The 57,671-nt window shown below is 55.1% G+C and carries 46 protein-coding genes (1 of these 46 running past the window's edge); 12 read left to right on the forward strand and 34 right to left on the reverse strand.

The features are described 5' to 3' along the window. Window positions 1-301: 301 nt before the first annotated feature. Together EST62_RS05035 and EST62_RS05040 are read right to left on the reverse strand one after the other, a co-directional pair. Entirely contained in the window at window positions 302-934 is a 633-nt protein-coding gene (locus tag EST62_RS05035; RefSeq protein ID WP_129051017.1) for a hypothetical protein, read from the reverse strand. A 66-nt stretch (window positions 935-1,000) separates the two neighbouring features. Then, a complete protein-coding gene (locus EST62_RS05040; RefSeq protein WP_129051018.1) occupies window positions 1,001-1,285 on the reverse strand; it encodes a hypothetical protein in 285 nt (94 codons plus the stop codon). A 323-nt stretch (window positions 1,286-1,608) separates the two neighbouring features. On the opposite strand from EST62_RS05040, the gene EST62_RS13430 reads away from it, so the two are divergent. From EST62_RS13430 to EST62_RS13435, 3 genes are all read left to right on the forward strand, one after another. Next, the gene (locus EST62_RS13430; protein ID WP_167599191.1) at window positions 1,609-1,842 is read left to right on the forward strand and encodes a hypothetical protein; all 234 of its coding nucleotides are present in this window, start codon (window positions 1,609-1,611) and stop codon (window positions 1,840-1,842) included. A 27-nt stretch (window positions 1,843-1,869) separates the two neighbouring features. Then, window positions 1,870-5,532 carry a DUF3683 domain-containing protein gene (locus tag EST62_RS05045; protein WP_129051019.1) on the forward strand — a complete coding sequence of 1,221 codons (3,663 nt, stop codon included), beginning with the start codon at window positions 1,870-1,872 and terminating at the stop codon, window positions 5,530-5,532. 540 nt (window positions 5,533-6,072) lie between these two features. Further along, entirely contained in the window at window positions 6,073-6,438 is a 366-nt protein-coding gene (locus EST62_RS13435) for a hypothetical protein (RefSeq protein ID WP_167599192.1), read from the forward strand. Between the two features lie 138 nt (window positions 6,439-6,576). Here the strand turns inward: EST62_RS13435 and EST62_RS05055 are convergent, their stop codons facing one another. Next, window positions 6,577-7,431, reverse strand: a complete 855-nt coding sequence (locus tag EST62_RS05055; RefSeq protein ID WP_245153473.1) for an SDR family oxidoreductase — start codon at window positions 7,429-7,431, stop codon at window positions 6,577-6,579. Window positions 7,432-7,710: 279 nt separating this feature from the next. Between EST62_RS05055 and EST62_RS05060 the strand changes: the two genes are divergently transcribed. The 3 genes from EST62_RS05060 (at window position 7,711) to EST62_RS05070 (ending at window position 11,625) form a co-directional block, all read left to right on the forward strand. After that, window positions 7,711-9,954 carry a cation:proton antiporter gene (locus EST62_RS05060; RefSeq protein WP_129051020.1) on the forward strand — a complete coding sequence of 748 codons (2,244 nt, stop codon included), beginning with the start codon at window positions 7,711-7,713 and terminating at the stop codon, window positions 9,952-9,954. 122 nt (window positions 9,955-10,076) lie between these two features. Continuing rightward, window positions 10,077-10,637: a C40 family peptidase gene (locus EST62_RS05065; protein WP_245153474.1), complete on the forward strand. Its 561-nt coding sequence runs from the start codon at window positions 10,077-10,079 to the stop codon at window positions 10,635-10,637. A 397-nt stretch (window positions 10,638-11,034) separates the two neighbouring features. Next, window positions 11,035-11,625, forward strand: a complete 591-nt coding sequence (locus EST62_RS05070) for a YdcF family protein (RefSeq protein WP_129051022.1) — start codon at window positions 11,035-11,037, stop codon at window positions 11,623-11,625. On the opposite strand, the gene EST62_RS05075 is transcribed toward EST62_RS05070, so the two are convergent. The 13 genes from EST62_RS05075 to EST62_RS05135 form a co-directional block, all read right to left on the reverse strand. Further along, complete coding sequence (locus EST62_RS05075) at window positions 11,619-15,287, reverse strand: AAA family ATPase (protein ID WP_129051023.1); 3,669 nt, start codon at window positions 15,285-15,287, stop codon at window positions 11,619-11,621. The genes EST62_RS05070 and EST62_RS05075 overlap by 7 nt on opposite strands. Next, window positions 15,284-16,543, reverse strand: coding sequence for an exonuclease SbcCD subunit D C-terminal domain-containing protein (locus tag EST62_RS05080; RefSeq protein WP_129051024.1), 1,260 nt, complete (start codon window positions 16,541-16,543; stop codon window positions 15,284-15,286). The genes EST62_RS05075 and EST62_RS05080 overlap by 4 nt, the downstream gene beginning before the upstream one ends. Before the next feature lie 272 nt (window positions 16,544-16,815). Then, complete coding sequence (locus EST62_RS05085) at window positions 16,816-18,027, reverse strand: DNA recombination protein RmuC (RefSeq protein ID WP_129051025.1); 1,212 nt, start codon at window positions 18,025-18,027, stop codon at window positions 16,816-16,818. A 30-nt stretch (window positions 18,028-18,057) separates the two neighbouring features. After that, window positions 18,058-20,562 carry an FxSxx-COOH system tetratricopeptide repeat protein gene (gene fxsT, locus EST62_RS05090; RefSeq protein ID WP_129051026.1) on the reverse strand — a complete coding sequence of 835 codons (2,505 nt, stop codon included), beginning with the start codon at window positions 20,560-20,562 and terminating at the stop codon, window positions 18,058-18,060. A gap of 206 nt (window positions 20,563-20,768) precedes the next feature. Continuing rightward, on the reverse strand, window positions 20,769-21,995 hold the full coding sequence (locus EST62_RS05095; protein WP_129051027.1) for an NAD(P)/FAD-dependent oxidoreductase: 1,227 nt from the start codon (window positions 21,993-21,995) through the stop codon (window positions 20,769-20,771). A 599-nt stretch (window positions 21,996-22,594) separates the two neighbouring features. Beyond that, the gene (locus EST62_RS05100) at window positions 22,595-23,155 is read right to left on the reverse strand and encodes a TlpA disulfide reductase family protein (protein WP_129051028.1); all 561 of its coding nucleotides are present in this window, start codon (window positions 23,153-23,155) and stop codon (window positions 22,595-22,597) included. A 346-nt stretch (window positions 23,156-23,501) separates the two neighbouring features. Continuing rightward, window positions 23,502-25,256 (reverse strand): thiosulfohydrolase SoxB, encoded by a 1,755-nt coding sequence (gene soxB, locus EST62_RS05105; RefSeq protein WP_167599193.1) that lies wholly within the window; start codon window positions 25,254-25,256, stop codon window positions 23,502-23,504. A 219-nt stretch (window positions 25,257-25,475) separates the two neighbouring features. After that, window positions 25,476-25,787 (reverse strand): hypothetical protein, encoded by a 312-nt coding sequence (locus EST62_RS05110; protein WP_129051030.1) that lies wholly within the window; start codon window positions 25,785-25,787, stop codon window positions 25,476-25,478. A gap of 179 nt (window positions 25,788-25,966) precedes the next feature. Continuing rightward, window positions 25,967-26,827 (reverse strand): sulfur oxidation c-type cytochrome SoxA, encoded by an 861-nt coding sequence (soxA, locus tag EST62_RS05115; RefSeq protein ID WP_167599194.1) that lies wholly within the window; start codon window positions 26,825-26,827, stop codon window positions 25,967-25,969. 26 nt (window positions 26,828-26,853) lie between these two features. Next, complete coding sequence (gene soxZ / locus EST62_RS05120; RefSeq protein ID WP_129051031.1) at window positions 26,854-27,159, reverse strand: thiosulfate oxidation carrier complex protein SoxZ; 306 nt, start codon at window positions 27,157-27,159, stop codon at window positions 26,854-26,856. A 36-nt stretch (window positions 27,160-27,195) separates the two neighbouring features. After that, window positions 27,196-27,657, reverse strand: a complete 462-nt coding sequence (gene soxY / locus EST62_RS05125) for a thiosulfate oxidation carrier protein SoxY (RefSeq protein WP_129051032.1) — start codon at window positions 27,655-27,657, stop codon at window positions 27,196-27,198. Between the two features lie 72 nt (window positions 27,658-27,729). Then, window positions 27,730-28,077, reverse strand: coding sequence for a sulfur oxidation c-type cytochrome SoxX (soxX, locus tag EST62_RS05130; protein WP_129051033.1), 348 nt, complete (start codon window positions 28,075-28,077; stop codon window positions 27,730-27,732). Between the two features lie 57 nt (window positions 28,078-28,134). Then, the gene (locus tag EST62_RS05135) at window positions 28,135-29,430 is read right to left on the reverse strand and encodes an NAD(P)/FAD-dependent oxidoreductase (RefSeq protein WP_129051034.1); all 1,296 of its coding nucleotides are present in this window, start codon (window positions 29,428-29,430) and stop codon (window positions 28,135-28,137) included. Between the two features lie 484 nt (window positions 29,431-29,914). On the opposite strand from EST62_RS05135, the gene EST62_RS05140 reads away from it, so the two are divergent. Next, window positions 29,915-30,814 (forward strand): class I SAM-dependent methyltransferase, encoded by a 900-nt coding sequence (locus tag EST62_RS05140; protein ID WP_129051035.1) that lies wholly within the window; start codon window positions 29,915-29,917, stop codon window positions 30,812-30,814. A 2,065-nt stretch (window positions 30,815-32,879) separates the two neighbouring features. Here EST62_RS05140 and cas7c read toward each other — a convergent pair. The 4 genes from cas7c to EST62_RS05160 form a co-directional block, all read right to left on the reverse strand. After that, on the reverse strand, window positions 32,880-33,980 hold the full coding sequence (cas7c, locus tag EST62_RS05145) for a type I-C CRISPR-associated protein Cas7/Csd2 (RefSeq protein ID WP_129051036.1): 1,101 nt from the start codon (window positions 33,978-33,980) through the stop codon (window positions 32,880-32,882). Window positions 33,981-33,994: 14 nt separating this feature from the next. Continuing rightward, the gene (gene cas8c, locus EST62_RS05150) at window positions 33,995-35,722 is read right to left on the reverse strand and encodes a type I-C CRISPR-associated protein Cas8c/Csd1 (RefSeq protein WP_129051037.1); all 1,728 of its coding nucleotides are present in this window, start codon (window positions 35,720-35,722) and stop codon (window positions 33,995-33,997) included. After that, window positions 35,719-36,450 (reverse strand): type I-C CRISPR-associated protein Cas5c, encoded by a 732-nt coding sequence (gene cas5c, locus EST62_RS05155; protein WP_129051038.1) that lies wholly within the window; start codon window positions 36,448-36,450, stop codon window positions 35,719-35,721. Before cas5c ends, cas8c begins: the two co-directional genes overlap by 4 nt. Before the next feature lie 819 nt (window positions 36,451-37,269). Continuing rightward, the gene (locus EST62_RS05160; protein ID WP_129051039.1) at window positions 37,270-37,620 is read right to left on the reverse strand and encodes a hypothetical protein; all 351 of its coding nucleotides are present in this window, start codon (window positions 37,618-37,620) and stop codon (window positions 37,270-37,272) included. A 1,867-nt stretch (window positions 37,621-39,487) separates the two neighbouring features. Between EST62_RS05160 and EST62_RS05165 the strand changes: the two genes are divergently transcribed. After that, on the forward strand, window positions 39,488-40,537 hold the full coding sequence (locus tag EST62_RS05165) for a cytochrome-c peroxidase (RefSeq protein WP_129051040.1): 1,050 nt from the start codon (window positions 39,488-39,490) through the stop codon (window positions 40,535-40,537). A gap of 79 nt (window positions 40,538-40,616) precedes the next feature. Here EST62_RS05165 and EST62_RS05170 read toward each other — a convergent pair whose 3' ends face one another. The 4 genes from EST62_RS05170 to EST62_RS05185 all read right to left on the reverse strand — a co-directional run bounded on the left by EST62_RS05170 (window position 40,617) and on the right by EST62_RS05185 (window position 44,487). Then, window positions 40,617-42,065, reverse strand: a complete 1,449-nt coding sequence (locus EST62_RS05170) for a hypothetical protein (protein ID WP_129051041.1) — start codon at window positions 42,063-42,065, stop codon at window positions 40,617-40,619. Window positions 42,066-42,172: 107 nt separating this feature from the next. Continuing rightward, window positions 42,173-42,589 carry a universal stress protein gene (locus tag EST62_RS05175; protein WP_129051042.1) on the reverse strand — a complete coding sequence of 139 codons (417 nt, stop codon included), beginning with the start codon at window positions 42,587-42,589 and terminating at the stop codon, window positions 42,173-42,175. 1 nt (window position 42,590) lies between these two features. Then, window positions 42,591-43,850 carry an Nramp family divalent metal transporter gene (locus EST62_RS05180; protein ID WP_129051043.1) on the reverse strand — a complete coding sequence of 420 codons (1,260 nt, stop codon included), beginning with the start codon at window positions 43,848-43,850 and terminating at the stop codon, window positions 42,591-42,593. A gap of 403 nt (window positions 43,851-44,253) precedes the next feature. Continuing rightward, window positions 44,254-44,487 carry a hypothetical protein gene (locus EST62_RS05185; protein ID WP_129051044.1) on the reverse strand — a complete coding sequence of 78 codons (234 nt, stop codon included), beginning with the start codon at window positions 44,485-44,487 and terminating at the stop codon, window positions 44,254-44,256. A 254-nt stretch (window positions 44,488-44,741) separates the two neighbouring features. On the opposite strand from EST62_RS05185, the gene EST62_RS05190 reads away from it, so the two are divergent. Further along, window positions 44,742-45,431, forward strand: coding sequence for an NAD-dependent deacylase (locus EST62_RS05190; RefSeq protein ID WP_129051045.1), 690 nt, complete (start codon window positions 44,742-44,744; stop codon window positions 45,429-45,431). A 68-nt stretch (window positions 45,432-45,499) separates the two neighbouring features. On the opposite strand, the gene EST62_RS05195 is transcribed toward EST62_RS05190, so the two are convergent. Further along, window positions 45,500-45,976 carry a DsrE family protein gene (locus tag EST62_RS05195; protein ID WP_129051046.1) on the reverse strand — a complete coding sequence of 159 codons (477 nt, stop codon included), beginning with the start codon at window positions 45,974-45,976 and terminating at the stop codon, window positions 45,500-45,502. A 282-nt stretch (window positions 45,977-46,258) separates the two neighbouring features. Here EST62_RS05195 and EST62_RS05205 point away from each other — a divergent pair, with 282 nt between their 5' ends. Then, window positions 46,259-47,077 carry an ion transporter gene (locus EST62_RS05205; protein WP_129051048.1) on the forward strand — a complete coding sequence of 273 codons (819 nt, stop codon included), beginning with the start codon at window positions 46,259-46,261 and terminating at the stop codon, window positions 47,075-47,077. Between the two features lie 37 nt (window positions 47,078-47,114). Here EST62_RS05205 and EST62_RS05210 read toward each other — a convergent pair whose 3' ends face one another. From EST62_RS05210 to EST62_RS05220, 3 genes are all read right to left on the reverse strand, one after another. Then, a complete protein-coding gene (locus tag EST62_RS05210) occupies window positions 47,115-47,648 on the reverse strand; it encodes a hypothetical protein (RefSeq protein WP_129051049.1) in 534 nt (177 codons plus the stop codon). A gap of 3 nt (window positions 47,649-47,651) precedes the next feature. After that, window positions 47,652-47,990: a zinc ribbon domain-containing protein YjdM gene (locus tag EST62_RS05215; protein ID WP_129051050.1), complete on the reverse strand. Its 339-nt coding sequence runs from the start codon at window positions 47,988-47,990 to the stop codon at window positions 47,652-47,654. A 106-nt stretch (window positions 47,991-48,096) separates the two neighbouring features. Continuing rightward, window positions 48,097-49,800, reverse strand: a complete 1,704-nt coding sequence (locus EST62_RS05220) for an SWIM zinc finger domain-containing protein (RefSeq protein ID WP_167599195.1) — start codon at window positions 49,798-49,800, stop codon at window positions 48,097-48,099. Between the two features lie 193 nt (window positions 49,801-49,993). Here EST62_RS05220 and EST62_RS05225 point away from each other — a divergent pair, with 193 nt between their 5' ends. After that, a complete protein-coding gene (locus EST62_RS05225) occupies window positions 49,994-50,479 on the forward strand; it encodes an L-2-amino-thiazoline-4-carboxylic acid hydrolase (RefSeq protein ID WP_245153477.1) in 486 nt (161 codons plus the stop codon). 605 nt (window positions 50,480-51,084) lie between these two features. Beyond that, complete coding sequence (locus EST62_RS05230; RefSeq protein ID WP_129051053.1) at window positions 51,085-51,624, forward strand: IS1595 family transposase; 540 nt, start codon at window positions 51,085-51,087, stop codon at window positions 51,622-51,624. A 352-nt stretch (window positions 51,625-51,976) separates the two neighbouring features. Here EST62_RS05230 and EST62_RS05235 read toward each other — a convergent pair whose 3' ends face one another. From EST62_RS05235 to EST62_RS05260, 6 genes are all read right to left on the reverse strand, one after another. Further along, window positions 51,977-52,648, reverse strand: coding sequence for a CPBP family intramembrane glutamic endopeptidase (locus EST62_RS05235; protein WP_129051054.1), 672 nt, complete (start codon window positions 52,646-52,648; stop codon window positions 51,977-51,979). Continuing rightward, window positions 52,635-53,285 carry a ceramidase domain-containing protein gene (locus tag EST62_RS05240; protein ID WP_245153488.1) on the reverse strand — a complete coding sequence of 217 codons (651 nt, stop codon included), beginning with the start codon at window positions 53,283-53,285 and terminating at the stop codon, window positions 52,635-52,637. Before EST62_RS05240 ends, EST62_RS05235 begins: the two co-directional genes overlap by 14 nt. A gap of 502 nt (window positions 53,286-53,787) precedes the next feature. After that, complete coding sequence (locus EST62_RS05245) at window positions 53,788-54,216, reverse strand: DUF2141 domain-containing protein (RefSeq protein ID WP_129051056.1); 429 nt, start codon at window positions 54,214-54,216, stop codon at window positions 53,788-53,790. A gap of 347 nt (window positions 54,217-54,563) precedes the next feature. Then, window positions 54,564-55,721 (reverse strand): DegT/DnrJ/EryC1/StrS family aminotransferase, encoded by a 1,158-nt coding sequence (locus EST62_RS05250; RefSeq protein ID WP_129051057.1) that lies wholly within the window; start codon window positions 55,719-55,721, stop codon window positions 54,564-54,566. A 101-nt stretch (window positions 55,722-55,822) separates the two neighbouring features. After that, window positions 55,823-56,956 (reverse strand): iron-containing alcohol dehydrogenase, encoded by a 1,134-nt coding sequence (locus EST62_RS05255; RefSeq protein WP_129051058.1) that lies wholly within the window; start codon window positions 56,954-56,956, stop codon window positions 55,823-55,825. Between the two features lie 31 nt (window positions 56,957-56,987). Further along, a protein-coding gene (locus tag EST62_RS05260) for a cytidylyltransferase domain-containing protein (RefSeq protein WP_129051059.1) crosses the window boundary here: on the reverse strand, window positions 56,988-57,671 show its 3' portion. It continues 24 nt past the right edge of the window; 684 of the gene's 708 nt are visible here — the last part of the coding sequence; the start codon falls outside the window, past its right edge; the stop codon is at window positions 56,988-56,990.

Below are 57,671 nucleotides of genomic sequence, written 5' to 3' on the forward strand. Positions count from 1 at the left end.
ACATTATGACTTTTATGAATATATGTGCTCAATTATTACACTTTTATCTTTAACGAAGCAGAGCTTCGGGGAATATATCCCATAGAGATTCAATATCGCTCGTTCGACGGCAACAGCTTATTCAGCATAGCGAATCTACACGGGAGCATCCGAGTTGCTGACAGCCACGATAAATGTCAGATACTCCGCCGCCAATGAGCGAACCATCGATGGCTGCTGCTTTTCGGATACCTTTGGAGTCTTATTCCTTCTCATTCAATTTATTCCTTTATTATGACCATAATCTGAATACGTAATAATGCTATTGATCCAATATATTATCATGAATGTAGCTCACAAGCTCGACAGCGCCGGAAAAAGCAGAAACCAAAAGAATCATTATTCGCACAATCAAAGTATCAATATTAAGAAAATCAAATATATTCTTCCAAAAAAAAACATCATCTATTCCGCCATTGAAAAATAATGAATAGATAACAGCAGAAAGGTTAAACCCTGAAATCAAAGGTCCTGCAATTGAAAACAGCCCACCAATAACAATAAAAAGTGAACAAACAGTGATCGCCATAGCGACACCGTTCATACTATATGAAATTAATAAACCTGATAACAACAATCCTCCGACAAAAAATCCAATTAAATACATTATCCAAACACCATCATATTCAAATGATTTTTCTTTATGATAGTTATAAAGAACCCAGCACAAAAAAAACAAAACGCCAACATACCCACCCAACGACTTAACAACTGGAGCTGGGTCAGAATAATGGATAAAAGAATACCCGACACCTATCGTAAAATATATAGCGATTGTCACACGAAAAGTTTGCCAATATAAATGATCACCATATGATTTATACCGTACATACATTCCGACAAAAACAGGAAGACCTATTAAAAACATAACCAACGTATTAAAAACATCAGACATAATTGTTTTTATTAACATTATAAAAAAACAAATCCATGCACTACATATTTCGTTTGTGCTCCCCCATCACCCCACCCCCAGCACTTTCATGCTCTCTTCGCCGAACTGGCTGATTACCCAGACGGCAATTTTGCGGCCTGGCGTGGCGGGGATTGGATGCGATTGGAAGCCGTAGAGGCGGTCGAAGGCTTCTTTGGCGACTTCTATTTTGACTTCTATTTTCAGGTTTTTTTCGGCTTTTCGTTTCTTGCCGTTATTGGCAAGGGCGTTCATGCTTTTTTTGCTCTGGGCGAATCCGTCGTGCGTCTCGCCGCAGAAAAGGAGCTGGTGGCCGAAAAAGGGATTACTCATCGGCACGGCCCTCCTTCTGGTTGGACAGATACAACAACAGGCTGAAGATGTTCAGAACTGCGACTCATAAGGTGAATGCCGATTATTGAACGAGGGTCAGAGTGAACGCTGACGCAACGGAACTGCCACGAAGATCAGCATCTTGTTATATACTGATTGGTTACGCCATTTACAAGCAGGAAAACCGGTGATGCGCGACAGGTGACGGGTGGAGGGAAAAGTCGGGCCGGGAATGTTCACGAGGCAAGGCGGGTTAAGTGTGTTAACGCTTGATAAACGACTCGATCACCACGCTCCGAGGCTTCGTCGAGAGGAGGGCGACAATGAGTATCGATCGTGAACTCGCAGCGTTGGAAATGGCATGTCAACGAGTTACGGGGAGTTTCGTTATATTGTTGCACAAGCTATTCCTTTGTATGGCGTTAATGCCTGAAGAAACGCTTGCGAAACGGGTCGGCGGCCATAAACGGGCCGAACGGAAAAACGCAAGAGTTCTGAATTTTTATCGTCATTATTTATCGTGGCTTCCTGCCGGACGAGATTCGGATGAAGCATGAATATTTTTTCGCCAGTATTGAATACCTATGACTCTCAATAAAGAGCCTGATGCCGCGCGGGCAGTTCCTGCCGTCAAGCGCGAGATACCTTACAACTACACCTCCGCGAGCGACCGCCAGGCGATTTCGTTCATTCTCGGCGAAGAGGTCGTCCGGCAGATCGATGAACTGCGCGACCTCCGCGTGACCGGACGCTCGGCCCGCCTGCTCATGCAGCTCTTCGGCGACATTCTCATTCATGGCCGCAATCCCTATCTGCTCCAGGAGCTGATCGGCTCGGAGCGCCGCCGGAACAGGATTTTCGACCATGCCCGAAAGGACATCGAGACCATCCAGTCATCTTCAAACGGCGAGCAGAGAGTGATGGCGATCGTGCAAACCCTTCGCGCGAAGCTGGAGAAGTTCCGCGCCGAGATCGAGCGGCTGCCCGAGTTCCGGCGTACGCTCAAAAAGGAGCTGGCTCCCATCGTCGGAGCAAAGAACGTCCTGTACGATCCTTTTTCGATTGTAGCGCATGCCACCGACGCCACCGACTGGCGCTTGTACCTGCCGGTAGCCGTGGTGACGCCGGACGACGAGGCGCAGGTCGCCCCGCTCATCGCAGCCATCGCCAGGCTTGGGCTGCGCGTGATTCCGCGCGGCGCGGGCACCGGCCTCACCGGTGGCGCGGTGCCGCTGCGCTCGGACTGCGTTATCATCAACACCGAAAAGCTGAACCATGTGCGCGGCATCACCGAGCGGACGTTCCATCTGAAGGACGGCCACACGGTGGCGGGCAAGGTGATCGAGGTCGAAGCGGGCGTCATTACCGAGGCGGCCATGCACCACGCCGACCAGCACGGCCTGGTCTTCGCCACCGACCCCACCAGCGAGTGGGCCTGCACCATCGGCGGCAACATCGCCGAAAACGCGGGCGGCAAGATGGCCGTGCGCTGGGGCACCTGCATCGACAATCTACTGGAGTGGCGTATCGCCATGCCGGGCGGCAACCTCTGGACCGTGCGCCGAACCGACCATCAGTTGCGCAAGATTCTTCCCGAAGATACCGTGACCTACGAGGTGCTCGACCAGCATGGCGCGCCGCTCAAACGGGTTGCGCTGCGCGGCACCGAAATTCGCAAGCAGGGATTGTGGAAGGACATCACCAACAAGGCACTCGGCGGCGTGCCGGGCCTCCAGAAAGAGGGCACCGACGGCGTCATCACCTCGGCGGTGTTCGTGCTCTACCCGAAGTACGAACAGAAGCGCACACTCTGCCTGGAGTTCTTCGGGCCGGATATGGACGAGGCGAGCCGCGTCATCGTCGAGCTGTCGAAGGCGTTTCCGTACCAGAACGTCGATCACGAAACGCTGCTTGCGCTGGAGCACTTCGACGACGAGTACATCCGCGCCATCGACTACAAGGTGAAGGCCACCCGCCCGCAGACGCCAAAGGCGGTGCTCTTGATCGACATCGCCGGGCACTCGGAGGCGGAGGTCGAGGCGGGCGTGGAGCGCGTTCGCAACCTGCTCGAAAAGCACCCGAACACCCTGATGTTCGTGGCGCGCGACCATGCCGAGGCCACGCTCTTCTGGGCGGATCGCAAGAAGCTTGGCGCGATTGCCCGCCGCACCAACGCCTTCAAGCTGAATGAGGATATTGTCATCCCGATCGACCAGCTCGCCGTGTTCGCCCGCTTCATCGACGACCTGAACGTCGAGGAGGAGCGTTTCGCGCAGTTGAAGTACGTTGACCGGATCGACGCGATGCTGCGCGAGAACAGCAATCCGGAGAGCCTCTCGCCGTTCGAGGCGAAGATTCCGGCGGGCCTCGGCCTGTGCGACCTGATCGGCAACCGCCTCGAAGCCGCCGACCCGCTGCTGTTGCGCTCGCTGACCCTGTTGCAGGAGTTCCGCACGGAGCTGAAGCAGCTCTTCCGGGGCTATCCGAAAACGCTCGACGCCATCGAGGCGGCCTACCAGCACGTGCGCGACCGACGCATCGTGCTGGCCACGCACATGCACGCCGGCGACGGCAACGTGCACGTCAACGTGCCGGTGCTCTCCAACGACCGACCGATGCTCGAACGGGCCGATCACGTCATCGACATGGTGATGGAGAAGGTGATTTCGCTCGGCGGCGTCGTTTCGGGCGAGCACGGCATCGGCGTCACAAAGCTGAAGTACATGGACAAAGCGCGCATCGAGGAGCTGACCGCCTATCGCCGCGAGGTCGATCCGGACGGCATTATGAACCCCGGCAAGCTGGAGGATTACGAGGCGCTGAACCACATCTTCACCCCGTCGTTCAACCTGCTGGAGCTGGAGGCGCACATTCTCAAGCGCGGCAAGCTCGAAGAGTTGTCGAAGAAGGTGGACTACTGCATCCGTTGCGGCAAGTGCAAGCCGGACTGCTGCGTTTACTACCCGGCGCGCGGCATGTTCTACCATCCGCGCAACAAGAACCTGGCCATCGGTTCGCTCATCGAGGCGCTGCTCTACGACGCCCAGCGCGAACGCTCGACCGATTTTCGCCTTTTGCAGTGGCTGGAGGAGGTCTCGGATCACTGCACCATCTGCCACAAGTGTTTGAAACCCTGCCCGGTGGACATCGATTCGGGCGAGGTCTCGATTCTCGAACGGGAGATTCTCTCGGCGCGCGGCTTCAAGGACTCGCCGCCCATTACCAAGATGACGCTGAACTACCTGGCCAACCGCTCGCCATTCTACAACAAGATGTTCCGCAACACGGTGCTGCGGATTGGCGGGGCCGTCCAGCGGGCCGGCACGAAAATGACCGCGCCGTTGCAGGCATCCGAGGCGCAGAATGTGCTGCCGCCGCTGCGGCTCTTGCGCTCGGCGGTGCCGCCGGTGCCGGAAAAGACCCTGCGCGACGTGCTGCCGCCCTGCGACAGCGACCAGGTGCTGGTGTTCGAGCCAACCGGCAAGGAGGCGACCTCGACGGTCTTCTACTTCCCCGGCTGCGGCTCGGAGCGGTTGCACTCGACCATCTCGATGGCCGCGATCCACATTCTGCTCGAAACCGGTACGCGCGTGGTGCTGCCGCCGCCCTTCCTCTGCTGCGGCTTCCCGCTGAACGTCAACGCCAAAGAGGAGGAGTACGCCTCGATCGTGCTGCGCAACACGGTGATGTTCAGCCAGATTCGCGAAATGTTCTCCTATCTCGATTTCGACGCCTGCGTGATCTCCTGCGGCACCTGCATGGAGGGACTCGAAATCATGGACGCCCCGAAGCTCTTCGGCAACCGGATTATCGATGTCTCGCGCTACGCTTACGAAAAAGGGATGCGGGTTGACGGCGGCTCGACGCCAAGCCTCTACCACGCCCCATGCCACGACTCGCTGAAGGGCAAAGCCTGCGACCTGTTGCGCGACGTCGGCGGCTTCGGCAAGGTGACCGACGTGCCGCACTGCTGCTCAGAGGCCGGAACGCTGGCGCTGTCGCGGCCCGACATCACCGACTCGATGCTGCACCGCAAGCGCGAAGCGCTGAAGGAGTCGATGCACGGCGCGCCGACGGCGACGATCCTCACCAACTGCCCGTCGTGCGTGCAGGGCCTCGGGCGCAACCACGACATGGGCGTCGAGCCGAAGCACATCGCCGTAGCACTGGCCGAAAAACACTCCGGCCCCGACTGGATGGAACGCTTCCTCGCCCAGGCCGCAAAAGCCCAGGCGGTGATGTTTTAATGATGAATGATGCGTTGACTGGGCGGGGCCGTCGTGTCCGCCCAGTCTGCGTCCGGCCCGGCGAGAAGCCGTGTCTGTCATCACGGCGCCCCGCTCTCGGCTGACGCCAGAATCCTACGAAAATGAAGAATAATCATTACCCTCCCGGCCAAAAACCCTGAATAATTATCCAGGATATCAATCAGGCTTTACCGGATAACATCTTATTAATCTATAAGTTAGCTCACCTCCATCATTTTACCGGTTTTGCTCCTTGGTGTTGCCGGAGTAATAACCGTCATCTCTCGGAAACACTTCTTACATATTCGTAGCTATCACCCTTTCTTCTTTTGCTTTAAAGCCTCTCATTTCTCTCGCCCGTAAAAATTTATCATCCCCATCTGATCTAACGATAAAACATTTTCTATCAAGAGAATAGCCCGTTCAGAATATTGCATGGCGAGGAATCACGCCTCACGATTCCGGATAAAGTCGCACACTTTGGCACGCATCTTGTTGCAGTAAGTATAAAACTTCTTGCAAAACGAAAAACCTACGACCATGTACAGAATTATCAATGAATCGGAATACATCGCGGTCACCTTCGTCGGCTCGGTCAGTTTTTCGGAACTTCTCGATGCCTTCCTGCGCCTTACCGCCCTGCCCGGTTTCGGCGACAAAAGCCGAATCTGGATTTTCAAAGGCAGCGATGAAGCCAGTCTATCGCTGGCGACGATCTCATCGGTCATGCCAATCGTCAAAAAGCTGAACCTGAAGAACAAAAAGAACAAAGTGGCTATCGTGTTGCAGAGCGGTCTTCACAACGCTATCGCCGGCCTGTTCGACAGCGACAGCAGCCCGGAGGACACTCGCCGCGTCGATCTCTTCGACGACGTGGACAGCGCCATGCAGTGGGTGGCGGCGTGAGGGAAAATTATGAATTATGAATGCTGAATGATGAATTAAAAGAAAGCCGTAGCGGGCAATTCCGACAAATCCGGGATTGCCCGCCATTCCTTTCCTCTTTACCTATAAGTCCTATAGGACTTATAAGACCTATCCGACCTATTCCCGCCTTTCCCCCTCGCTGGTGAAAAAGCGCTCCTTGCGATACCCGAACAGTGACGCCGCCAGTTTGGCGAGCATAAAAATCACCGGCTGATAGCGTAGCGTGCCGCCTCGCCCGCTCGCGGCCCGGATTGCGGGAACCAGCTTTGCTGCCACCGTTTCGGGCGTTTCGGCCGTTGCGTTGAAGAAGCGCTTCTGCGCGGGCGTGGCGTCGCGGAGCAACAGAGCGGTCAGCACCAGGCCGGGACTCAGCTCGTGCACTCCGACCGAGCGCTTTCCGGCGGCTTCGAGTTCACCACGAAGCAACTCGCTCATGATCGCCACCGCCCGCTTGGAGGCTCGATGCGGCACGGAGGTGGGCGACGAGCGGAGGCCCACGGCGGTAAATCCCATGTTGAACAGATGATAGCGCGGCCCGCCCTCGCCCTCGGGCTGGCGGAGCATAACGCGCAACGCCTCCGAGCAGAGCATCATGCTGCCGGAAAGATTGGTGCGGCAGGTCTCGTCGATATCGGCGGGATCGAGCTCCCAAAGCGGTCGGCGCATCCGGCCCGCCGTGCCCGCATTGTTGATCCAGCGGCTGATGACGCCGAGCTTCGATGCGGCAAAAGCGGCAAATCCGGCGGCCTGCCGGGAATCGGAAACATCACACGCCATGCCGTGAACCTCCCCTCCCGGCGCATCGCTTTCGAGGGTTTGCAACGCCGACACGAGGTTCGAGGCGAGGCGAGAGCAGATCACCACGCGATCGCCGGCCCGCAAAAACTCCCGCGCCATCGCCAGACCGAGTCCGGCGCTCCCGCCGGTAATGACCACCCCAAGAGAAGCCGATATGCTCTTCGTTCGTTGCATTGAGAGGATAACCGTGATTTTTCAAAGAGAGAGAAAATACAGCAGCGCGTAGCGACTCACAAGCAAAGCATTATTCTGAACGCGATGGCGTGTCGCTTTCGTTACAATCATTGATATTCAGGCGATGTTTGTATTATACTTTGCTTTGTAGAGTACTTTACGCCAAAACACAAAGAAGCACGGACTGCGGCCTGAAGCCCTCGCATTCAGGTAAATTGCTTAAATTCAATCCTGTTTCCCAGCAGTCAGCCAAACAAACCTGAAGCGGACTCAAGCAATATGGAATCCTATTACCACCAGTTTCTTGAGGAATTCCACTTGCCATTGACCAATCCGGTGCTGGTCTTTTCGCTCGTACTGTTCGTCATTCTGCTCGCGCCGATTGTCTTCAAACGCTTCAACATTCCCGGCACGGTCGGCCTGATCCTGTCGGGCGTGCTCATCGGCCCGCACAGCCTCAATCTGCTTGAAAAAAGCTCCGCCGTTGAACTCTTCTCGACCATCGGCCTGCTCTATATTCTCTTCATCGCCGGCCTTGAACTCGATGTGAACGAGTTCAAAAAGAGCCGCTATAAAAGCGCCCTGTTCGGATTTCTGACCTTCAGCATACCCATCGCGATAGGCTATCCTTTCTGCCGATACCTGCTCAATTACAGCATCGGCACGAGCCTCCTGACGGCCAGCATGTTCGCCACGCACACACTGGTCGCCTACCCTATCGTGAGCCGGATGGGCATTGCCAAAAACCAGACGGTGGCCATCACGGTGGCGGGCACCATTTTGAGCGATACGGCGGTGCTGATCCTGCTGGCGGTCATCATCGGCTACAGCCGGGGCGACATCAACCACGAGTTCTGGCTGCACCTCGGACTCGCCCTCTCGCTTTTTTCGGCCATTGTCTTCATCGTGCTCCCCTCCATCGCCCGCTGGTTCTTCACCAAACTCGAAAACGAAAAACACGCCCACTACATCTTTGTTTTGGCGGCGGTCTTTTTTTCGGCCTTTCTGGCCAAAGCCGCCGGACTGGAGCCGATCGTTGGCGCTTTCGCAGCAGGCCTGGCGCTCAATGCACTCATTCCCGGCTCTTCAGCCCTGATGAACCGCATCGAATTTATCGGCAACTCGCTCTTTATTCCCTTTTTCCTCATCAGCGTGGGCATGCTGGTCGATCTCAGGGTGATCGCGAGCAGCCCGATGGCCCTGCTTATCGCCCTCCTCATGATTGTTGTGGCGCTTGCCGGAAAGTGGCTCGCCGCGTTTTTCACCCAGAAAATTTTTGGCTATTCCGCCTCGCACCGGCGGCTGATCTTCGGCCTGAGCAGCTCCCGCGCCGCCGCGACCATCGCCATCGCCCTGGTCGGCTACCGGGTGCGCATCCTCGACCTGAACATCCTCAACGCCATCATCATCCTCATCCTCGTCACCTGCATCGTCGGCTCGCTCGTGACAGAGAAAGCGGCAAAGGAGATCGTCCTCGAAGAGAGCGACGCCACGCCTGAAAATGAGAGCGCTGAGGGCGACGCCGACGAGCAGATTCTGTTGCCGATCGCCGAAGCCAAACCCTCCGAGCGGGTGCTGGAGCTGGCCGTGATGATTCGGGAGAAGCGCTCCGCCAATCCGCTGACCCTCCTGACCGTCGTGCCCAATGACCAGGCGGCTGAACTGAACCTGAAAAAAGCCCGGAAAGAGCTGGCTCCCGCCGTCGATTTCGCGGCCTCGTTCGACACCCGCCTCAACATCGTCGCCACCATCGACTACAACATTTGCAGCGGCATCGGCAGAACGGTCAAGGAGTCGCAGTCCGATCTGATTGTTTTCGACTGGCCGCACCGGCAAGGCTTCATCGACCGGATGATTAACGACGCCACCGAAAGCATCGTGGGCTGCACCTGCAAAACCACGATGATCTGCCACCTCACGCGCCCCTTGGCTTTGCACCGGAGAATCGTGGTCATCTGCCCGCCTTTCGCCGAAAAAGAGAAAGGATTCGGGCAGTGGGTGCGCAAAATGAGCCGCTTGTCGCGGGAGCTGAGCGTCCCTCTGCTCCTGCATTGCGACCGGAAAAGCCGCTCGGCAATCAGCGATGCGCTGAAAACAGCGCCCTCCGGCTCGCCCGTTTTGTACGAAGCATTCAGAAACTTCCGCGAATGGGAAGAGATTTCAAAACAGAAGCTCCAGTTCAGGGATGACGACATCATCGCCTTCGTCAGCGCCCGACGCGACTCGATCTCTTACCGGGCCTTTTTCGATTTCGTACCCGACCGGATCGAAAAGCACTTCCAGAACATCAGCAAAATCATGATCTATCCGGCGCAATTCGATTCCGCCTGCATCGAAGAGGGTTACGCCGATATGGTCGCGCCCAAACCCTTCCCGTTCGGCGCATCGACAATCCGTAAAATAGGAGAGGAAGTATCCGTTTTCATCAAAAAGAACCGGTTACAAATCAGAAAAAAGCTCAGAAAAACACGGCAGCGAAGCCAAAAAAATTTGGAGAATGGCGGAAAGAGTCATAAAATGTAAGCTCATGTAATATCAATTATTAACACCGTCAATCACCGCCCGGCGCGGGAGTTGACCTATTTCAGCCGCCTATGCGAAGAGAGCAACAATTTTGGCCAGGCCTTCGGGTTCTGAAAACGCTCATGGCTTGCGCCACCATTGCCGCTTCGCTGACCTTCCATCCCCCAACGCTTTTTGCTGCCGACAACGAAACCGAACTGCCCCGTACCGATCCTTCCGCTGATCTTTTCTCGCCGGTCAGACAATCAGTTCAAAACATCCAGCATCTTTTTACCGATGTCAGGCAGTACCTTGGCATTCGCTACCGTTTCGGTGGAGATTCTCCGTCCGGTTTCGATTGTTCGGGTTTTGTCCGGTTCATGTTCAGCAAGGAACTCAACGTCGATCTGCCGCACTCTTCGCGCGAAATGTCAACGATGGGTACAAGAGTTGACCGGAGCGAACTCCGTCCCGGCGACCTGGTCTTCTTCACGAATGGCAAAAACCGCATCAGCCACGTAGGCATCTTCGTCGGCAACGACACCTTCGTCCACTCTTCGCTCTCCAAAGGCATCACACGCGACACGCTCAGCGAAAGCTACTACAGCAAACGCTTCGCCACCGGTGTGCGTATTCTCGACGTGCAGGACAGCCAGCTTCCAAACGACCTCAATAACCTGATCGACGGCGACTCCGCATCCTGATTCTCCGAAAAGCCTGAACCGGCAACAGGCCGACAGCGGCCAATTATCAGAAATTCGACACGCTTCTGTCAACGCATTCCATGACATTTCAAGCTCGTGCCAGGCGTAAGAAAGCAGCTTGACGGACAACTTATCCGCACTAATGCAGGTTACGCTTGCGTCAACCATACGATGCTTCATTCTATTGAATTACGTATATTCTTCCCATGCAGTGCGTAACGCTATCGAACCGTCGGTACCATCGAGCTATTCGAGGTGAGGAAAAAATTTGCTGCTGACATATCTGAATCATCAATTCATGCCCCCCTCATTCCGACAAGCCGACACGGTAAAAGATGTAACTCCATACGCTGATAATCGATAACGGCATAAACCCCGAATTCCGCCACTCTGTGTCATGAAAGCTTTCCTGAAAATCTCCCTCTTTTTCTTTCTGATCTCCAGCGCTCTCTGCGCCACGCTCTATCTTGGACTCGGACTGCTCGTGTCGATGCACTCCTCGAAACCGCAAAAGGCGGATGTCATTGTCGTGCTTGGCGGTGACGACGGGCTGCGGGTGAGCAAAGGGGGCGATCTGTACAAGGCGGGCTATGCGAAGCGTATCCTGCTGACCGGCATCGACAGCCGCTATTACCGCCCGGATCATCCCAACTGGCGTGAACGCAAACTCATGGAACGGGGCGTGCCAAGAAAAAACATCATCGTCGATACCTGGTCTGAAACGAGCTGGGAAGAGGCGGAAAACACCTCGGACCTCATGGACAAAAAAGGGTGGAAAAGCGCGCTGGTGGTCAGCGATCCGCCGCACATGCTTCGCCTCAACAAAACCTGGAAAAAGGCGTTTGCGGGCAGCGGCAAGCGCTTCCGGCTGGTGGCCACCGAACCCGCCTGGTGGCATCCCTTCTTCTGGTGGCGTAATGACATAAGCTACCGTTTCGTCGTGAGCGAAATCAAGAAGAATATCTATTATCTGGTAGCCTATTACTGAGTGCCGCTGACGCCGGGGCCTTCGATGGCGCTGCGGCCTCCGGTGATCGGCGTGACCTTGATGTGCGTGGCGATGCGATCCCGCAGCGCAGGCACGTGCGATATGATGCCGATCAGCTTGCCGGACTGCTGGAGGCTGCCGAGCGTTTTCAGCGCCGTTTCGAGCGCCTCTTCGTCGAGTGTGCCGAACCCTTCGTCGAGAAAGAGCGAATCAACGCGCACGTTCCGGCTCGACATCTGCGACAAGCCGAGGGCAAGGGCAAGGCTGACGATGAAGCTCTCGCCGCCGGAGAGGTTGCGCGTGGAGCGGATTTCGCCCGCCTGCCACTGGTCGATCACGCTGAGTTCGAGTGCGCCCGACGGGTCGTGCAAGAGCACGTAGCGGTCGGTCATGCGCGAGAGCTGCTTGTTGGCGTGCTCGATCATGATCTCGAAGGTGATGCCCTGAGCGAAGTTGCGGAACTTCTTGCCGTCAGCCGAGCCGATGAGATGGTGCAGCAGCTCCCAGCGGCGGCACTCCGTTTGCTGCGCTTCGACCGCCTCCATTTTTGAGCGATGCTCGTCGGCCGCCTGCCGGTGCGCTTCGAGCTGGCTTGCGATAGCTCCGAAGCGCCCGCGCACCTCTCGAAGCTCCTCCTGAAGCGCCTCGATCCGCGCCGAAAGCTCGTCGGCGGATGAAGCTGTGAGGCGGCGCTCCAACTCGTCGCGCAGTCGCGCCTCGCGGTCGGAGCGCTTGAGGTCGATGTCGCGCTTCCGGTTTTCCAGCGAAGTCGCGGCGCTTTCGAGCCGCTCGCGCTCGGCCTCCGGCAGACACGCGGTGACAAACGCCGCTTCGTCGGCAAACCCTTTTCCGGCAAGCGCTTTGGCGAACTCCGCCTCGCGGCGCTCGGCCTCCTCGCGCTCCTCTTCGACGCCGCGCCGCAACTCCGCTATCGAAGTGTCGAGCACGGCGAGCGCCTGCCGCGCGGCGCTCTGCGCTTCCGACGCGCCGGCAAGCTGGTCGCGCGCCGCCTGCGCGAGGCGTTCGAGCCGCTCCTGTTCGGCATCGGGCGACTTCTCGCCGAACCGTTCGAGCCGCTCTTTCGTGCTGGCCTCCACCCCAGCGAGTGCCGCCTCGACCTCCTCGCGCCGCATGGCGAGATCGGCGTCGAGCGCCGCGAGCTGCTCGGCGAAGTTGCGAAGTGACGCTTCGCCGCTTTGCACGGATCGTTCGAGACCACTCCCCCGCTCCTCCTCGCGCCGCCACGCATCGCGCCGCTCTTCCAGCCCGGTGACGAGCGGCTCGGCAATTTCGCCGTCGAGCGTGATGCCGTACGGTTCGACGAGGCGGCGCAAGAGCTGCCGCCGCTCGCCAAGCTCGCGTTGCGCCGCTTCGCGGTCGCCTTCGAGGCGATCGAGGTCGAGGCGGTTCGTGCGCTGCCGCTCGGCGGCCTGTTCGAGACGCCGCTCGTCGTTTCGCGCGGCTTCGCTGAGCTGCTGCAATCGCGCTTCGTCGTCGCGAATCCGCAGTTCGAGAAGGTCGAGCTGCTCGATGCGACCGGCAAGATCGTCAACCTTGCGCCCGCTCTCCGCGAGATTTTCGAGGACGACCGGCTCGGCTTCACGCGGCGGAACCTCGACGCCCGCTTTTTCGAGCAAGGCGAGGCACTGCCGCCCGGAGGACTCGCGCATGGCGGCCAGGTCATCGCGGCGCTGCTCCATCTGTTCGATCTCCGTCCGGCGCTCGGCGACGCTGATTTCAAGCTCGCGGATTTCGCGCAAGCGCTCCTGCACGGCTCGCTTCGCCGCGTCGAGCGCCGCGTCGTCGCTCTCCGGCAAGGCGTTTTCTTCGGCATAGGGATGATGCTCCGAACCGCACAAGGGGCACGGCTGACCGGCGACGAGGCGGCGACGCTCCTCTTCGAGGCTGCGCACCCGGTCGGCCAAGCGCGCGAGATTCTCCTGCGCCGCCGCCTCGCGCTCCGCGTGAGTGAGCAGCTCCCGCGCGTGTTCGAGCTTTCGCGCCGCCTCCGACTGCCTGTTTTCGAGCGTCTCGATATTTTCGCCAAGTTCTTTGATTTTCGGCAGCAGCTCCTTGCCGGACTTGTAGAGCGCCACGATCTCTTCGAGCAGCCGTCGGCGCTCGCGCAGAAGATCGAGGTCGGCGCGAAGCGCCTTGAGCGTCGAGCCGCCAAGCTGCGCGGTGAACGACGCTCTCCGCTCGTCGAGCGCCCGGCGGGCCTCATCCAGCGCGGCTTGCGAAGCTTTCGACTCCAGCTCGATCTTCGCGATCTCGTCGCGCAACTGCCCGATGGCTTGCTGAACGGCGGCGATGCCGGACGCTGCTGCCCGTTCCCGTTCCGCTGCCGGACGCAGTTCGTCGAAAGCGTGCCGGATACCCGACAGCGCGCCAACGAGCGAGGCGTCCGCGCCGTGCTCCTCCTGCCAGGCGCGGAGCTTTTGCCACTCGTTCCGCGCTGACTCGACGCTCGCCGAAGCCGCCGTGCGTTCGGCGTCAAGCCTTACGCGCCGCTCTTCGAGCGCTTCCAGCTCCCGCTTCCGCCGCCCGGCCTCCGTCCGCTTGCCCTCAATCACCACGTCGAGCTGACGCGCTTGAGCGATGAGCGGCCTCGCTGCCGCCACGCTCTCCTGCGCCGAAGCGAGCGCTTTTCCGGCAGCTTCGTGTTGCGCTTCCGCCACCTGTTGCTGTCGCTCCGCCTCCGGCCGCCCCGCCTCTTTCGCGGCAAGTTCATCGCTGTCACGCTGCAACTGCGCCCGTTTCAGCGTCAGCACGGCGTGCAGCGGTTCGACGGCGGCGGCGTTGCGAGCGAGCCGGAGCCGCTCCGCGTCCGGCCGAAACGCCTCGCGCTCGGCGTCGAGCGCTGCCGATTCGCTGCCGATAGTCGCGAGCGCCCCTTCGAGCCGGGCGATCTCCTGCAACCAGCGCAACGCCGCCGATTCGGTTTCGACCACAGCGTTCAGCTCGCGCTCCGTTACGATGCACCCCGCCCGCTCCGATTCGAGCGCTTGCCGCTCCTCGTCGCCGAGCAGCCGGATGCCCTCGCATTCGAGCTGGAGCCGGTCGAGCCGCGCCAGCTCGTCGCGCCGCCGCTCGTGCACCTTCATCGAGATGACCGAGTATATTTCGGTGCCGGTGATCTGTTCGAGCACGGGAGCACGCTGGTCGGCGTCCGCCAGCAGAAACTTCGCAAACGCGCCCTGGGCAAGCATCATCGAGCGGGTGAAGCGATCGAAGTCCATGCCGGTTCGCGCCTCGACCTCTTGCAACGTCTCCTGCAATTTTGTCTGGATAACCGCGCCCGACGCCGCATCGGAAATTTCGTGCTTCTGCGACTGCAACTCGCCGCCGCGCTTGTGGCGGGAGCGGTGCTGGCTCCAGTGGCAGCGGTACGCGCCGGAGGCGGTGGCGAAGGTCACTTCGGCGAAGCAGTCGCCCGCGTGGCGCGACATGATTTCGTTGCTGCTTTTGGTGATCCGCCCCAAGCGCGGCGTCTGGCCGTAGAGCGCGAGGCAGATGGCGTCGAGAATCGTGCTCTTGCCGGAGCCGGTAGGCCCGGTGATGGCGAAGAGTCCGTCCGAAAGGTATTCGGGCCGGGTGAAATCGATCTCCCACTCCCCTTGCAGTGAGTTGAGGTTGGCGAAACGGAGCTTCTGGATAATCATTGGCCAGCCTCCTTTTCGGCCATCACATCCTCCTCCCGGATCGAGCGGAGCACTTCGCGGTAGCTCTCCATAAGCGCGGGGCGAAGCGCCTCGTCGGTGCCATACGCATCGAGGCAGCGGCTGAAGACCGCAACGGGGTCGAGCTGCTGGAGCGACTCGTCCGTCGCGGACTGGCGCAGCGCCTGCTGGAGCGGGCGGTTGTTGCGGATGCGGCGGATTTCAAGCTGCGAACCCTCGACCGCCTTTTCCATCGCCTCCTGCACCACCGCTGGCGGCTCGTCACCGCGATACTCGATTTCGAGCCACGCATTGCTCCCCGCCGACCGGAGCGCGGCGATGGAGAGGCTCAGCTCGCCGAGGCCTCCGGCAAGGCGTTCGAGCGGCTGGAAGCGGGGAATCTCGATCTCCGTGACCACCGGCTCACGCCCCTCGAAATCGACCTGAAGCACCAGCTTTTGTTGCTTCGATTCGCCGAATCCCATCGGGATGGGCGAGCCGCAATAGCGCATGTGCTCCTTGCCCTCCACCCGCTGCGGCACGTGCAGGTGGCCGAGCGCCACGTAGTCGAACACGGGCGGAAAGGCCGCCGAGCAGACCAGCGAGAGCGCCCCGGCATAGACTTCGCGCACGCCGTCCCCCTCGACCGTGACGCACCCCGCCGTGAAGAGGTGGCCCATCGCGATGACCGGAATTTCCGCGCCGAGGCTCTGGCGAATCTCTTCGGCAATCCGCGCAATTTCGGCGTAGTGAAGCGACACGCCTTCGGAGAGCTTGCGGATTTTGTCCTCCAGACTCTCCCCCGGCTCGACCGTGCGGATGTCGCGATCCCGCAGGAACGGCGTCGCGCAGACGATAGCCTCCGGCTTTCCCTGCCGGTCACGCAGCACCCGCACCTCGTCCGCCGGATCGCCGGTCGCCGCGCCGATGACATGCACGTCGAACGAGCGCAGCAGCTCCTGCGGCGCATCGAGAAAAGTGGGCGAATCGTGGTTCCCGCTGGTGATGACCACATGGCGGCAAGGCGAACCCTGCGTGAGGGCGATGCGGTGCAGGAATTGATAGTAGAGCTTCTGCGTGGCGTTGCCGGGCGTGGTGGTGTCGAAAATGTCGCCCGCCACGACCAGCGCCTCGATGCCGCGTGACTCAACGGTTCCGGCCAGCCAGTCGAGAAAAGCCTCGAACTCATGCAGGCGGCTGCGCCCGAACAGCGACCGCCCAAGATGCCAGTCGGATGTATGAAGGATTCGTAAAGACAAGGGATGATGGGGAATGAAGAATTGATAATGGATAATGAACAATGTAGGAACCGCCCTTTGGAGCACCAAGCTACAGAGTGGCAAAAAGCACGTTATTTATTGCAAATTTTACCAAGAGGGCAAATACTTTGCTTTGTAAAGTTCTTTGCGCCAAAAACACAAAACAGTTCAAAGCTTGCAATCAAAGTCCACAATAGGACGTATAGGTCTTGTAGGTCAAATGGGTCGAACCGCGAAGAAAAGGCCATCACGGGCCGGCGCGAGGCCTGCCCCTACATTTCATTGTCAATGGTCAATTGCTCATTGTCCATGAATTCTTGCGGCAGCTTTTTCGAGACTTTTGCGCCGAGTTTGCGAATCTCCTCGGCGCGTCCGGCGAGGTTGCCGCGGCCTTCGGTGAGGCGCTTCATGGCGAGGTCGAAGCTTTCCGAGACGCCGGAGAGCTTGCGGCGGGCGTCGGTCATCGCTTCGGCGACCAGCGCCACCTGGTCATAAATTCGGCCCGCCTTGTCGGCGATCAGTTCGGCGTTGCGGTTCTCGTTTTCGCGCCGCCAGATTTGCGCGATGAGGCGCAACGTAATCATGAGCGTCGCCGGGCCGGTGACGACGACGTTCCGCCCCGCCAGGTCGTAAAAGAGCGTCGGGTCGGCCTGCATCGCCGCCTGATACGCCGGTTCGAGCGGGATGCACATGATGACGAAGTCGAGCGTCCGGTTGCCCCGGAGCGCGGCGTAGTCCTTGCGCTCCAGCTCGGCCACGTGCCGCCGCACCGACTGCACATGCTCCCGCAACGCCTCGCTGCGCCGCGCCTCGTGCTCCTCGCCGCACCAGCGCTCGTAGGCGGTCAAGGACACCTTGGCATCAACCACCACCGCCTTTTCGCCCGGCAGGTGCACCATGAAATCGGGCCGCACCAGCCGCCCGTCGTCGGTGCGGTCGCTCTCCTGCACGGTGTACTCGCGCCCTTTCACCAGCCCCGACGCCTCGAAAAGACGCTCGACGATCAGCTCGCCCCAGTCGCCCTGCTTCTTGCTCTCGCCCTTGATCGCCCGCGCCAGATTGTTGGCCTCGTCGCTCACCTGATGGTTCAGCTCCTGAAGCTGCCGCACCTGTTCGAGCAGCCGCGCCGACAGCTCCGTATCGCTGCGGTGCACCTCATCGACGCGCTGGCGGAACGAGTCGAGCTGCAAACGGAACGGCTCCAGCAGCCCGTCGAGCCGCTGCCGGTGCTGCTCCGAAAGCGCCGCCCCCCGCTCCTCCACGATCCGGTTGGCAAGATTCTCCAACGCCGCCTCCAGTCGCACTTCATCCGCCCGCCGAGCCTCCAGCGAAGCCGCCCCCCGCTCCCGCTCATGCTCCACCTCCGCCTGCAACCGCGCATTCTCCACCGAAAGCGCGTTGGACTCCCGCTGGCTGCGCAGAAGCAGAAACCCAAGCGCCGCGATGAGAATGACGAGCAGGAGGATGACAAGCGTTGAGGTCATGGGTGGATTGAGGTTTGATTATTGGGATGATTATTGTTCGCCTTGCATTTTCTGCAAAAGGTCGTCGAGATTCTTTCGCGAAATTTTGGTATGCGGATGCTCGCTGCCAAGCTTCATTTCCCTTATTTCCAATGCGCGACGGAACATAGGCTCGGCTTCGAGATACTTGCCTTGTGCTTGCAACAATACTCCCAGATTGTTCAGATCGGTTGCCACTTCTGGGTGTTTGGTACCATACACTTTTTCATCGATCTCAAGAGAGCCACGATACAGTCGCTCTGCTTCTTCATTCTTGCCTTGAGCTTGCCGCAACAGCCCAAGATTGTTCAAATTTACCGCTACATATGGGTGATCCGGGCCAAAATGCTTTTCATTTATCTCCTGCGCTCGACGATACATAAGTTCCGCTTCTTCATACTTCTCTTGATTGTACAGCAACATTCCCAGACTATTGAAATCAATCGCAACATCAGGGTGTGCAGTACCATATACACTTTCATCAATCTCCAGTGCGCGACGATGCAACAACTCCGCCTCGTCATACTTGCCTTGAATCTGCAGCAAAGACGCTATATTTCCTAGGCTTGATGCTACATACGGATGATTCGAACCAAGATGCTTTTTATATATTTCAAACGCACGTCGATACAACACCTCAACTTCTCCAAACTTACCTTGTTCCTTCAGCAACAACCCAAGATTGTTCAGACTCGTCGCCACAAATGGATGATCCGGTCCAAGATGCTTTTCCTTGATCTCCAGCGCTCGACGAAATAGTAACTCCGAGTCTGCATAAGCAGCTCTTCTGTGGCAATATGAACCTATGATATTTAGCAAATCCGCCATGACTGACCAAGCGAGATCATGGTCATGGAAATTGTCTTTGAGCAGAATCTGCACATGAGGGAATAACGTTTCGCACTCCGGCCAGCAGGAGGGGTTACTGAACGCGCCTTGCGGAAACTGCTCACTTAATGCCATCACCATCAACATTCGACATACAGCAAGATCATCTTCATTCATCTGATCACAAACAACCGACTGTACCAAACGATGAACGGTAACCAGCTTTTCATCGAGCATAATCAACGAATATGAGCGCAACGCTTCATAAGCATCGTCGATCACGAACTCATCGAGTTTTTCCTCCTTGTTCACACCTCCAACCCAAATCTCCAACGCCCTATCAAGCAGCGTTCGGGGAATGGCGTCGGGAGCTACAATGCTGCATAGAGACAGCAGCTCTTCTGCCATCGGAACCTTGCGAATCTCCTCGAAGGCCAGACTCCAGGTTGTCGCGACGGTTTCTTTATAGCCATCCGGTGCTTTTTCCCGGTTCCAGAGTTCTTTTCTGCGGGTGTTGAAAAGCGTCAGATAGTCCGCGAAGCTCTTCTTTTTGTTGTCGCAATAGGCTGCGGCCTGTTCGAGCGCGAGAGGCAGGTCGCCGAGCGCTTCGGCAAGGGCGTTGGCTCCCGCTTCATCCGTCCGTTCGGTTCGCTTCAGGAGAAACGCGACCGACTCGTTCCGCTCCCACACCTCGACTGGCAGAGGGTTAACGACGCTCCTCCAGTCGGGATTCCGGGAGGTGATCAGCACATGGCCGCTTGCCGAGCGTGGCAGATACGGCTTGATGCTGTCGGCATCCCGGGCGTTGTCGAAGATGAGGAGCCAGTTGTTGTTGCGCTCCAGCCACCTCGTGACCGCCTGAACGACCACCGCCTGATTGGCCTGTTCCTTCTCCGGCAGATTCAGCTCCAAAGCCAGCGCCGAAAAATCGCTCGCCAGCGTCGAAGGCTCCTCCGAGCGAATCCACCAGATCACCTCGTACGACGCGCTGTGGCGATACGCATACTCGACAGCGAGCTGCGTCTTGCCAATCCCGCCCAGCCCATGCAACGCCTGCTGCGTCAGGGCGGTGTTGCGCTCCTTCAGCATCGATTCACGCAAAGTGCTCAACACCTTCTCCCTACCGGAAAAGTTCGGATTCCTATGCGGCAAGTTGTGATGATCGGGCAAAGTGCCGGGAAAGCGAGGTGCGGTTGCTGCGCTCTGCGCCGGACGCTTCGCCGATTGTGGAAAAGCCGGTGGAGTTGACGGAGGAATCGAGCCGCCTTGTATCGATTTTGCGATTTCATCGAGCAATTTTGCTTTCGCTTCATCCTCTTTCAATCCAACCAGATCGATATAAATCTTTCCGGTAAACATGCCGTCTGGCTTGAAATCGACAACCCGAATCGGTATCAGCAAACGTTCTGTGCCCGTCGGATCCAGCGCGAAAGCCGCCGCCCATTCCGGATGGGTGAACAGCGCATCGAGATACTTTGGCGACACCACCGCGATGGTTCGCGTCGTCTCTCTCGCAGCTCGGTGCATCTCCAAGACAAAATTTCCACCCGCGTGAAAATCCCACGCCTGAAGCACGACGTCATACCCGGCCTCTTCGAGAATCCAGGCAATCCACGACGCAACCTCTTCATCAGCGCCGGTGTAGCTGATGAAGAAATCCTTCTTGGCTTTGGCGTCGGCTGAGTCCATAATGCGGTGAGGTTGTGGGGTTGCGCGTTCACGCTTTTTCGGAAGATAGCCATTGGCGCTAAAATTACGGCGAGCTTGGCGGGGGTTTTGTGGAAAGAATGGGACGAAGTGGGCATGGTGGACTTGCCTGTCATACGAACAAAAAAAGCCGAGAGCCTGCCTTTCGGCAAACCCCCGGCTGGAGCATCCGGTTGCGGCAAAAACCTTTATCCAACCTCTTTACCGGCCATAACCAGGGTCGGGGGCATTCCGAGGTGCTTGCCTGCGAGCAGGACGTTCCAGTAGAGCGGCTCGAAAGCGAGCTTACCGTACCAGTTCATTTTGGTCTCCTTCAACAGCGAGAATGGGCCAAGCTTCGGCAGCGGGAACTTGCCCGGCAGCGGCTCGATCTTGTAGCTGAAATCGATCAGCGAGGAGGTGCCCTTCGAGTAAACGATGAAGCAGGTCGAGTGGCCGTCGAAAATCTCCTCCGGCTTGGCGCCGTAAATCTCCGCCATGATGTTGAACACCACGACGTCCGCCTCGTAGTGCGCCACCGAACCGGCCTTCGAGGTCGGCACGTTGGTGGCGTCGCCGATCACATAGACTCCGTCATGCTTCAGCGCCTTGAGCGTGTTGTGATGCGTGGGAACATAACCGATACCATCGTCCATCCCCGAATTGCTGATCACCGGATCGCCAATGGTGCTCGGCACAATAACGAGCGTATCATATTTTACCTTGTCGCCCTGCACCGACTCGATGTATTTCTCCTTGCCGTCAACGCGGTTCAGCTCGAAGCTCGTGGTGATCTTGATGTTCTTCTCTCTTGCCGACTCGGTAAAGACCGCTGCGGCCTTGGGTTTGGTGAAGGCCATCGGCAGCGGCGTCACCAGCTCGATCTCCGATTTATTCCTGATACCCTTGCTTTTCAGGAACCAGTCGGCCATGAAGACGAACTCGATCGGCGCAACCGGGCACTTGAACGGCAACTCGGCGATGTTCATCACCAGCTTGCCGCCATCGAACTCTTTCAGGCGCAGCCGAAGCTGATCGGCGGCCTCCTTGACATAGAAGGTAAAGGCGTTCTTGCCCCACGCCTCCATCAGGCCATCGTTCTCCTCGGGGGCGATCCGGCAACCGGTGCTGATAACGAGAAAATCGTAGGTAAACGTGTGGTTTTTGGTCTTGACGGTTCTCTTTTCGGGATCGATGCTGGTGATTTCATCCATCACGAAATTGACGCCTGGAGAGATGTACTTTTTTCGCGACTTTACGAGTGTGTTCGACTTCTGGATGCCGAACGGCACGAAGAGCAGGCCCGGCTGATAGATGTGTTCATCGTCGCGGTCGATAACCGTAATTTCCCAGTCTGCCGGCAGATGACGACGCAGGTTGTTCGATACAATCGTCCCGGCGGTACCCGCTCCCAATACGACAATTTTTTTTGACATACTCCACAGCCTCCAGCGCTGTTTTTTTGATTTGGAATGAAAAAGAAAATTAAGCGTGACCTCAGGCATTGTGCCGATGCTTCAGTCTATCCTGCTGTAAATAACAATCGTTAACACTGTGCCGCAAAAAAAATCCCGACTCTTTGCGGAATACCCCGCCCCGTTCAGAAATGAGCGCAGCGGGAAAAGATATTTCTTTGATAAATCGAGACTTGCTGTCAGACGGCTTGTGTCTTCAACAGGTCCGGGTTAAATAGAGAAACCTCTCTTCGAGCCTCTATTTACCTCTGGTGAAGCACAGCTTTATGGCTGCGCGCCACCGCACCCCGCCGCCAATAATTCAATTATATAATTGAATCGTTAAATGTATAGATGAATATATTTAAACCGAACCATAAAAGCAAACAAGAAATAAATCATACATGCTCGTCGAGGCGCACGAGGAGCATGTTCTTTTACGGTTGTTCATCGAGAACGGAAAATCAACCGAGAGGCAAGCCGCCAAACCGACGCGCTGTTGGGCCGGTTTGGCGCATAGAAGAGGTATTTGAAGAGCATTGCCGGAAAAATCCGGGAGCGGGGATAAGATTTCTATAAGCCTATCTCGAAGGTTTGCTGCCGAGAGCCTTGAGGATGAGCGACTCGAAATCCGCTTTGGTCAGCCCGCCGCTGACGGCATTGAGCACCTTGCCGTTTCGACCGATGACGAACGTAGCCGGAATCGCTCTGATTTTTCCGCCCGGCAGGAGCTTGCCGAACGCCGCTTCGAGTTGGGGATTGGTCATCGTGACCGGATACTCGACGCCCATCTCCCAGAGAAAATCGGGCAAGGTCTCTTTGCGATCCCGAAAGGCGACGCCGATAAAGGTGAAGCCCTGCTTCTGGTACTTTTTCTGCAACGCCACCATGTCGGGCAGCTCTTCGCGGCACGGAGGACACCACGAGGCGAAGAAATTGACGATGTATGGCCGACCTGCAAGCTGCGAGCTGTTCACCACTTTGCCGTCGAGCGTCCTGATGCTGAACGCTGGCGCTTGCTGACCCGCGGCGTCACTCTTCCGGGACGGCGGAACCGCCGCCTTCGCGCTCGACGCCGGAACGCCGCCACAGACGAAAAGCGCCAGAAGCGCGGCTGCGGAAAGTTTTCGTATGGAGTTCATAAAGCCTGGATTGGTTGGACTGTTTTTGAAATAGCTCAGGAAAAAGATACAAAGAAAGGGTGCCGCAAGCACGATACGCCCTCTCTGCTTTATCCGGAAGGGTGTCCCAAAAAGCAGGTGTGTACGATTTCTTCAGATGCTAAATTATTACTCCAGCAACAAAAAATCGCCATCATCCCCAAAAAGAAGAGGTTGAGCTAAAGCCCTGTTTTATTTTGCTTTGTCCGCATACCCCATCCCGAAAGCTTTCGGGACGAGGCAAGTGTTTGAGCGTTTTAATGGCCGGAATAGTAACGGATAACGGTATCGCAAGTGCGGAAGCCTTCCGGGACTGCCTCGTTTGAACTCATGACAGATCGATGCCGGGGTTGCTGCCTACGTTTTTCAGCTCCGGCGTATGGAGCTTCTTGATCTCCACCGTCTTCTTGTCTTTCAGATACGCGGCCACGGTATCCCACACCGGCTCGCCCGGCGATTTGGAGCCGACCGTCGCCCATCCGGCGACCCGGTACTGTTTCGATGCCTCGACAGGCTTGCCGTCTTCGAGCCGCATGTTGTCGATGCGCTTGCCCATCGTTGCCGTCGGGTCGATCCGGTAGCTCAAGCCGCCGGTGCGCACCATGTCGCCACCCTGCTGGTAAAAGGGGTCGAGGTTGAAGAGGTTGTCGGCCACGTCTTCGAGAATGTCCTTGATCTGCTGGCCGGTCATGTCGCGAGCATAGGTTTCGGGGTAAGTCATGCAAGTCTGGTCGAGCACGTGCTCCATCGTGATAGTCTGGCCCGGCAGGATGGTCGTGCCCCAGCGAAAACCGGGCGAGAGCGAAATCTGCGCGTCGTTGCGCTGGCGAAGCGCGTCGCAGATGATCTGGTCGAAGGGGCCGTCGAAGTTGCCCCTGCGATAGAGCAGCGATCCGGCGGTGGCAAGCGGCATCTGGAGTTTTTCAAGGTACGGCGCTCTGATCTTGTTGACCAGCGCCTGCATCCCCTGATGCTCCGGAAGTTCGTTGGCGAACACGGGGAGCAGCTTGTACCGGAACTCCTTGACGCCGCCGTCGCCGAGCTTGAGGTCAATGACGCCGAGGAATTTGCCGTTCGATCCGGCGTTGGTCACCAGCGTGCGCCCCTTGGCGTTCTTGACGACGAAGGGTTGCGCAACGCCGTCGTGCGTGTGGCCGCCGAAAATCACGTCGATGCCGCTGACCACACTGGCAAGCTTGACATCCACATCCATGCCGTTGTGCGAAATCAGCACCACCGCATCGGGCTTTTCCTTTGCGCGGATGTTATCGACCAGCGCCTGCATGTCGCTCGAATTGATGCCGAAAGTCCAGTCCGGAATGAATCTGCTCGGATTAGCGATCGGCGTGTAGGGGAACGCCTGTCCGACAACGGCGACGCGATGCTTGCCGAGCGTTTTCATCACGTAGGGGCGGAAGGTGTGACCGGTGTTCTCGTCATAGGCCTGCGCTCCCTCGAACATCGCGACCTCCTTGGTCTTGATATTCTGCGCCACGAAGTCGCCCTTGAATGCCGCCAGATTCTTGCGCACCTCCTCTTCGAGGTAGGTGAACTCCCAGTGGCCGGTCATCACATCCACGCCAAGCAGGTTGCAGGCTTCAACCATGTCCATCCCGCGGTTCCAGAACGCCGTGCCCGAACCCTGCCAGGTGTCACCGCCATCGAGCAGAAGGGTCTTGTCGGACCCGAAATCGCCGCGCATTCTGTCCACGAGCGTTTTCAGATGCGCAAACCCGCCAACCTTTCCGAACCGCTGCGCCGCCTCGGCGTAGTTGATCGCCGTGAAGGCATGGGCAAGCGGCGTGCCTGGCGTGATACCGTAATACTTCAAAAACGCCTCCGTCACCAGATGGGGGGGGCGTCCGAATGCCTGGCCGAGTCCGAGATTCATACTCGGTTCACGGTAGTAGATCGGCATCAACTGAGCATGGGTGTCGGTGATATGCAGAAGGCGAATGTCGCCGAAACGTCCGAAATCGTAGAGGTCGGATGAAGCTCCGGTTGCGGAGGCCAGGCCCGGCAGCAGGCCTGCGGCCCCGGCAAATCCGAGAATGCGGAGAAACTCACGTCGTGACAGGTTCATGAATAAATGGCGGTTAAAGTTGCCGTAAACACTTGGGACGCCGTTGGTCACTATAAGCGGCGAGTCGGGATCGAACACCTCGTTCCGAAAGCTTTCGGGACTCCGGTTTTTCTCCTCCCCCCTCCAGCTGTTGCCGGAATTTTCGCGACCGTACGTGAGAGGCGACCGTAAAAAATCAAAAGGATGGCGCCGACCTCAAACCGGCGCCGCGACGATTGGTCAGTTTTTGGGAATCATCATTTCCCAGTTCTTCTCCATGAACTGCGCCTGGGCGACGGCCTGGCGGCCCTGCAAGAGCGCCCCGGAAGCCAGCGCGTTTGACTCCTCGACCTGACCCTTTTCAAGAGCCGCTTTGGCATCCTTGATGAGCGACGCCGTATCGCGCCACTCGTAACCGAGCGCGTCGGCCTGTTTTCTTGCCGCCTCGGCCTGATCGATCAGCGCCGCGGAATCTCCCGCCGGATCGGCCAGCAGCATCGAACTGGCAGGCATGAGCGCCAGCAGGCTCAAAAGCGATAACACTTTTTTCATGTTTTCTCCTTGATTAATGAGCGTCAAAAAAAATCGTCATGATCCCGGCTGGCCGAAAAAACCGGATGGCGCGCGAAAACCGGAGCTGGTTCCGTCCCGAAAGCTGCCGGAGCGGAGAAGCTGCTTCGAGCACCCTCCAACCCCGACGCACCGGAATCATGCGTTATGGAGCGACGCTTTTATTTTCTTGATGCCGGGCCGTTGTACTGAAGACCGTTTGACATAATGGTCTGGAAAAATTCCAGATCGCGATACTCCTCGCTCTGCGCGGGGAACGGCTTGGCTCCGATGTTTTCGTTGCAGCCGGCGTAGCGCCTGTCGAGCGTGCCGATTTCGCCCCACTTGGAGCGGAACACCGGGAAGTGGGTCGTGTGACCCAGCGCCGGACTGATAATGTCGGCCCTCAACTGGCGTCCGGCATACTCCATGTGGCAGCCTGAGCAGGACATGTTGAGCATACCCCGCTTGGCATAGAAGAACTTTTTGCCGTTCATGTAGGCATCGTAGGCCGCCTTGCTGTTGACCTTCACATCCACCTTCTGGCCCCGACTGATGAAGGCGATGTAGGCCGAAACCTTGGCCAGATCGCCTTTCTTCCAGGCGTACGGCTTTTCGCCGTTGGCCACGCGGCACTCGTTGATCGCCATTTCGAGCGTCACCACCTCGCTGCGCTTTTCGTCGAAATAGGGATACTTGCCGCGCACGGCTCCTCCGTTCGGAAAGCAGCTCGCCAGCGATTTGCCGTTGGCGAAGGGCTTGTTGAAAAGCGTCTTGCCCGCTTCGACATCCAGCTCGTAGGGCGGAAACTCCTCCATCTCCTGCCACTGCTTGCGGGAATCCTCGTCGAGCGCATAGACGCCGTTTGCGTAATCGGACAGCTTCACCTCCGGAAACTCCTTGAGGAAGTACGCCTGAAACGTTTTGGTATCGGCATCGACCAGCTTCTGGTAATTGACGGCAAGGGCTGGCTTCGAGACCAGAACCGCCGACGCCATGAGCGCGGCAGGCAAAAAACGCCGCAGAACATTGCTTTTCATCATAAATAGGTTCTCCTGTGTTTGGGGATTTACATCGCCGTAATGGCTGCCTCGCCCGTCTCTGATCCTCCTTTGTTGTCAACCCAGGAGACCTTGAGTACATCACCCGCCTTGGCTCCGTCAAACTGGAACGACAGATACGGATCCTTTGAAACACCGGGACCAAGCTCTGCATGGAAAACAGTATCGTTGCCGCAGGTGGCCGTTACCTCGGTGATGAAATGGGCCGGAACGACCGATCCGTCCTTCTCTTTCCGGCGTCCCGTCTCCATGGAATGCGGGATCAGCATCTTGACCGAGGTGACGTTATTCTGAACTGTTGCTTTGATTTTCATGGTTTCACTCCAAAAATTGTTTAGATGGGTTGTCGATTAGCCGCCGCAGCCGCCGATGGTCACCTTGACTTCGCGGGTCACGCGGTACAGCTTGCCGCCAGCTTGCGCGATGACAACCAGATTGGCCGTCTTGGCCATCCTGATGCGAAGCGAAACATCGGGCTTCATGCGCGGCAAAACATCGAACGATGCCACCAGCGGACTGAAGTTGGCCGGAGTGAAAATGCTGATGCTGGTCACGCCAGGAATGGTGCTCGACACCGTCACCGGCACGAAGGCGCCGTTTTCGGCGATTTCAGGAGCTTTGATCTCGATAGCGGTTGAATCCTCGATCGGAAGGGATCCGTATTTGGCTGCGATAGCCGCGGCGAGGTCGTTGGCCGTGAACGCCTTGTCGCTCCATTTTGCCATCAGATTGCCAGGCATCATTGCCAGAACGGCAACAGACGCCGCCGAACCGGCAACCGTTTTACAAAAATTTCGGCGGGAAATACCCATGTGAGCCTCCTCTGAAAAAGAGAGTTAGTGGTTGAAACCCCGCGCTGGGGGTCTGGTTAAAACGTACTGCCATCAAAGCGTGTAGAGATAATCGACGATCTGGTCGATCTCCGGTTCGGTCAGAATGCCATTCTTGCCGAAGGGCGGCATCATGCTCTTGGGATTTTTGGCCGATGCGTCCCATATCTGCTGACGCAGCACGGCATGGTCGGGGAAACGCTCTTTCATCTGGATCAGCGGCGGGCCGAAATTGCCGGGAAACTCGCCGTCGGCAATCGTGTGGCAAGCAAGGCAATTGCCCTTGCCGCTGTCGAAGGCCAGCGCCTTACCCTTGTCAAGGTCAGCCTTGCTGGCTGCCTGTCCCAACGAAGGCAGCATGAGGAGCGCCGCCGCCGCGATAATGCCTGAAAAATGCTTCATATGCCTCTCTTTTTTTATTGACTGAAACAACTGCTGAGACCAATCAAACCCGGCCCGTCAGCGCCATATATCGTGCGTGATCGCGTGATACCACTGCTCCGACTGCACAGCCTCCTCGGCAAGCTGCTGCGAGGTGGCTTCCATCGAGGTCAAGCGCACCGCATCGGGCTTTTCGCTGATTCCCTGCTCATTGCGTGAATACGAACCGGCCACCGAAACCGCGTAACCTGGTGCGATCAGGCTGTAACAGAGGCTGGCCAGATCGGGAGTTTCGGGAGCCTTGCCGCCGAACGACCCGATCAGCCATGAGGCGAGCACCCGCGCCTGGGTATTGGCCGAAACGCCCGATTTGGGCATCGGCCCAACGATGGCCGCGTCGCCGATCACGTGGATGCCGGGATGGCGGAGCGACTCGAAGCTCACCTCATTGACCGGGCACCAGCCGCTCTCATCGACAAGCCCGGCATCGAAGGCGATGCGCCCGGCTTTCTGCGGCGGAATGACGTTGATTACCCCGCCTTTTTCATCGCCGAATTCGGTCGTCGCCGTCATCGCCGCCGGGTCGAGCCGTTCCACATGCCCGCCGAACGAACCGGAGCGCCACTCGATCATCCCCTTGTAAAGCCGGTCCCAGCCAAGCATGAACAGATCCTGCTTGGTGAAAACCTCCTTGTCGTCGAGAATGATGATTTTCGACTTCGGCTTGTGCTGTTTGAGATAGTTCGCAATGAGGCTGGCCCGCTCGTACGGGGCCGCCGGGCAGCGGAAGGGGTTTTTCGGAGCCGCGATAATCACCTTGTCGCCATCTTTCAAGGCCAGCAACTGCCTGCGGAGCAGCTCGGTCTGAGGCCCGGCTTCGTAGGCGTGAGGCATCGTGGATTCAGCCGCCTCCTTGCTGTAACCGGCAATGGCGTCCCAAATGAAATCCACGCCCGGAGAAACCACAAGCCGGTCGTAACCAAAAGAGCGACCGCCTTTGAGCTTCACGGTTTTCTTCACCGGATCGAGCGTCGTGGCGTAATCTTGCACCACCTCGACGCCGTGCAAGTTTCGCAAAGCATCGTAATTCTGGGCGATAAAACTCATCGGCCGCAAGCCGCCAATCACCGAATTGCTCATCGGGCAGGTGTGAAAAACCCGCTTCGGTTCGATGAGGGTAACGGCAAGCGACGGATCGGCGGTTTTCAGATATTTGGCAACAGTCGCCCCGCCGAAACCGCCGCCAATGACGACGACCCGCGCTCTGGAACCGGACGCCAAAACCGGCAAGCCTGACATCAGCAATGACGGAGCGGCGACAAACCCCGAAAGCAACAGCCTGTTGAACGACCTGCGAGAAATCGTCTTTCCCATAACTCGAATAGATATTATTTACCAGTGAACTCAGAAATCAGAAAAAAACCTTTGGCATCCGGAAGGCCCTGAAAATCTTGCGTCAAGACAAACCCGAAGCCGCAGCCATTAAAAAGCTATATGCTTATGCAGTTATATAATGAAATACGAATAAATATGCAAGGCCTTACTCTTTTTTAACAAAGAGATCGCGACATCGAAGAGAAGAAATTCTGAGAAAAACAAGAGGGGCTGCTGACGGCTATTGACTTTGGGCTTTGCAACCGGAATCAACACGCCATTGACGGAAAATACGATGAAAGCTTTGTCATCGAAAAAATTACCTGATGGTTCGCTATATTTTACAAGGGCCACAGCAAAAAATCACTCAAAGCCGCGGCCAATCCTGAACCCCGGTATCAATCACGCCCATCAAGGCCAAACTGAAGCGCCATTGCCATCTGCTCCTGACACTCGGCCGATACGGCTCGCCTCCAGAGCATCCATGATCGAGGCCGGAATCCGTTGCGCTCATTCAATGATGATGGATGAAGACGATATCTGGAGTCGGTACAGCAACGACAAAACCGACATCGGGGAGCATCTCGCGGGAGTCATCCGGACGCTTTCGGCGGCCCTGCCGCTGAAGCGGAAGCTTCGGGCGCTCTCGATAGGATCGAGCAGCGAGCCGCAGTTCCGGCTTCTCGAAACCGCTTTCAGGGGCGGTTTGTACCTGCTCGACATCGATCCGCAGGCGCTCGAAACGGTCAGTGAACGGGTGAAACGCCAGGCAATCCGACAGGTGCGCCTGATTACCGGCAACTACAACCAGCATCTCCGGCAGCCGGAAAGCGTGAAAACCTTTTTCCGGCAATCGCTCGACAGCCGCAAACTCGACCTCATCACGCTGCACCATTCGCTCTATTACTGCGAAATGAACGGCTGGCTGCCGCTTTTCAGCAACATCCACAAGCACCTGCTTGCGCACGCCGGGGCGATTCACGCCGTACTCATGTCTCCCGACAGCCACGAACCGATGACTACCTCATGGCTCTACAACCACTTCGCCGGCGGGTATTTCGGCATCACCAACGACCAGAGCCTGCCCGCACTGAAACGCCAGCTTGAACGCGATCCCGAATTCCGGAATACGCAGGTTATCCTGAAAAGCAGCAAGGTTCGCTTTTTCGTTGACGATTTTGAAAAGCTGATGAAGGTTGTCTGGATGATCCTGCTCTATCCAGACGTTCACGACTACACCGAGCCTCAGAAAGAAGAGATCGCAGCGTTTGTGTACGACAATTTCTATCTGAAAAAACAGCCCCTGTTCCAGAAACAGCATCACCTGATCCTCTACCGCGGCATTGACGTCCCCGCACTTGCCCGAAAGCCGTTGAGCGTCTGACACCCCATAACCGATCGAACACCGTCAAGGCCGCGCATCTTCACCGGCTTTTTCCATCAGATACGTATGAGTTTTTTACCGTTTTCGCAGCCACTCATCACTGCCGTTTCCGGCCACATCGACTAAAAATTCAAAGACAAGGCTTTTCAGCCCGCGTCGTCATCATATATAAATCGAGAAGCAAGAATATAAAATTCATGTACCATATCAGCCATAAACGGGGTGCTGTTGTGAAAGATCAAACATTACCAACCCGTTCGACAATACCATCAAACAGAAGATCGTCGCCAACAAAAAACACATATATCAACTACACGCCAATCAAAACAATACATAACAGCACTATAAATCGATGACTCGCAAAAAGACAAATTCTTGCTCAAATTCCAGGAAATCATAATACCACAGACGAAACAGAGCAAAAAGAAAAGAAGTAACTCATGGCAATAATAACAAGAAAAGTGAAAACTATCAATAAATCACCTCATTCATCCGCATAAACTGTTTCAGGTTTTTATATCGCACAACGCCTCAGAACCATTCACAGAAAACCTGAAAACAACCTCCCTCAATACTGCAAATCCTGCGCTATTCGCTGTATTTACGAAATCCTTTCATGGATCAGACCAATTGATTCAGTCGCTGTAAAGCTGACGCATACATGAATCAAAAGCAACAATAATGAGCATTATCAGGCGCAGCCGAAGGACGAACCCGCCTTCATATAAAAATCCACGCGCCCACATGGGGCGCGACCTTACCGGTATGTGTCGGTATTCATATTTGTGTTCGTTTCAACCCACGCGCCCAAAAAAGACACGACCCTGAGAAAATCACGAATAACGCCAATCAGCGATTGAATATAACTACAGTCAATTAATTACCTTTTAAACTATATGGAATGAAAAATCAAAAAAACGAGAAATTTCCTATCGATTATTAACGATCCAATATAGTGACGATTTCAGCAAAACAAAAATCTTTCAATCCACGCGCCCTTTCGGGGCGCGACAAGCAAGCCAAAATCAGCCCTTGTAACCTATCTGGTTTCAATCCACGCGCTTATCAAAAGCACGACTATTTTTAAAGCGCGGCCTCCATCACTTTTTGTTTTCGTAATTTCATTGAAAAAGCATCAACGAAATCATATTTCATATAAATCACAAAATTTTTCATCTATTAATCTTATTTATCACACACCTGATTCATGCCGATACATATTTACTGAACAATCCATTTTTTGTATGCTTCCATATCGTTATCGTTAAAAAATCTTCTTTTACATATAATCCTGACGGCATATTCGACACATAACAGCTATAACACCTATAACAGAGGCATTTCCAAAATACTATCATAACGAGCCTTGATGCCGAGTACATCGCAAGCACAAAACGGCAAAAGAGAGGCTCTATATTACGCGCTCTGCTGATATATCTTTGAACTGAATGATTGCAGAGTGGAAATGCCGCAATATTGTATGGAATTGTATATTCAAAACTGAAGGGGCCTGACTGGGGGAAAACAAAAAAAAGAGTACTCACGCTCTGCCTTGTCCGTTTTCGATCTTCTCCTGAGTGTTCACGCGAATCGATAGCGTTCTCAAAAGAGCCATTGACAACCACACGCCACGCAATCACACAGGGAAAATGTCGTTTGTCCATCTGGTGGTGAATCGGTTATAGGCATTCCGGTCAGCATCAGACCGACTCTTCGCCCATTCAGCATGCCGCAACTGCTCAACAGCTCCTGCCGGGGCAATGCGCCGGTATCGGTACATTGCTGTCGTCATGTCGCTGTGACCCCGGTCAACGACCAGCCTTCACCCATATAATAGTGACACTCGAAAGCAGAGACCTCGTGCGCGATCCGCCAATGCCCTTTGTCATTGCGCCGACGCAGCATATGCCGGAATCTTCAACAAGTGTCCGAGCTTCTCTTTTGTGGCCGCACCCATTGTAAAAGTCAGATCGCTTCGACTTTTCCGAACGAATACCGTATTGTCTCTTTTGGATAGTCTTCTTTTTCTACGGCATTTTTTACGCGCTTCGCCGTAAAACCGGCGCTATTCAAGCCGCTTGTGCAGCTTTACCCCATCGAGACCATTCTCGTCAACCTGAACGACGTAGTCTTCAAAAGAACGGACCGGGCCCTCTGAATCGGATTGTCTCATAATTTTTATTCGCTCGAATAACTTGTGCGCCGGAGCATTACCCAATGCCGAACCGTGCTCAAAAACGTAGAGTCCGCGGGTGGACATCAGGCCTCGCGCCGCTGAGCGGTCGTGCTCGAACATGTACAAAAGAGCTTCCCAGAAAAGGCTCAGATCATCCTCGGTAAAGCCTGTCTTGAAGGCCAAATGCGCCGAAATAAAGCCGTGAGCGCGGTACAGTGCGTAGGGAATAGTATATTTTCGACCCATCGTCCGGTTCTCGCCGCCCTGCTTTTCGGCCTCCGCTTCCGTCGCCACGGCCATTCGGGTGATGCTGTGCTCCAGCGTCACCACCGGATCGACGGAGCGGGCAAAAGTCAGTTGAACCGGACCGCGAACCTGGCCGCAGTTCGGGGCTGACTTGAGAGCCATCACGGCGCCGAACGTTCTGATATCATAGTAGTTCTGACACATTTTGTCCCGGCCTTTGGCGGTTTCGTCCGGCGTCGGCTTCCTTGGTTTTGAATCTTTCAGCGCCTGCTCGATAACGGTTATCACACCCTTTTCCACCAGCCCTTTGTTCTCTTTGAGCCACCCCTTGATCTCGTTTTTATCGGCATCCGCTTCGATGACAAGCTGCCCTTTTTCATCGTTCATCTCGAAGCGCACTCCCTCCGGCAATTCCACATCGCCCAGGTTTTCAAGCAGCGCTTTTTCTGATATATCTTTCCGGGAAGATTCGCCAATATTGATGCCAAGCTCGTTGAATGCCTGAAAATGAGCGCGGCCCAAAACCCCTTTTTCCTTGACATAGATATCATAAGGGCGCTCCCCTCCCTTGACGAGCGAAATGAAATTTCTGACCTTTCTTTTCAAGCACACATCGGTCACCATGCCAATACCTGTTTCGGCATCGATTCGAGGAAGGTTCCCGGCATCGGGATCACCATTCGGATTTCCATCCTTCACATCGAACAGCAGGACGAAGTCATATCGTTTATTGACAATTTTCATAATCCCCCCTCTCCTCATTGTATATTTAATGATGTATTCAAATCACTTTTTTGATGATAATACCCTATTGCAAAGCGCGCCTGTTCTTCCATTACCAAACCCGAAGGCATATCGGGTGAAATCCTGTTTATGATCTCGGTTAACAAATTTTCGTATTTACGCCTTAATCCTTTAATCTTGATTTTTTCAAGATGATAATTCTTCATTTTTAACAACTGCGGAAACACCGTCGCCGGAGTTGACGATGCCGTTGCGTAATAATGATCGCGTATAGTACTGTTAATTCCCGGAATTCCCTTCTCCTGTATTTTTTCAAGAACAGCAAACAACCTGCCAAGCAGGTAACTGTTACTCATATTGGTTTCATCAAGACTCACCGATATGATCTCCTTTTCTTTGGATGAATGAATTCTGCATGAACGATTCAGGTATGCTTTCAATATTCCGGCCTGCATTCTTCTCACATTACGCATCGCCCGAATGCGCCGAATCGCCTGATGAAGCATGGTTACCGGATACGCTTCCCCGGTGATGATAGCACGAAGAATATGAGAAGCCAAATTTGAAGAAACATTGTCAATCCTGTTTTCTACCGATATGGCCGACAGCAACCAATACACGGAATAATGTCCAGCATCATATCTCGAACGAGCTATATCAATATCTTCATAATGTTGCCATATAGCAATCGAAACTTCACGAACCGTGCTTTCGAGCCAGAACCTCACCGATATTCTTGCAGCATTCGGCCCCAGCCCCAGCACGTAAAACCGCTCAGCCTCCTCGTCCACGCCGACAGCACCAACACTGCCGCACAAAGAAGCCAAGGCGCGAACATCGACATCCGGATCATCCGGAGATGGAAAACAAAAAAATGAAGGAAACGCCTTTTCCAGCTCGCAGCTCTTCTCCGCCCAGAAAACCATGGTAAGATCACCGATCCTGACCCTGTTTCCGGAATTGCGGGCAAGCAATTTGTTCAGCGCTGTCGTATAGGCAAATTCGGCAGATTTACTTGTCGGGGCATTATATGCCTGCTCCTTCCCATAAGAGTCGTACCCTGAATTTTTCTGAAAAGAAACAATTTTTTTTGAATCCTTGTTAATTGGAGTATCGGTGTGTATTCGTGCTATTGGCCCATACGCTCCGGTCAGAATACATATCCCCCCGTCCTTTTCATCACAATCTCCGAAACCGGATGTTTCAATATATGATCGTACATTCGGGCGGCAAGGGATCAGAATCGGTTCGTCATCGAGCCTGAAACTCATATTGCAACCAGTGATTTTCATACATTCGCGCCAGTTGTCTGCGCTCATCACTTTTTTATATTCATCATTTTCATAGAAAAAAACCACCGCAGAAACTCCTTCGTCTTTTCTGAGCGATGCCAGTAATGATTTTATTTTATGAATAAATGTATGCAACTGCTTTTTCGCCATTTCAAGACTTTTTTCATCGTCGCCTTTCGGGCAACCCAAAACATAGCCATAATGATCCCACAATAAATTACTGGTCATCCATGCGCTCGAACCTGACCTGCCGATTGCCTTTGGAAGCAAATAGGTTTCTGGTCTTTTCGCTTTATCTTTTCGCGTATCCTCAAGAGCAATAAATTTTCCATTATGATCGATAACGATAACAAATGGCACCTCTTTCCATTCAAATCCAGAAGGCGCGATACCGCTTTCAGGATCGGCTGCCTTTTGATGATAATAGTTATATAAAGCCTGTAAAATCATTTCTTCACCTCTTCGCTTTCCCAATCTGGTACATCGATAATCCCCGAACTCATTTTTGCACGAAAAAATGCAGGCATAGGATTCTGCGGATTTTTGAAATCGAGATCATACAGCATGAATCCCAAATCTCGGGTTTCGTTGATCGGTTCCGGCTCATTTGAAAGATCTTCGACATATCTGAATGCACAACTAAACTCCCGGCATCCAAGATAGGGTTGATTAAAACACTGTCCTTTTCTGGCGCGACGTTCAAAAATAGCATAGTATTTTCCCGGATTTTCATCCTTTCTCAACAGCTCTTTTTCCCAGCTATCTTCCGATGGCGACGAAACCTTATCACAACCATTCGTTCTACCCGAAGGTGGTATGAATTCGAGTTCTGCATGCAACCGGTATGCAACATCACGAAGCAAAAGACTCGATCGTTGTTGACGGTGCTTCAGGCCGCCCTGATTGTCAATATCATCAATATAAATTCCTCCATTATCGCTCATGACAGCTCCCAACTCATTGCGGCGGACTGATATCCATTTGATGGGTCGCAATACGTCTATTTTACGAATCCTCCATTTTACGGCGGGCTTCCAGAAAATAGCCTCGAACACAGCACGTGCTGCAGACGGTGTAATCACATCGTAACTGACACGTTCAACCTTCATTTCAGGCCTCGTAAAACAGGCAAAATCTCCTTTTACTTCAAGACAAAAGGTTCTATTGAAATATTCCATAGTATTTGTTTCCTTAAGTGCTTTTAATAAACAAGCAAATCACCACGTCGGGCGGAATGCCTGATAATCCCAAATGACGCTATTTCGCTCGCGCTGAATGCCGGGTAATGTGTTCTGATGAAAAACCGGAAAAAGAGCCTTGATGACGCATCTAACAAGTATCATGAGCGCTTTGAGTGCAAGACGGATGGAGCGCAAAAAGCGGGGCATACATGGAGTAGGTGTGGATTTTGAGCGCCACCCGATCCCGACTTGTCGGGACAACAGATGTTTTGAGGCGCCCTTGATACATCAATGTATCTGTTGCAACACATTCCGAACCCTTGTTGAAAAACCATATCGCCTCCCGTTATCTTTTCATGAACAGCAACCATTGCTTCCGGATAATTCATATGAGCAGCACTCAGTCTGGCTCGTCAACTTTCGTCCCTAAATTCGAAAGCCGATCTTGCCGGTATCACCATTGATGGTCAACCTCTTAACTTCCTTATTTGCAAGCTTTTGGCTGTTTTAAAGCGGCGAAAAAATACTCATGACGCCCTAACGCTGCTTTTCTCAATCACACTGAGAGGAACCGCAATTATGGCGTATATATATTAACCAGCAATTCCATGCACAGGTGGCAATCAGAGGTTTTGCAAGACCATTACCCATCCCCTTGGCCTCTCCTTCGTACTCTGAATATTCAACATTTATGCTCACTGAGAAAAAGAAATCTTCAATATATATGCAAAATATGCGATGCGTTTTCATAAAGCTATTCATACACACCAAATCATAAACGCCCAACAACTCATGAACCTGGCAGCCCCTGCCCAATCATGAAATGAGTGGTGTCTGTTCAGCAAGCAAGGACTCGATGCGACGCCCGTCTCGGCAGAACATGGCTTCAGGAAAATCGAAAATGTGAGCTGCTCGCCGTCTGTCATGAGAACCGGAAGGCAAATACAAAAAGGAAGCGCACACAAGCAAGAATAAAGAGTGCTCAATGGCATCCAATCCAGAGAGCAGCCAACGCATCAGCGCACTACGCAAGCGACAAAAAGATACGCAAAAAATACTGACATAAGCAATGTCCGGGAAAAAAGCACCAGGGGTGACGGTAGCGACCAATAGTGAGGAAATCAACGGGCTGAACAGAACGGTATTACGGCTTATGGCTTCGGCCATTAAATTGCATCAATACCTGCAAGCGCCAAACATCTTGTTGCTTGTCATTTTTCCCTGACTTGTCGGGAGAAGAAACCAGAACTCTTTTTTTTATAACAAGATGCATTTTTTCCCGACAAATGTCGGGACTGAAGTACGAGTCCGCTTCGCTCCATTCAGAATAACAGCCTCTTCTCCGCAATCTCTTTGCGCTTTATTGTTGCCCGCGCAGTAATGAGTCGCAGGACACAAAGCGAAAAAACCGAAACCTCTCGATTAACGCGCGAGGTCCCGGCCCTTGTACGCTACAGACCGTATATCTCTTGACAAGTAATTCACAAAACAGGTGAATACACTTGCCCGATTCCGTTATCGCATAAAGATTATTTCAATCCTCGCGTCAACAAACACGCGACTTTGTGTGCGTGTTAAAATACCATCTTGCCAACAATAAGACAATCATCAATTCGGTAATGAAACGGCCTTCGTCAATGCCGACAAAAACTCAGCCCCTCTCGCTGACCATCACCAGCCAAACAGAAAAAGCGTATTATAAGCGTCATTTCACCAAATTCAGGCTATGCTTGCCATAACATGAGTCTGCATCATGAAAAAATTCCTCATTTGCTTTTGCGAGCTAACTGATGCCACATGCTAACAAAAAAAGCGACAACCGGCATTCAGCTTCTGATGCCTCAGACGGCTTCGATGACGCCTCCTCTTGTCACGATGCTTTCGTGCCGGTTCATTCACCATTGAATTGAATTTTCAACAATAACATTATCGATGGAAAATATCCACGCGCCCGAATGGACGCGATAAAAAAAGGACTCTGACTAACAATCATAATCATAGTTTCAATCCACATGTCCGAAAAAATGACATGACGGCCTCCATCGCTCAACGAAAAACAAGCGCAAAAAGCACAAACCATATAGATCAACACATGAAACCACAGAAACACAGTTTATACCAGAACTAAAAATTGTCAGACATTGCATGACTCATCATACCTGCTGCATTGAGCCACTTTGTATTCCACAGAACATTGAACGTAAATCCGACAATAATTTACCATGATTTTCCCGGTACGCAAAATCAATGAGGTCAATAAAAGTGATATAGCAAGTAGAAGTAAAATAATCTCCATTTAATAATTTTGCAACATTTTATATATAAAAGACGATAATATTTATTATTGATTCGCAGAGCCTCGATACCAATAAAAGATAGCCGCGAAGCCTCCAAAACATATAACAACCAATTCGCCTATCAATAAATTTACTTAACCCGACTCGACGCAGAATAAAAACAACAGAGGCTGATCCAATGTTTCAGGATGATTACCCGCCATCCAACGCCATCCAATGCGTAGCCTGACTCCTGAAATACAACTGACAGGAGACCATCCTCAGGCAATCGTTATAACTGCTCTAAGCAGGTAAACATATTTTTCATATTTTATTTCAACACTAATTCACCTCTGACCTATACAGCATAAAGCCTCTATATATTTTTCTTCGACGAATTTCCCTGAAAATATTATCGTCTCTCGATATATTGAACAGTGCGCCACCAAATACATGAAAAGCTGTTTTTTTTCGGTATTCCAACTTTTTCTCCTATCAAAATATTTTCAGCTCTCACCACAATACCGGGAAGCAGGATGCGATCTTACGCACAAAAAACCTACTGCCAAACATCGGTAACTTCGCCATCAAGGCAAAAGAAGATGCTTTTATTTTATTGCATTATCACTTCATCAGCACTATAAACCGGCGCGTCTTGATGCAGTAACTATCCTGCGCTGACGCTTGACGCCGGGTTTTGCGTACTCTGTTCGCTCTTTGTCCGTTTCAATTTTCAGTCACTTCAACATGGAGGCTTTATGAAAAAACAGTCACTCGTTGCTGCACTCTCGATCATGGTCACGGTAACGGCCTGCTCTACGAAAAATCCGTCGGAACCAACGCCGACACCACCAGCTCCTGAGCCTGTCGCCAAAGTGAGAGACGGTGAACCGGTGAAAATCATCAAGCCGGCAAAAGTCGCCGATCCGGCGCTTGTCGAACTCGGCAAGAAGCTCTATTTCGATCCGAGGCTTTCCAAATCGGGATTCATTTCGTGCAACTCGTGCCACAATCTGAGCATGGGCGGCAGCGACAATCTCAAGACCTCCATCGGCCACAAATGGCACCAGGGTCCCATCAATGCTCCGACCGTGCTGAATTCGAGCATGAATCTCGCGCAGTTCTGGGACGGACGCGCCAAAGACCTTCAGGAACAGGCGGGCGGGCCAATCGCCAATCCGGGCGAAATGGGCTTTTCTCACGAGATGGTGGTGGCTGAGTTGCAGTCGATTCCTGGCTATGTGGAGGAGTTCAAAAAGGTGTTCGGCACCGACAAGATCGACATCGATCAGGTGACGAAGGCCATCGCCGCTTTCGAGGAGACGCTGGTGACGCCAAACTCACGCTTCGACAAGTGGCTGGCGGGTGACGACAATGCCATCACCAAAGAGGAACTCGAAGGGTACGAGCTGTTCAAGTCGAGCGGCTGCACCGCCTGCCACAACGGAGAAGCGCTCGGCGGAAATTCATACCAGAAGATGGGCGTCGTCGAACCCTACAAGACGACCAATCCGGCTGAAGGGCGCGAGGCTGTTACCCACAAGGATGCCGACCGCTTCAACTTCAAGGTGCCAACGCTCAGAAACGTCAAGCTGACCTATCCGTACTTCCATGATGGCGCGGCGCAGACACTTGGCCAGGCGGTGGAAACCATGGGCAAAATCCAGCTCGGCAGGAAATTTTCGCCTGAAGAGAATGCAAAGATCGTCGCCTTCCTGAAAACCCTGACCGGCGATCAGCCGAGCTTTTTGCTCCCGATCCTCCCGCCGTCGTCCGACAAAACGCCACAGCCCAAACCTTTCGAGTAACGAACCCGCCTGCATATCACCAAAAACAGCCTCCGTCGAGAGGCTGTTTTTGGTGTTGTTTGGACGAAACCTTCCGGCGTTACCTTCCGCCAAACGCCAGGGAAAGCCCGACGACATCGGCTTTGAACGGCCCGTTCACGGCGTCGAGTCGGCCAACGGTGGCCAAGAGCGCAACATCCTTGCTCACCTGCACGCCAACACCGCCATTGACCTGCCACGCCAGTCCGGAACCCATCGCCAGTCCGCCGCCACCAGCCGCGCCGACCAGCCCTTCCGCCTCGACGAACAGTGGCCCGGCGATCGTCTGGTGCAAGCCGCCGCCAACCAGGCCGATCATGTACGCCCCGGCCTGGCCGTCATAGGCGGCAAGCGCCTGACCGGTCACGTACACCCACGGCACCGGGAAGTAATCGAACTGAACGCCAAGGTTGTCAACGTCCTGATTGGCGTCGTGAGAGCGCCAGCCGTCGGCTCCATTGAAATAGCGCTGAGTCACCATCCTCACCCTCACCGGAAGCTTCTCGTTCTCGTGATGCTGCGACTTCTTGCCGAACGTACCGCCGATCTCCAGCGATGGGCAGATGGCGCTCAGGCTGCCATTGGGCGCTCTCTGGTACGAAACGCCCGCCGCGGCAAAAAGGTCATCGCCAAGCGCGCACCGCAAGTCGGCCCCCGCATCGACAAGAAAGCCGCCGCCGGTATCGACGTTCCCGCCACCGCCGCCGCCAAGCCCCAGGGAGCCGTCGATCCAGATAGTGTCCGACAGCGGAATCTGCAAGCCCGCGCCCACCAGCACCTGCATGTAACCGGTGCTGCTGCCGCCAGCCGCGCCTGCCGCTTCAAAACGGAGGAATATGTCGTCATCGAAATAACTTCTCCACTCGACGCCGAGCAGGGTAAAGTCATCCTGCACTTTACCCGAAAGATCGCGCGAGCCGGAACGAACCCGCACCAGCTTTGAAACGACGGCAAGCGAGTTCTGATCGTAAGCGAGTCCGTCGAACTGCCGGGAGGAGGAGCCGAACGGAATGGCGTAGAACACCACCGGCTGCGTCGAATCGATCGCGCCACCATTCGGAAAATCGACGTAACTCACCCCCGCGCCGATCCGGCCCAGCTCCTCCAGGTCATACACCACCCCTGCGTATCCGCGAAGCATCAGGCCGCCGCCGCTCAGGGTAGCGCCTCCCCTGCCGCCGCCAGCGCCGACGAAAGCACCGGCTTCAAGCCCGAACGGCCCGGACACCGGCACATGGGCCGTGCCCTGAAAACCGATCGTAATGAAACCGCCACGCTCTCCGCGCACCGCCGTCCAGGTTCCGACGCCGGCACTGAAATTCTCGTTAAACTGGCGCTCAACCCCCAGTCCCAGCATACCCATCGACTCGCCCGCAGGCAGCGACAGCGACTCGTAGGCCGCTTTCACGGTATAAGGCGCGCCTGAATCCGAAGCCCGCGCCTCGCCTCCGGCGGCCAGCAGCAGGCAATAAAGGGCGGCGCACCCCAAGGCTTTCTGAAACAAACTCATATTCGATCCTCCGATCTGTTACGTTGATGAAACCTCTTTCAGAAAAAATTCAGCCATGCCAGACTCCGCGACCGCTTGCGGCAATCATGCGCCTCTGGCTTGGCGGATTATCCGCGAAACTCTCCCCTGGCCAGCAGCAAGGGAATGGTGATTTTGTTGCGCAAGGCGCGGGAAACGCTGCCAAAAAGCAGCCGCCCGAACAGGGTGTGACCATGCGCCGCCATGGCGAGCAGGTCGTATCGATGCTCTTCGATCTCCTTGAGAATCTCCCGGTCTGGCTCCCCGCTCCGGATCAGCACTTCGACCTCAATGCCCTGCTGCTGCATCGCGGCCCGGTAGCGTTCGAGAAACTCCTCGGCCTGCTCCCGCAGCGTGCGCTCCTGATCGAGCGTGTGGGAGTGCGCCACATGCAACAGATGCACGCGCGCCTTCAGAGGCGCGGCAAGAGCCGACACCTGCTCGACGAGCGCCTCGTCCGCCTCGGAGCCATCGACGGCGGCGAGTATGTTCCGGTAGCTATGCATGTCATGTATCTCCTGTCACGGTGGTATAGAGCAGATAGAGATTGAGCGCCACGACCACCAGGGTAATCAGTACCGCCGCGACAAACTCGACGCCCCGGCTCCGGAACACCCCCATCACCTTTTCGCTCCGGCAGAGCACCAAGAGCGGCAAGAGCGTGAAGGGCAGTTGAAGGCTGAGCACCACCTGGCTGAAAATCAGAATCCTGAAGGTATCGACGTTGAACAGAATGATGATGAACGACGGTATCGACGTCAGAAACACCGCCACGCGCCAGAGCAGGCTCTCCGGATCTTCGGGCTTGCCGAGAAAGCCGGTGATGACGTTAGCCTCGGCCATCGAGGAGGTGATCGACGAGCCGACCCCCGCGAAGACAAGCGCGACGGCGAAGAGCAACCCGGCAAGCGGCCCGGCAAGCGGCTTGAGCGTCGCCGAGGCCTGCTCGATGCTCTCGACCCGTACGCCGTGCTGGTGAAACACCGCGGCAGCGACGACGATCATCGCCGAGTTGACCACCCAGCCAAGCGTCATGGCAAAAAGGGTATCAATCTTCTCGTAACTCAGCCGCTCCTTTTTCTCGTCATCGGTCATGCCCCATTTCCGGCTGTGAATAACGTTGGAGTGCAGAAACACATTGTGCGGCATCACCACCGCGCCAAGAATGGCAATGGCGACATAGATGCTCTCGCGCCCCAGCACCGGCGTAACCGTGGCGGGCAGCACCTCATGCCAGGCTGGCCGCACGATCCAGAGTTCAGCCAGATAACAGAGCGCGATGATGCCGAGAAAGCCGACGATGATCGTTTCGATGCGGTGGTAGCGCTGGCTGACCACGAAGAACACTTCGAGCACCACGGTCAGGAGCGCCCCAGCCCAGAGCGGCATTCCGAACAAGAGACTGAATCCGATGCCGCCGCCAACCAGCTCGGCCACATCGGTGGCGACGCAGGCCACCACAATCGTCAAGCCGAGAAACGACGAAACCGGAGGCGAAAAATGGTCGCGAATGTTGACCGCCAGCGACTTGCCCGTCGCGATGCCAAGCCGCGCGGCCATGTGCTGAATGACGATCAGAATCAGCGTACTGAGCGTTATCACCCAGAGCAGTTCGTAACCAAACCGCGCGCCCCCATCAATATTGGTAGCCCAGTTACCAGGATCGATAAACCCGACCGTAACAAGAAACCCCGGCCCGAGAAATCCCGGAAGCTTTTTAAGAGGAACCCTCCCGGATTGCAATAATTCCGAAAATGAAGCCACCATAATCGAGAATTGAACAAACCGCTTGCCGGAAACAAACCATCGTGATTTCAGCCTGAGTCACCCGGCATTCGGAGCAATGAAAAAATCGGGCATGAGCTTTCCGCTCACCATCCGGAACAAGCCCTTCCGCAAGAAAAATTCGCCGCTTTCGATGGCGGCCCGGAAGTTACTGCTCTGGGAATCATCGGTATCAATACCTGCAAGCGCCAAACATCTTGTTGCTTGTCATTGAGTCCCGACAAGCCGGGAGAAAAAAGCGGAACTCTTTGTTTTGTAACAAAATGGATTCTTTGCCGACAGCAATCGGGACTGAAGCGCGAGTCCGCTTCGCTCCATTCAGAATGAGGGTCTCTTCTCCGTAATCTCTTGGCGATTTCTTGTTGCCGGAGTCATAAAACAACGGTTACCGAAAACTGCCCGGCTCGGCTGGAGAAGCTGATGGCCAGTCATTCCCCGGTTCATGTTCAGCATCGCCAGAGGACGGTGCCGAAGAGCGCTTCTCCTGCATCACGGCGTCAAAAAGAAAAAAGCCCGCGCCCGCGATCAGCAGACCGGGCAAGCCGCAGGCAACCATCGAAACTCCGATTGGGGGCAGAAGTAACGCGCCTCCCGTAACAGCAGCAGCTTCCTTTAACATGGCAACTCCGTTGGTTCACAATTTTGATCTTTATATAATAATTTACTTCAATATAATTACTCACGCACTTCTTTGCAGCATTCCGGACAAGAAATGTCAGCAAGCGACCCGATTCATGAACTCCGGAATGCCTCTTTTTATTGTGGTGAGAGTTCAGGAAGTTCGCCGGATAAAGGAGCGCAGAAACCGGAACATGTCACCGCAAATCGGGATCGACGCCGTAATCGGGTATCGCGACAAACAAAAACCCACTCATGAAACAGATCGATCTTTCACTTTACCGGCGCATCATACTCTTTACCGGAGCCGGTATGTCGGCGGAGAGCGGTGTGCCGACATACCGCGGCAAAGGGGGCGTCTGGAGCCGGTACGACTACCAGGAGTACGCCTGCCAGGCGGCGTTCGAGCGCGATCCCGAAAAGGTCTTGCGCTTTCATGAACTCCGCCGCAGAACGGTGCTCGACTGCCATCCGCACGACGGACACCGCCTCATCGCCGCCATGCCGGAGGTGTGCCTCATCACGCAGAACATCGACGGGATGCACCAGCGAGCCGGATCGCGCGACGTGGTCGAGCTGCACGGCAGTCTCTGGCGTTTGCGATGCGAGCGGTGCGGAGCGGGTAAGGAGGATTTCGGGCGAAGCTACGAAACGCTGCGGTGCGACTGCGGTAACTGGCTCCGGCCCGCCATCGTCTGGTTCGGCGACCTGCTCGACGAGGCGGTCATGCACGAAGCCTCGGAGCTGATCTCCGCCTGCGACCTCTTCGTCAGCATCGGCACCTCCGGCGCCGTCTGGCCAGCCGCGGGCTTCCCCGCCCTGGCCAGGAGAGCCGGGGCGTATTGCATCGAAATCAACCCGGAGCCGTCAGGCACGATCAGCTACGACCTGGTCATCCGCGAACCGGCAAGCAAGGCGCTGTCCCGGCTTTTTGACATGAAATGAAAAAGCGCCGCCGCCGATCCGGGATTCCGGAAATCGACGACGGCGCCATGAAAAAAATAGCGGAGAACTCAGTAGGTCAGCAGCTTGATGCCATCTTCAGCCATAGCGGCGGCGACAACCGGCGGCTTGGCGATCGTGACGCCCGCGATGAGAGCCGAAGGCTGCTTGCCTGCGTCAGGCAGGTAAAGCGGGCAAATTTCGACCGTAACGCCTCTGGCGACGAGACCCTTGAGCAGCATCTGGGGCGACTTGTTGAGCGGCTTGAAAAGCTTCTCCTTGCTGCCTTTCAACACAAGCTCGCCAGCCTTGCCGCAAAACAGCACACGGACGGAACGTCCCTGGTTGAGCGTCTGGGTCGAAAGCACCATCGCCATCATCTGCGTCATGGGGTCATCGGAGGTGACCACCACGAACAAGCCTTTGCTTGCGGGCTGAACGGCTGCGGCCTGAGGTTCCGGGGAAGCGGCATCGAGCGTCGCGCCAAACGAAAAGATGGTGGTCAGCGCAATAGCGAGCGCCGTGAACGATTTCCTGAATAGTGACATAAATAACTCTCCTTTTCATGTTCAAGTGAATTAACGGCCTTAATATACAACAAAAACAACAGATACCCGCACCTGCCAGCGCTTGAGCGCGCTATTTTTTCAGTCATTTGACACATCATCAACTGCTTGTACGACAGACAAGCCCCGCCATTGCTCACTCTTCCCGGCCTCAAACATCCCGTTTCATATCCGGAAACGGGTGTCGTATATTTTTTAGTGACGCTTACGCCCGCCATCCGGCGACAACCCGTTTTTGCCGAAACAAGAAATGACGCCCCGTACATGACTCCGAAAAAAAACCTGCGGCAGCAACTGCACCATATCATTTTCGATTACGACACCCTGCCCGCCAAATCGTTCGATCTCTTGCTGATTGCGGCGATCATCATGAGCGTCACCGTGGTCATGCTCGACACCGTCCGGTCAATTCACGACGCCTGGGGGCAGTTGCTGTACGGACTCGAATGGTTTTTCACCATCCTCTTCACCCTCGAATATGGCATCAGGCTTTACGCAACGGAGTCCAGAAAACGTTACTTCTTCAGCTTTTACGGCATCATCGACCTCTTGGCCATTCTGCCGACTTATTTCAGCATCTTCGTTCCCGGCACCCAATACCTGCTCGTCATCCGCTTTTTCCGGGTGCTGCGGATTTTCCGGCTGCTCAAGCTGGTCAAGTTCGTCAAGGAGGCCGAATTCGTCAAGGCCTCGATCATCGCTTCGGGTCGCAAGATCGTCTTTTTCCTCTTCTTCGTGCTCGTCACGGTCAGCATCATCGGAGCGCTCATGTACCTCATCGAGGGCGAAGAGAACGGATTCACCAGCATTCCGAAGGGAGTCTATTGGGCGATTGTGACCATCACCACGGTCGGTTACGGCGACATCTACCCGCAGACGGTCCTTGGCCGCGCCCTTGCCGCCCTTTTGATGATCGCCGGTTACAGCATCATTGCCGTGCCGACGGGCATCGTCAGCGCCGAAATGGCCGCCATGCACGGCAAAATCGAGGCCGAGCGCACGCTGGCAAGCTCATGCTGCCAAAGCAACGCCCTCGACCCCGAAGCCCGCTTCTGCAAAGTCTGCGGACGGGCGCTGGAGTGAGGCCGACGCCCGTTCGGTCAGAAGCGCGTAACATTCTTTATTCCATGGAGTTCCGGTCGCTGAACATCACGTCGGCCTTCGCCTCTTCCCAGAGATTGCCGTATTTGAGCTTTTCGGTGTCGGTGAAGCGGATGGCTCCGGCAAGATACCACGACGCCGGGTGCTTCTCCGGGTCGTCGCCTTCGCTCTGGCCCATCGGCTTGAGCGCGGCCACCTTGCCATCCTCGCCGCGAATCACCTTCCAGTGGCCCATGACGTAGTGCTCCGCGCTGGCGGCCACCACGTCGAGAATCTCCTCGATCTCGCCCAGCTCGCTGTCACCCCGCAACGCCAGGCCGCCATAGGCGTAAGCCACGGCGCGATGCTCGTCGAGCACGAAGCGCAGAAATTTGTTCCGCGCCATCGGTTGCAAGGTCAGTCCGTCAGTCAGGTAGATGAACTGGCAGCCATCGGCGGCGACCCCGGAAATCGAGCGCGGCAGCACCCCATCCTCCTCGGCGAGGCTGAAGTACCACTCCGAATACTCCTCATACAGCTCGCGGAGCAGCTCCATTGAATCGGCAGTTTGCATGACTCACCCCTTTTTGACGAATTCCGATTTCAGTTGCATCGCGCCGAAGCCATCGATCTTGCAATCGATGTCGTGATCGCCCTCGACGAGACGGATATTTTTCACCTTCGTGCCACCCTTGAGCACCGACGACGCGCCGCGAACCTTGAGATCCTTGATGACCGTCACCGTGTCACCATCCTGCAACGTGTTGCCGTTCGCGTCACGCCAGACGCGCTCCGCCTCGGCCTCGCCCGCCCCGGCACGGCTCCACTCGTGAGCGCACTCCGGGCAAACGAAGAGCGCGCCGTTTTCATAGGTGTATTCTGAATTGCATTCCGGACAGTTCGGCAGATCGCTCATGAGAGTACTCTTTTGAAAATTAAGGCAATGACAAAAATTGTGGCGACAGTATAACGATTTCCCGGCAGCATCCATGATGCGGAGCGAGGCAGAGGCCGCCCTGTCGTCAGACGCGCGCCAGCTCCTCCATCAACGCCCTTCGCTGCGAGTAGAGCCTCCTCAAATCGGCGATAACCCCGTTCGCCTTTTCGCGCCCGCCGAGTTTTATCATTCTCCGCAAATACCGGCACGCTTCCTGATAGTGATTTCGCCCGACATTCGCTTTCAGGTAATCGGCAATCGCCTGGGCGTACAATTCGACCAACTCGGCAGAATACTGCCCGGCGAGCCTCGATTCGTACTCTTCTATGGTATGAAGCGTCGGCAACTGGCGCACGAGACTCAACAGCCGTTCCATCCACCCTTCGCTGATGAAAATTCCGGCGAGCAGCTCCTGGGGAATGTATGGTTTTCTGCTGCTCTCAATCTCGCCGAAAAGCTCCTCGACAAACGGAACCCACCGCTCCGGCTCGATCTGCTGCTTCAGGATGGCGTAATAGTTCTCCTGAAACCGGTTGCTCTGAAAAAACAGAGTGCGGGCGTATTGAATGACAAGCTCGCGATCGCCCTGCGCCTGGGCGATTTTGAGCAGCCAGTCACGCCATTCGATCACAAGCCCCGGATATTTCGGTTTGTCGTGCGCGATGCCATCCTCGGCAATCCGGCGTACCTTGTCGAAATCGCGGCTCTCCATCGCCTTGCGGAGCGCGATCCGGCGCAGCTCCGGATTGCCGAGGTTCGCTTCGAGCCAGGCGTCAGCCGCCGCCTCGCCGCCGGTTTTCGCCATGAGTCCGTACTTGAGGGCCTGCGCAGCTTGCCCGCTGTAACGTGAGCCGCCTTCACGCTCCAGCGCGGCGAGCAATGCACGGCGCTCTTCGTCGCTCTCGACCAGCTCCGCGGCCATCCGCAACATGCCAAGATGCCAGTTCCAGCCGTCGTAGAGTCGCTTCTCTACTGCCTTCATGCAGTAATCGAGCAACTGTTTTCTGACGCTCGCGGCGGGCTGTGATTGTGCGACGCCGAGCATCATGGCGTAAGCGTCGCTGATGCAGTCGCCGATCGAGCCGTCGCTGTCGTCGGCATACTGCAACGCGCCAACCAGCTTCTCCATAACGGCCATGCAGACCAGCAACCCCTCGCGCTCATTCCGGGCCTCGAACTGCTTGCGAGCCATTTCCAGAATATTCGCGACACCCCTGGCGACCCGGTTCGACTCCGACCAGCCGATAAAGCCCGACCGGTCTTTGGCGCTGCGCAAAATCGCCGTCAACTGCTGCGTGTAAAAGCTTTTCGATTCGCCGGAACCAAGGGTGGCGAAGGTGGCGAGCACGAGGTTCCGGAACTGGACGTTCTGGCTCGCCTGCTCCCTGACGAACTGTTTGAGATCACCTGGATCGACGGCATCGAGCAAGGCATCGACCCGCTGGGCCACGGTTTTGCGCTTCGAGGGCTTTTTGGCTCCGGCGCTGTTGGTCGAGGCCTTTTTCACCTTCAGGCCAAGCTCGTCCTTGCGCAGGTAAAAGAGCACCGCCGCCACGTGCTTGCAGACCGGCCCCATGTCGTACGGGCAACTGCACACATGCTCGACCAGTTCGCCGCGGTCGATGACGAGCCGCACGGTGTATGGCTCCGTACCCTCGACCGTCGCCTCGAACTCACCCGGAGCGCCCTCGACAGGCTCGCTTACCTGGCCGTTCCGGAAACAGGTCAGACCGCGTTTCAGCATTGGTGGATCGATACATTCGTCGAACCGGTTCAGTGGAATTCGCATGGCATTTTCAATGAGTTGATGTTGTTCTCTTCTGCATAACCGGTCCATAAACGCCGGATATTCGACCGATCCATCGCACCGGATGCGTAAGAAAAAGTCACGATAAGGCATTTTCAGGAATATGTCAACGCACCTTTTCACAAGAGCGACAAACCGCGAAATCCGCAACAAACCTCAAACAGGAGATGAAACGATGCAAAACGCAAAGACGGAACTGATCGAATCCGCGCGAAAAAAGTTTTCGCGATTCAAAGAACTGAGCAAGCAGCTCGGCGAGGCTGCGGCGTGGGAAGCGATGCTCGAAGGGTTCCCGGAAATCCAGAGGCAGCGCATGGGGCCATTGCTTGCCCGGCCCACGCTCGCCGAAGCTTTCCGCGAGGCTATCCCGCAGTTCAAAACCATCGGCATGGAGATGGAGGTGGTCGATATTTCCAACCGGGGCATCGACGCCGTGCTGGAAATTCAGCGAATCTGCCCGTGGCTGGAGGTGTGCAAGGAGTTCGGATTCGAGACGCCCTGCCACGTCATCTGCGAACTGGACATGGCCGCCACCCGCCGGGCATTTCCGGAGATGAACGGCGAAATCCTCTGCCGCCAGGCGCTCGGCGCGCCGGTCTGTATTTTCGAGTATGATCGCCCGGCGAAAGCCTCTTCCGGCCACGGCGCAGCATCCGCCTGAAACCCGGCTCAAAAAAGGATTACGCTGTTATGGGCTTACCCATTTTGACAGCCCCAGATCATCGAGTCTTGCGGGAATAGATAGCTATTTTATATACACTTTACTATTTAAAGCTCTTCGTGCATACAAAAAACATAAAAATATTCATGACCAGAACAGGGAAAATATAGATTTCATAAACCATTCTCATATTTAAACATAAATACTATATATTTATTGAAAACATCAAAGGGCATGACTCGGAACATTACCACATCTTTTATACGCTATACCAAAGAACTGACTGAGCCTTGGCGCCTGCGGGTGCCGGTTTTGTGCTGTGTAAAGGTGTCGATACAGGATAAATGGATGCGCTGAAGTCTGCTGAAGGAGAGTTTATTGAACTTCGTTTTTTAAAGCTCTTCGCGCATACACAACAAATACATTCCGTCATGACCAGTACAGCTTATTTGTAAACACCCTAACCTCTTGTGATGTCGATTAATAATCGTTACATATATCGTTCAAAAATCTCAGAAGCAAAGTTCCGGGAGCTGGTACGCTATTTTTGCGACGATCTGGATGCAACGCAGATCACCTCACTCAGTGGCCTGAACCGCAATACCGTGAATCGATACCTCAAGGCCATTCGGGAACGCATTGCCGAACATTGCGAGTCGGAAGCTCTTGGCTCTTTAGCGGGCGAAAACGATGCCGACGAGTCCTTGTTTGGGCCTCATCGCGTTCAAATCAGACCTGCCGGTGACGCAACGACCAGAACCACCGTTTTCGGCATCATCAAGCCGTGCAGCAAAGTGTACACCCAAATCGTGACGGATGGCGCGAAAGACTCGCCAAAAAATAGCATGGTTATTGGCAGTGTGACCAGCAACAGCGCGATCTGCCGCAACAGACTTCCGGGCAGCGAAGAAGCTGACAACGACGGTGAGAGCGAATTGTCGAGAGGCCTCAATCGCGCCACAAGCATCGAGGGGTTCTGGAGCATTGCCAAAAACAGGCTCGTCAAGTTCCGTGGCGTGAACAAGAACACCTTTTACCTGCACCTCAAAGAGTGCGAATTTCGCTACAACTACCGCAACGAGAACCTGTACCTGCAAATTCTCAAACTCGTCAGGAACAAGCCCCTTTTCGAGGAATCGCCCTGAAAATTCTCTCTTTCAGAACCCGGCCACCTCACGGAGTCGGGTTCCGAATTTCTCGATCAGCGCGTTGCCCCGTTATTACTTCGGCGATTACAACGCTCAAATAATTACCCCGTCCCGAAAGCGTTCGGGAGGGGGGGCTTATCCATAGACCAAATCTCTCCCGGCGAAGGCGATTGCGACTTTTTGTTGCCTGAGTAATAAGCCGGAAACGATGAGCCTTGAATGGAAACACGGCAAGCTTCTTCCTGATGCTGACCGTTGTTTGATAAATGGTTCGTCATCCCAATCCCCAAAACCGATAATTTTCTCAAGAAAATCTTTTCAAAATAACCTTATGGCAAATGAACACTCTTTACACAACACCCAAAACGAGGGCGACGCATCCAAGCACGGCATGGGAGAATGAAATGGCAAAAAGGTTTGTCTGCCTGATGTAGGTGTACGACCAGAAAACACCGGCAATCAGGGTAAAAAAGAGGGTGAGAACATTATGATAGATAATGTGAACAAATACATACGGAATTGCCATAAAAAGGACAAACACCAACCTGTTCTCCCAGCCACAACGCCTTAAAAGAGCATACATATAACTGCGATAAACAAACTCCTGAAAAGGAGATGAAATGAAAACATAAAAAATCAAAAAAAGCTCTTTCGACAGAAACTCACGCTCCACAAAGCCAAATCTGTTGGCAAATGAAAGAACAGCCAAGAAGCCAACCAGAAAAGGAATCTGCATCAAAAAGGCTTTGCGAATATTATCTTTTCTGAAACCAAGCTCGCTCAATGTATAACCACGAACATACGACAGGATGGAAAACACCGACCCCAACGCAAGAAGCATATAAATACGCCACCCATAAGGAATAATATCGACATAGATCAACGCCGGTACAATCATCAAAATCCCAACCGAATACAACAGTTGCCACCTTGCTTTCAGCACCGATCTATCAGTACCGGCAATAATTCTCTCCATTTTTCTTATCAGACTATCTGATTGCACATTTTTATGATCGTTCAACACGAGCCTCCTTTAACCCGGAATTCACGATAATAATTCTCGATGTCAGGTATAAAAGCACACCATTGAAGAGATGCCAGAGAAAATGGGTCCCGTATGACCATACAGGACAAAGAGTTGCGTCAATTGTACGAAAGAACAGCGAAACCGCGAACACAATCAATGCGTAAATCCCCATCATCGGCTCTGCCTTCTTGCTGAAATAGTGATACACGGCAACAATCATAACCGACGAAATCGCGGGAAGATACAGAACAGAACCATTCAGCGCGCCCTTAAAAGACAGCGCGTACAAACTGACAAGCAAAAATCCCGTCGTCAACAAAACGCTGCGCAAACCACCAAGCCTCACAACCCTCGTCATGTAGAGCCATAAAAACGTTATTTGATACGCAAAAATCGGAAACACATCACAAGCCGCAGCCCACCTGGCAGCAAACGAATGATACAACGCGCTACCCAGCCCTATTGACACCATCAGAGCCAAAAGTGTCACATTTCCAGAGCCGAACGCATCACGCTCTTTCATCAACCGAAAAACAAACCAAGCCGCGACAATGAACGAGAGGTTCGTCAGCAAGTTGATCGGTTCATCAAACAACCCGGCACCACTTCTCTCGCAATATTCGTACAACATCACAACAAATAATCAGACTATTCGTTAACTTATTACTTCGGCCATTAAAACTCTTAAACAATTGCCCCGGACTTCAGTCCGGGGTATGCGGATAACGCAAAATAAATCCGGGTTTTAGCCCAATCTCTTCTTGGTGGTGCTTTTGCGATATATTGTCGCCGGAGTAATAATCCATTTGTTTTGGACATATTTTTTCAACCGTAGAAGATCTGCAATAAATACGAAAACACATCATTCTTTTTCATCTCTTTTGTTCAAATCTTCCGCAACCATCGTGAACTGTTCAAGGGAGGCTTGCTGATTTTTGACGATTTCGGCAATGATGACGACAGGCGCAGGCCGATGGTCGAGGTACTGAGAGCTGCCAGAAAATATCGAGATTTAACTTGTGTCGCATGATGAGCCGTCATAGGTGAAACGGTGGAAACATTCCGTTTCCTGATTATATCTCCAAACATCACTTCTTGACTTACTTTTTTTGATGACTTTGATTGAACTCTCATCACCCACCCAGATACTTCAGGTGCACTTCGATTTCCACCTCGGCGCTGTTGAGCTGAAAACTGGCGCTGTCGAAAGAGGGCGGGCCGAGAAAAAACTGGGGATTATTGGAGGTGCCGACGCCCTCTTTCGGAATGCCGAAAAAGTTCTTGTGAAGCTCGCCGCAGCAGGCTTCGTCGTGAATGACGCAAACCGCATAAGCGCCGTAGGGAACCTCCTCGAAGACATAGAGATTCGACTCCCCTATCTCGTGCAGTCCGCCTTTTCTGAACGCATGTTCCGTCTCTCCCGGAAATCCATGCTTGTCCCTGAAAAGCGCGATGCCGAGATCGCCTGTGCAGTTGTGGGCATCGAGCACCCTGACCAGAATGCGACCGGTCTGGTTGACCTGCTCCCCGTTGGATGACGAATTGTCGGCAAATGGATTCATGTGAAAAAAACAGCTATTCAGAAGAAACCTGAAGTCTTTTAAAAAGTAATGTAACAAAGATTTCGCGCTCGCGTGAAAGGCCGGAGTGGCTTAGCGAGTTTTGCAAAAAGGACGAAAAGGACTTATTACTCCGGCCATAATAAATCGCAATCATCTCTAAAAGAAGAAATTGGGCTAAAGCCCTGATTTATTTTGTGTTACCCATAAACCCCGGACTGAAGTCCGGGGCAATTGTTTGACCATTTTAATGGCCGGAGTAATAAGAGACGGAAAGGACGATGACGACAAACGAAAAAAGCCTGCTTCTCGACAGGCTTTTTTCATGGATGGAGTCCCGAATGGCGGGCTTATCCGATCTTCTCCGCGCCGGAGATGATGGCGGCGACCAGCTTGTCGATGGTGGCGTCGTCCATCAGCACGGGGATGTTCAGGCAGATGCTGCTCTGGAGGAGCTGGCCGGTTCTGGGCCACAGCTCTTCGAGGTTCAGGTCGCGGTAGCGGTCGCAGGCTTTGAGCAAATGGCCCCAGACGGCGGCGTAGTGCCAGTCGATCGCTTCGGGCAGAATCTTGGTGCCGAAGCCGTGCTCCAAAAGGTGCGCCTCGAACTGGAGGGCGGCTTCCGGGTCGCGAACCTTGAAGATGAGCGTGTCGCCCTGCGCACCGGCTTCGTCGGTGAAGGGGCGCATCGTGAGGTTGCCGAGATGGCTGATGCGCTCCTTGATCTTGTACTTGTTCTCCCTCGCCTTCGAGAGGATGTAGTCGATCTTGCCGAGCTGGGCCAGGCCGATGGCCGCAGTCACTTCGCTGAGGCGGTAGTTCAGCCCTTTGGCGCGGCGCGGATCCTTGCCGCGCGGCAGGCCGGGAATGTGCATGTGGCCGTGGTCGCTGAACTCGGCAACGCGGTCATAGACCTCCTTGTCGTCGGTGATGACCATGCCGCCCTCGCCGACGTGCAGCGTCTTGCCCGCGTCGAACGAGAAGGAGCCAACCTTGCCGATGGTGCCGAGCTTGCGCCCCTTGTAGGTCGCGCCGAGCGACTGGGCGGCGTCCTCGATGAGCGTCACGCCGCGACGCTCGCAGATTTCAGCAAGCTCGTCCATTTTCGGGGCAGCCCACATCGGAATCGCGACGACCGCTTTGGTTTTCGGCGTGATCGCCTTTTCGACCTCAAGCGGATCGAGGTGATAGGTCTCGTCGATCTCCACCGGCACCGGCACAGCGCCAAGCGCGGCGGCGGCCTCGACCGGCGCGATGAAGGTCCACGCCGTGGTAATCACCTCGTCGCCAGGGCCGACGCCCGCGCCCGCAAGGGCGCAGTGAATCGCCGCCGTGCCCGACGACACGGCATGGGCGTACTTCACGCCCATGTATGCGGCGAACTTCTCCTCAAACTCCCTCGCCTTGTAGTTACCCGGTGCGTACCGGTACAGGGTGGTTTTCTCCCTGCTGAACAGCTCCTGAATCTCGGCCAGCTCCTCGCGGCCAATCAGCTCGGCTCCTGCCATTGTGCAATGCGTTTAAGTTCTTTTAAGTATCCAAAATTTTGTGCCTATAGGACTTATAAGACCTATAAGTCCTATAGGTCAAGAAGAAAAAACTTTACAGTTCATGTTAAAGCGTCGATTACCACCCTGGCTGATTCTTCGTTGAATTCGACCGGGTTGCCGCCGAACGATCCGGAGAGCGCCTGCGACGCCTTGCTGGCAAGTTCGGCGACGTTGCCTTTGCCGTAGCCGTAGGGCACGAGGTTCGGAATGTCGAGCTGGCGATAAAGCGCGTCCATCTGTTCGAGCAGCTCCTGCGCCGACTCCCTTGCCGACGCCCCCTCTTTGCGGGCGGGATTGAGCAGCGCGTATTTGTCGTACCCCTTGGTGACGTTGTAGCGCATCACCTCCTTGAGGAAGATCGCGCCCGCCAGCCCGTGCGGAACCTGGTGCTTCACGCCGACGTAGTAGGCAAAGCCGTTGGTCGGGCCGTCGCCGGAGTTCATCAGCGCCGTGGTGCCGCAAACGCTGCCAAGAGCGAGATCGAGCCGCGCCTCGGCCCGGTCGAGCTGACCCTGCTGCAAAGCGTAGAAAGTACGCTGAAAACCCTCGATGGAAAAGATGCGGCTCAGCGCGGTGTGCCTGACCGAGCCGAAGCTATCGACGCAGTGCACCAGGCTGTCCATCGCCGAGGCGATGACGCTCTCCATCGGCGCGCTCATCGAGAGCTGGGGATCGATCACCGAGCGTTTCGGGAAGTTCTTGCGGCTGTTGATGCCGAGCTTGCGCCCCTCGTCCTCGTCGATGAAGACCGCGTTGAAGCTCACCTCCGCGCCGCTGCCGAGCAGCGAAGGCACGGTCACCAGCGGCACCGGATCGTTCACATCCTTCGGGAAGCCCTTGAGCGAGAGCGCCGGAACCTCGTTGGTCAGGAGCAGCGCGACACCCTTGCCGAGGTCGATGGTGCTGCCGCCGCCGATGGCCACCAGGCCGTCGGGCTGCTCGCGGCGGAAAAACTCCGCGACGTTTTCGAGATGGCGGTAGGTCGGCTCGCCCCTGAACTCGTTGCAATAGATGACCGCGTTGGTATAGCAGGCGTTGATGTTGCGCAGCACATCCTGGAAATAGAGGTTTTCCGAAAGGCTCGCATCGTAGATAATGCCCGGTCTGGTGACGCCGAGCGACTGGAGGTGCTCATGCACGGAGAGTGCTTCGTTGACCCCGATGCACAGGTCGGTGGAGAGGAAAAAGTTCATATTGTCTTGATTCTGTTGGGTTTGTCGGATTTCAGGATCGAACGAACGAGCGGTCGAGACCTTTACGCTTCAGGTAAAATTCGACGAGATCGACCTCTTCGATGGTATCGATCTCCCAGGTCTGCCAGAACTCCATCGGATAGACCGAGAGCTTCCGGCCGATGCGGTTGCCGAACTCGCGCAGCACCGAAGGCGTGAAGAGATAAATCGAGCCGTTCTCGATGTACTGCGACGGGCGATCCTGCCGCATCCCGCGATTGCGATAATCGAAGTTCACGCTGTTCCACTCGCCCTCGCGCTGCTCCCAGATGGTGAGGTCGTCGGCCCGCGTGACCGAAATCAGCGAGTCGGCCTCTTCGCGCCGGAACAGCTCTATGGAGCGGTCGATGTCCCCCGGCTTGCGCAACGGCGAGGTGGCTTGCAGAAAGACGACCGTCTCCGGCTCCGCGCCGCCGTGCCGTTCGGCAATCGTTTCGAGCGCGTGCAAGAGCGCCGACTCCGAACTCGCCTTGTCGCCGCTGATCTCGTGCGGACGGTCGATCACCTCCGCGCCGTACTCGCGGGCGACCTGGGCGATGGCCGCCTCGTCGGTGGTCACGAAAACCTTGTCCACGTGTTCGGCGTCGAGCGCCTGCAAGAGGCTCCATGCCAGCAGCGGAAGACCGGCCACCGGATGGATGTTCTTGTTTTTCAGCCCCTTCGAGCCGCCGCGCGC

The organism is Chlorobaculum sp. 24CR (assembly GCF_004118635.1).
Classification (GTDB): Bacteria; Bacteroidota; Chlorobiia; order Chlorobiales; family Chlorobiaceae; genus Chlorobaculum.

Bases quoted from the DNA above. Each gene is read 5' to 3' on its own strand.
- EST62_RS05035 (WP_129051017.1), bottom strand. From the start codon at position 934: ATGTCTGATGTTTTTAATACGTTGGTTATGTTTTTAATAGGTCTTCCT.
- EST62_RS05040 (WP_129051018.1), bottom strand. From the start codon at position 1,285: ATGAGTAATCCCTTTTTCGGCCACCAGCTCCTTTTCTGCGGCGAGACG.
- EST62_RS13430 (WP_167599191.1), top strand. From the start codon at position 1,609: ATGAGTATCGATCGTGAACTCGCAGCGTTGGAAATGGCATGTCAACGA.
- EST62_RS05045 (WP_129051019.1), top strand. From the start codon at position 1,870: ATGACTCTCAATAAAGAGCCTGATGCCGCGCGGGCAGTTCCTGCCGTC.
- EST62_RS13435 (WP_167599192.1), top strand. From the start codon at position 6,073: ATGTACAGAATTATCAATGAATCGGAATACATCGCGGTCACCTTCGTC.
- EST62_RS05055 (WP_245153473.1), bottom strand. From the start codon at position 7,431: ATGCAACGAACGAAGAGCATATCGGCTTCTCTTGGGGTGGTCATTACC.
- EST62_RS05060 (WP_129051020.1), top strand. From the start codon at position 7,711: ATGGAATCCTATTACCACCAGTTTCTTGAGGAATTCCACTTGCCATTG.
- EST62_RS05065 (WP_245153474.1), top strand. From the start codon at position 10,077: ATGGCTTGCGCCACCATTGCCGCTTCGCTGACCTTCCATCCCCCAACG.
- EST62_RS05070 (WP_129051022.1), top strand. From the start codon at position 11,035: ATGAAAGCTTTCCTGAAAATCTCCCTCTTTTTCTTTCTGATCTCCAGC.
- EST62_RS05075 (WP_129051023.1), bottom strand. From the start codon at position 15,287: ATGATTATCCAGAAGCTCCGTTTCGCCAACCTCAACTCACTGCAAGGG.
- EST62_RS05085 (WP_129051025.1), bottom strand. From the start codon at position 18,027: ATGACCTCAACGCTTGTCATCCTCCTGCTCGTCATTCTCATCGCGGCG.
- fxsT (WP_129051026.1), bottom strand. From the start codon at position 20,562: ATGGACTCAGCCGACGCCAAAGCCAAGAAGGATTTCTTCATCAGCTAC.
- EST62_RS05095 (WP_129051027.1), bottom strand. From the start codon at position 21,995: ATGTCAAAAAAAATTGTCGTATTGGGAGCGGGTACCGCCGGGACGATT.
- EST62_RS05100 (WP_129051028.1), bottom strand. From the start codon at position 23,155: ATGAACTCCATACGAAAACTTTCCGCAGCCGCGCTTCTGGCGCTTTTC.
- soxB (WP_167599193.1), bottom strand. From the start codon at position 25,256: ATGAACCTGTCACGACGTGAGTTTCTCCGCATTCTCGGATTTGCCGGG.
- EST62_RS05110 (WP_129051030.1), bottom strand. From the start codon at position 25,787: ATGAAAAAAGTGTTATCGCTTTTGAGCCTGCTGGCGCTCATGCCTGCC.
- soxA (WP_167599194.1), bottom strand. From the start codon at position 26,827: ATGATGAAAAGCAATGTTCTGCGGCGTTTTTTGCCTGCCGCGCTCATG.
- soxZ (WP_129051031.1), bottom strand. From the start codon at position 27,159: ATGAAAATCAAAGCAACAGTTCAGAATAACGTCACCTCGGTCAAGATG.
- soxY (WP_129051032.1), bottom strand. From the start codon at position 27,657: ATGGGTATTTCCCGCCGAAATTTTTGTAAAACGGTTGCCGGTTCGGCG.
- soxX (WP_129051033.1), bottom strand. From the start codon at position 28,077: ATGAAGCATTTTTCAGGCATTATCGCGGCGGCGGCGCTCCTCATGCTG.
- EST62_RS05135 (WP_129051034.1), bottom strand. From the start codon at position 29,430: ATGGGAAAGACGATTTCTCGCAGGTCGTTCAACAGGCTGTTGCTTTCG.
- EST62_RS05140 (WP_129051035.1), top strand. From the start codon at position 29,915: ATGATCGAGGCCGGAATCCGTTGCGCTCATTCAATGATGATGGATGAA.
- cas7c (WP_129051036.1), bottom strand. From the start codon at position 33,980: ATGAAAATTGTCAATAAACGATATGACTTCGTCCTGCTGTTCGATGTG.
- cas8c (WP_129051037.1), bottom strand. From the start codon at position 35,722: ATGATTTTACAGGCTTTATATAACTATTATCATCAAAAGGCAGCCGAT.
- cas5c (WP_129051038.1), bottom strand. From the start codon at position 36,450: ATGGAATATTTCAATAGAACCTTTTGTCTTGAAGTAAAAGGAGATTTT.
- EST62_RS05160 (WP_129051039.1), bottom strand. From the start codon at position 37,620: ATGGCCGAAGCCATAAGCCGTAATACCGTTCTGTTCAGCCCGTTGATT.
- EST62_RS05165 (WP_129051040.1), top strand. From the start codon at position 39,488: ATGAAAAAACAGTCACTCGTTGCTGCACTCTCGATCATGGTCACGGTA.
- EST62_RS05170 (WP_129051041.1), bottom strand. From the start codon at position 42,065: ATGAGTTTGTTTCAGAAAGCCTTGGGGTGCGCCGCCCTTTATTGCCTG.
- EST62_RS05175 (WP_129051042.1), bottom strand. From the start codon at position 42,589: ATGCATAGCTACCGGAACATACTCGCCGCCGTCGATGGCTCCGAGGCG.
- EST62_RS05180 (WP_129051043.1), bottom strand. From the start codon at position 43,850: ATGGTGGCTTCATTTTCGGAATTATTGCAATCCGGGAGGGTTCCTCTT.
- EST62_RS05185 (WP_129051044.1), bottom strand. From the start codon at position 44,487: ATGTTAAAGGAAGCTGCTGCTGTTACGGGAGGCGCGTTACTTCTGCCC.
- EST62_RS05190 (WP_129051045.1), top strand. From the start codon at position 44,742: ATGAAACAGATCGATCTTTCACTTTACCGGCGCATCATACTCTTTACC.
- EST62_RS05195 (WP_129051046.1), bottom strand. From the start codon at position 45,976: ATGTCACTATTCAGGAAATCGTTCACGGCGCTCGCTATTGCGCTGACC.
- EST62_RS05205 (WP_129051048.1), top strand. From the start codon at position 46,259: ATGACTCCGAAAAAAAACCTGCGGCAGCAACTGCACCATATCATTTTC.
- EST62_RS05210 (WP_129051049.1), bottom strand. From the start codon at position 47,648: ATGCAAACTGCCGATTCAATGGAGCTGCTCCGCGAGCTGTATGAGGAG.
- EST62_RS05215 (WP_129051050.1), bottom strand. From the start codon at position 47,990: ATGAGCGATCTGCCGAACTGTCCGGAATGCAATTCAGAATACACCTAT.
- EST62_RS05220 (WP_167599195.1), bottom strand. From the start codon at position 49,800: ATGCGAATTCCACTGAACCGGTTCGACGAATGTATCGATCCACCAATG.
- EST62_RS05225 (WP_245153477.1), top strand. From the start codon at position 49,994: ATGCAAAACGCAAAGACGGAACTGATCGAATCCGCGCGAAAAAAGTTT.
- EST62_RS05240 (WP_245153488.1), bottom strand. From the start codon at position 53,285: ATGTTGTACGAATATTGCGAGAGAAGTGGTGCCGGGTTGTTTGATGAA.
- EST62_RS05245 (WP_129051056.1), bottom strand. From the start codon at position 54,216: ATGAATCCATTTGCCGACAATTCGTCATCCAACGGGGAGCAGGTCAAC.
- EST62_RS05250 (WP_129051057.1), bottom strand. From the start codon at position 55,721: ATGGCAGGAGCCGAGCTGATTGGCCGCGAGGAGCTGGCCGAGATTCAG.
- EST62_RS05255 (WP_129051058.1), bottom strand. From the start codon at position 56,956: ATGAACTTTTTCCTCTCCACCGACCTGTGCATCGGGGTCAACGAAGCA.